Source organism: Salimicrobium humidisoli, assembly GCF_002295105.1.
Taxonomy (GTDB): domain Bacteria; phylum Bacillota; class Bacilli; order Bacillales; family Halobacillaceae; genus Salimicrobium; species Salimicrobium humidisoli.
Genome location: NZ_NSGH01000015.1, coordinates 1 through 55,048, shown reverse-complemented (window position 1 = coordinate 55,048; position 55,048 = coordinate 1). Strand labels below are relative to the sequence as shown.

At 48.1% G+C, this 55,048-nt stretch carries 70 protein-coding genes, 1 rRNA gene and 2 other annotated features (1 of these 73 cut by a window edge); of the genes, 69 read left to right on the top strand and 2 right to left on the bottom strand.

The features are described 5' to 3' along the window. From radA to CKW00_RS09780, 63 genes are all read left to right on the top strand, one after another. Positions 1-1,169 carry the 3' portion of a DNA repair protein RadA gene (gene radA / locus CKW00_RS10090; protein ID WP_095822454.1) on the top strand. The gene continues 202 nt to the left of window position 1, outside the view, so only the last 1,169 of its 1,371 coding nucleotides appear in the window; its start codon lies off the left edge, out of view; its stop codon occupies positions 1,167-1,169. Positions 1,170-1,253: 84 nt separating this feature from the next. Next, positions 1,254-2,360, top strand: a complete 1,107-nt coding sequence (locus CKW00_RS10085; RefSeq protein WP_095822453.1) for a PIN/TRAM domain-containing protein — start codon at positions 1,254-1,256, stop codon at positions 2,358-2,360. An 85-nt stretch (positions 2,361-2,445) separates the two neighbouring features. Continuing rightward, on the top strand, positions 2,446-3,123 hold the full coding sequence (ispD, locus tag CKW00_RS10080) for a 2-C-methyl-D-erythritol 4-phosphate cytidylyltransferase (protein WP_095822452.1): 678 nt from the start codon (positions 2,446-2,448) through the stop codon (positions 3,121-3,123). A 17-nt stretch (positions 3,124-3,140) separates the two neighbouring features. After that, on the top strand, positions 3,141-3,626 hold the full coding sequence (gene ispF, locus CKW00_RS10075) for a 2-C-methyl-D-erythritol 2,4-cyclodiphosphate synthase (RefSeq protein WP_095822451.1): 486 nt from the start codon (positions 3,141-3,143) through the stop codon (positions 3,624-3,626). Positions 3,627-3,679: 53 nt separating this feature from the next. Continuing rightward, complete coding sequence (gene gltX, locus CKW00_RS10070; protein WP_095822450.1) at positions 3,680-5,146, top strand: glutamate--tRNA ligase; 1,467 nt, start codon at positions 3,680-3,682, stop codon at positions 5,144-5,146. Position 5,147: 1 nt separating this feature from the next. Then, positions 5,148-5,366 (top strand) — a binding site (T-box leader). 77 nt (positions 5,367-5,443) lie between these two features. Then, positions 5,444-6,124 carry a serine O-acetyltransferase gene (gene cysE, locus CKW00_RS10065; RefSeq protein ID WP_008592478.1) on the top strand — a complete coding sequence of 227 codons (681 nt, stop codon included), beginning with the start codon at positions 5,444-5,446 and terminating at the stop codon, positions 6,122-6,124. After that, positions 6,105-7,505 (top strand): cysteine--tRNA ligase, encoded by a 1,401-nt coding sequence (gene cysS, locus CKW00_RS10060; protein ID WP_095822449.1) that lies wholly within the window; start codon positions 6,105-6,107, stop codon positions 7,503-7,505. The genes cysE and cysS overlap by 20 nt, the downstream gene beginning before the upstream one ends. Further along, a complete protein-coding gene (locus CKW00_RS10055) occupies positions 7,502-7,912 on the top strand; it encodes a Mini-ribonuclease 3 (protein WP_095822448.1) in 411 nt (136 codons plus the stop codon). The genes cysS and CKW00_RS10055 overlap by 4 nt, the downstream gene beginning before the upstream one ends. Beyond that, entirely contained in the window at positions 7,909-8,652 is a 744-nt protein-coding gene (gene rlmB / locus CKW00_RS10050) for a 23S rRNA (guanosine(2251)-2'-O)-methyltransferase RlmB (protein WP_095822447.1), read from the top strand. The genes CKW00_RS10055 and rlmB overlap by 4 nt, the downstream gene beginning before the upstream one ends. A gap of 2 nt (positions 8,653-8,654) precedes the next feature. Further along, a complete protein-coding gene (locus CKW00_RS10045; protein WP_095822446.1) occupies positions 8,655-9,164 on the top strand; it encodes an NYN domain-containing protein in 510 nt (169 codons plus the stop codon). A 102-nt stretch (positions 9,165-9,266) separates the two neighbouring features. After that, on the top strand, positions 9,267-9,902 hold the full coding sequence (gene sigH / locus CKW00_RS10040) for an RNA polymerase sporulation sigma factor SigH (protein WP_008592487.1): 636 nt from the start codon (positions 9,267-9,269) through the stop codon (positions 9,900-9,902). Positions 9,903-9,972: 70 nt separating this feature from the next. After that, positions 9,973-10,122: a 50S ribosomal protein L33 gene (gene rpmG / locus CKW00_RS10035; protein WP_008592489.1), complete on the top strand. Its 150-nt coding sequence runs from the start codon at positions 9,973-9,975 to the stop codon at positions 10,120-10,122. A gap of 24 nt (positions 10,123-10,146) precedes the next feature. After that, complete coding sequence (gene secE / locus CKW00_RS10030) at positions 10,147-10,320, top strand: preprotein translocase subunit SecE (protein ID WP_093108004.1); 174 nt, start codon at positions 10,147-10,149, stop codon at positions 10,318-10,320. 98 nt (positions 10,321-10,418) lie between these two features. Further along, on the top strand, positions 10,419-10,961 hold the full coding sequence (gene nusG, locus CKW00_RS10025) for a transcription termination/antitermination protein NusG (RefSeq protein ID WP_008592493.1): 543 nt from the start codon (positions 10,419-10,421) through the stop codon (positions 10,959-10,961). A 141-nt stretch (positions 10,962-11,102) separates the two neighbouring features. Continuing rightward, entirely contained in the window at positions 11,103-11,528 is a 426-nt protein-coding gene (gene rplK, locus CKW00_RS10020) for a 50S ribosomal protein L11 (RefSeq protein WP_008592496.1), read from the top strand. Positions 11,529-11,717: 189 nt separating this feature from the next. Continuing rightward, entirely contained in the window at positions 11,718-12,413 is a 696-nt protein-coding gene (gene rplA / locus CKW00_RS10015; protein WP_095822445.1) for a 50S ribosomal protein L1, read from the top strand. 48 nt (positions 12,414-12,461) lie between these two features. Beyond that, positions 12,462-12,606 (top strand) — a sequence feature (ribosomal protein L10 leader region). Positions 12,607-12,641: 35 nt separating this feature from the next. Then, complete coding sequence (gene rplJ / locus CKW00_RS10010; RefSeq protein ID WP_008592502.1) at positions 12,642-13,142, top strand: 50S ribosomal protein L10; 501 nt, start codon at positions 12,642-12,644, stop codon at positions 13,140-13,142. Between the two features lie 34 nt (positions 13,143-13,176). Further along, on the top strand, positions 13,177-13,542 hold the full coding sequence (gene rplL, locus CKW00_RS10005; RefSeq protein WP_008592503.1) for a 50S ribosomal protein L7/L12: 366 nt from the start codon (positions 13,177-13,179) through the stop codon (positions 13,540-13,542). An 80-nt stretch (positions 13,543-13,622) separates the two neighbouring features. Further along, a complete protein-coding gene (locus tag CKW00_RS10000) occupies positions 13,623-14,225 on the top strand; it encodes a class I SAM-dependent methyltransferase (RefSeq protein ID WP_095822444.1) in 603 nt (200 codons plus the stop codon). A gap of 372 nt (positions 14,226-14,597) precedes the next feature. After that, on the top strand, positions 14,598-18,125 hold the full coding sequence (gene rpoB, locus CKW00_RS09995; protein WP_095822443.1) for a DNA-directed RNA polymerase subunit beta: 3,528 nt from the start codon (positions 14,598-14,600) through the stop codon (positions 18,123-18,125). 59 nt (positions 18,126-18,184) lie between these two features. After that, entirely contained in the window at positions 18,185-21,793 is a 3,609-nt protein-coding gene (gene rpoC, locus CKW00_RS09990) for a DNA-directed RNA polymerase subunit beta' (protein WP_095822442.1), read from the top strand. 123 nt (positions 21,794-21,916) lie between these two features. Next, the gene (locus CKW00_RS09985; RefSeq protein ID WP_095822441.1) at positions 21,917-22,165 is read left to right on the top strand and encodes a ribosomal L7Ae/L30e/S12e/Gadd45 family protein; all 249 of its coding nucleotides are present in this window, start codon (positions 21,917-21,919) and stop codon (positions 22,163-22,165) included. A gap of 95 nt (positions 22,166-22,260) precedes the next feature. Next, the gene (rpsL, locus tag CKW00_RS09980; protein WP_095822440.1) at positions 22,261-22,674 is read left to right on the top strand and encodes a 30S ribosomal protein S12; all 414 of its coding nucleotides are present in this window, start codon (positions 22,261-22,263) and stop codon (positions 22,672-22,674) included. Positions 22,675-22,712: 38 nt separating this feature from the next. Then, positions 22,713-23,183 (top strand): 30S ribosomal protein S7, encoded by a 471-nt coding sequence (gene rpsG / locus CKW00_RS09975; protein WP_093108010.1) that lies wholly within the window; start codon positions 22,713-22,715, stop codon positions 23,181-23,183. A 42-nt stretch (positions 23,184-23,225) separates the two neighbouring features. After that, a complete protein-coding gene (gene fusA / locus CKW00_RS09970; RefSeq protein WP_095822439.1) occupies positions 23,226-25,304 on the top strand; it encodes an elongation factor G in 2,079 nt (692 codons plus the stop codon). A 123-nt stretch (positions 25,305-25,427) separates the two neighbouring features. Beyond that, positions 25,428-26,618 carry an elongation factor Tu gene (gene tuf, locus CKW00_RS09965; RefSeq protein ID WP_095822438.1) on the top strand — a complete coding sequence of 397 codons (1,191 nt, stop codon included), beginning with the start codon at positions 25,428-25,430 and terminating at the stop codon, positions 26,616-26,618. 324 nt (positions 26,619-26,942) lie between these two features. Next, positions 26,943-27,251 carry a 30S ribosomal protein S10 gene (gene rpsJ, locus CKW00_RS09960; protein WP_008592522.1) on the top strand — a complete coding sequence of 103 codons (309 nt, stop codon included), beginning with the start codon at positions 26,943-26,945 and terminating at the stop codon, positions 27,249-27,251. A gap of 29 nt (positions 27,252-27,280) precedes the next feature. Next, positions 27,281-27,910, top strand: coding sequence for a 50S ribosomal protein L3 (gene rplC, locus CKW00_RS09955; RefSeq protein WP_008592524.1), 630 nt, complete (start codon positions 27,281-27,283; stop codon positions 27,908-27,910). Positions 27,911-27,934: 24 nt separating this feature from the next. Then, on the top strand, positions 27,935-28,558 hold the full coding sequence (gene rplD, locus CKW00_RS09950) for a 50S ribosomal protein L4 (RefSeq protein WP_008592526.1): 624 nt from the start codon (positions 27,935-27,937) through the stop codon (positions 28,556-28,558). Continuing rightward, complete coding sequence (rplW, locus tag CKW00_RS09945) at positions 28,558-28,845, top strand: 50S ribosomal protein L23 (protein ID WP_076572510.1); 288 nt, start codon at positions 28,558-28,560, stop codon at positions 28,843-28,845. The genes rplD and rplW overlap by 1 nt, the downstream gene beginning before the upstream one ends. A gap of 25 nt (positions 28,846-28,870) precedes the next feature. Beyond that, positions 28,871-29,704 (top strand): 50S ribosomal protein L2, encoded by an 834-nt coding sequence (gene rplB / locus CKW00_RS09940; protein WP_095822437.1) that lies wholly within the window; start codon positions 28,871-28,873, stop codon positions 29,702-29,704. A 58-nt stretch (positions 29,705-29,762) separates the two neighbouring features. Continuing rightward, a complete protein-coding gene (gene rpsS, locus CKW00_RS09935; RefSeq protein ID WP_008592531.1) occupies positions 29,763-30,041 on the top strand; it encodes a 30S ribosomal protein S19 in 279 nt (92 codons plus the stop codon). A 20-nt stretch (positions 30,042-30,061) separates the two neighbouring features. Next, positions 30,062-30,403, top strand: coding sequence for a 50S ribosomal protein L22 (gene rplV, locus CKW00_RS09930; protein WP_008592533.1), 342 nt, complete (start codon positions 30,062-30,064; stop codon positions 30,401-30,403). Positions 30,404-30,406: 3 nt separating this feature from the next. Then, on the top strand, positions 30,407-31,048 hold the full coding sequence (gene rpsC / locus CKW00_RS09925) for a 30S ribosomal protein S3 (protein ID WP_008592535.1): 642 nt from the start codon (positions 30,407-30,409) through the stop codon (positions 31,046-31,048). A gap of 18 nt (positions 31,049-31,066) precedes the next feature. Continuing rightward, positions 31,067-31,501, top strand: a complete 435-nt coding sequence (gene rplP, locus CKW00_RS09920) for a 50S ribosomal protein L16 (protein WP_008592536.1) — start codon at positions 31,067-31,069, stop codon at positions 31,499-31,501. Beyond that, positions 31,491-31,691, top strand: a complete 201-nt coding sequence (gene rpmC, locus CKW00_RS09915) for a 50S ribosomal protein L29 (protein ID WP_008592538.1) — start codon at positions 31,491-31,493, stop codon at positions 31,689-31,691. Before rplP ends, rpmC begins: the two co-directional genes overlap by 11 nt. Positions 31,692-31,715: 24 nt before the next feature. Continuing rightward, entirely contained in the window at positions 31,716-31,979 is a 264-nt protein-coding gene (gene rpsQ / locus CKW00_RS09910; protein ID WP_008592540.1) for a 30S ribosomal protein S17, read from the top strand. Between the two features lie 41 nt (positions 31,980-32,020). Next, entirely contained in the window at positions 32,021-32,389 is a 369-nt protein-coding gene (gene rplN / locus CKW00_RS09905) for a 50S ribosomal protein L14 (RefSeq protein WP_095822436.1), read from the top strand. Positions 32,390-32,428: 39 nt separating this feature from the next. Then, a complete protein-coding gene (rplX, locus tag CKW00_RS09900) occupies positions 32,429-32,740 on the top strand; it encodes a 50S ribosomal protein L24 (RefSeq protein WP_008592543.1) in 312 nt (103 codons plus the stop codon). Positions 32,741-32,767: 27 nt separating this feature from the next. Then, on the top strand, positions 32,768-33,307 hold the full coding sequence (gene rplE / locus CKW00_RS09895) for a 50S ribosomal protein L5 (protein WP_008592545.1): 540 nt from the start codon (positions 32,768-32,770) through the stop codon (positions 33,305-33,307). 25 nt (positions 33,308-33,332) lie between these two features. Further along, positions 33,333-33,518 carry a type Z 30S ribosomal protein S14 gene (locus tag CKW00_RS09890; RefSeq protein ID WP_008592548.1) on the top strand — a complete coding sequence of 62 codons (186 nt, stop codon included), beginning with the start codon at positions 33,333-33,335 and terminating at the stop codon, positions 33,516-33,518. Between the two features lie 29 nt (positions 33,519-33,547). After that, on the top strand, positions 33,548-33,946 hold the full coding sequence (gene rpsH, locus CKW00_RS09885; RefSeq protein ID WP_008592551.1) for a 30S ribosomal protein S8: 399 nt from the start codon (positions 33,548-33,550) through the stop codon (positions 33,944-33,946). A 30-nt stretch (positions 33,947-33,976) separates the two neighbouring features. Further along, the gene (gene rplF / locus CKW00_RS09880; protein ID WP_008592553.1) at positions 33,977-34,513 is read left to right on the top strand and encodes a 50S ribosomal protein L6; all 537 of its coding nucleotides are present in this window, start codon (positions 33,977-33,979) and stop codon (positions 34,511-34,513) included. A gap of 29 nt (positions 34,514-34,542) precedes the next feature. Then, positions 34,543-34,905 carry a 50S ribosomal protein L18 gene (gene rplR, locus CKW00_RS09875; RefSeq protein ID WP_095822435.1) on the top strand — a complete coding sequence of 121 codons (363 nt, stop codon included), beginning with the start codon at positions 34,543-34,545 and terminating at the stop codon, positions 34,903-34,905. A 20-nt stretch (positions 34,906-34,925) separates the two neighbouring features. Further along, positions 34,926-35,423, top strand: coding sequence for a 30S ribosomal protein S5 (gene rpsE, locus CKW00_RS09870; RefSeq protein WP_095822434.1), 498 nt, complete (start codon positions 34,926-34,928; stop codon positions 35,421-35,423). 17 nt (positions 35,424-35,440) lie between these two features. Further along, the gene (gene rpmD / locus CKW00_RS09865) at positions 35,441-35,623 is read left to right on the top strand and encodes a 50S ribosomal protein L30 (RefSeq protein WP_095822433.1); all 183 of its coding nucleotides are present in this window, start codon (positions 35,441-35,443) and stop codon (positions 35,621-35,623) included. Positions 35,624-35,650: 27 nt separating this feature from the next. Then, positions 35,651-36,091: a 50S ribosomal protein L15 gene (gene rplO, locus CKW00_RS09860; RefSeq protein WP_008592559.1), complete on the top strand. Its 441-nt coding sequence runs from the start codon at positions 35,651-35,653 to the stop codon at positions 36,089-36,091. Continuing rightward, a complete protein-coding gene (gene secY, locus CKW00_RS09855) occupies positions 36,091-37,383 on the top strand; it encodes a preprotein translocase subunit SecY (RefSeq protein ID WP_095822432.1) in 1,293 nt (430 codons plus the stop codon). The genes rplO and secY overlap by 1 nt, the downstream gene beginning before the upstream one ends. Positions 37,384-37,420: 37 nt before the next feature. Then, entirely contained in the window at positions 37,421-38,071 is a 651-nt protein-coding gene (locus tag CKW00_RS09850; RefSeq protein WP_095822431.1) for an adenylate kinase, read from the top strand. Between the two features lie 212 nt (positions 38,072-38,283). Beyond that, entirely contained in the window at positions 38,284-38,619 is a 336-nt protein-coding gene (locus CKW00_RS09845) for a KOW domain-containing RNA-binding protein (RefSeq protein ID WP_076572491.1), read from the top strand. Further along, the gene (infA, locus tag CKW00_RS09840; protein ID WP_095822430.1) at positions 38,597-38,815 is read left to right on the top strand and encodes a translation initiation factor IF-1; all 219 of its coding nucleotides are present in this window, start codon (positions 38,597-38,599) and stop codon (positions 38,813-38,815) included. Before CKW00_RS09845 ends, infA begins: the two co-directional genes overlap by 23 nt. Before the next feature lie 33 nt (positions 38,816-38,848). Next, on the top strand, positions 38,849-38,962 hold the full coding sequence (rpmJ, locus tag CKW00_RS09835; RefSeq protein WP_008592571.1) for a 50S ribosomal protein L36: 114 nt from the start codon (positions 38,849-38,851) through the stop codon (positions 38,960-38,962). 24 nt (positions 38,963-38,986) lie between these two features. Then, positions 38,987-39,352, top strand: a complete 366-nt coding sequence (rpsM, locus tag CKW00_RS09830) for a 30S ribosomal protein S13 (protein ID WP_095822429.1) — start codon at positions 38,987-38,989, stop codon at positions 39,350-39,352. Positions 39,353-39,376: 24 nt separating this feature from the next. Then, the gene (rpsK, locus tag CKW00_RS09825; RefSeq protein ID WP_008592574.1) at positions 39,377-39,772 is read left to right on the top strand and encodes a 30S ribosomal protein S11; all 396 of its coding nucleotides are present in this window, start codon (positions 39,377-39,379) and stop codon (positions 39,770-39,772) included. A 172-nt stretch (positions 39,773-39,944) separates the two neighbouring features. Then, on the top strand, positions 39,945-40,889 hold the full coding sequence (locus CKW00_RS09820) for a DNA-directed RNA polymerase subunit alpha (protein WP_008592576.1): 945 nt from the start codon (positions 39,945-39,947) through the stop codon (positions 40,887-40,889). 36 nt (positions 40,890-40,925) lie between these two features. Next, positions 40,926-41,282 carry a 50S ribosomal protein L17 gene (rplQ, locus tag CKW00_RS09815; protein ID WP_008592578.1) on the top strand — a complete coding sequence of 119 codons (357 nt, stop codon included), beginning with the start codon at positions 40,926-40,928 and terminating at the stop codon, positions 41,280-41,282. 127 nt (positions 41,283-41,409) lie between these two features. Next, positions 41,410-42,246: an energy-coupling factor ABC transporter ATP-binding protein gene (locus tag CKW00_RS09810; protein WP_095822428.1), complete on the top strand. Its 837-nt coding sequence runs from the start codon at positions 41,410-41,412 to the stop codon at positions 42,244-42,246. Then, the gene (locus CKW00_RS09805) at positions 42,222-43,094 is read left to right on the top strand and encodes an energy-coupling factor ABC transporter ATP-binding protein (RefSeq protein ID WP_095822427.1); all 873 of its coding nucleotides are present in this window, start codon (positions 42,222-42,224) and stop codon (positions 43,092-43,094) included. The genes CKW00_RS09810 and CKW00_RS09805 overlap by 25 nt, the downstream gene beginning before the upstream one ends. Then, complete coding sequence (locus CKW00_RS09800; RefSeq protein WP_095822426.1) at positions 43,087-43,884, top strand: energy-coupling factor transporter transmembrane component T family protein; 798 nt, start codon at positions 43,087-43,089, stop codon at positions 43,882-43,884. Before CKW00_RS09805 ends, CKW00_RS09800 begins: the two co-directional genes overlap by 8 nt. A 6-nt stretch (positions 43,885-43,890) precedes the next feature. After that, the gene (gene truA, locus CKW00_RS09795; RefSeq protein ID WP_095822425.1) at positions 43,891-44,631 is read left to right on the top strand and encodes a tRNA pseudouridine(38-40) synthase TruA; all 741 of its coding nucleotides are present in this window, start codon (positions 43,891-43,893) and stop codon (positions 44,629-44,631) included. Positions 44,632-44,812: 181 nt separating this feature from the next. Continuing rightward, positions 44,813-45,250 carry a 50S ribosomal protein L13 gene (gene rplM, locus CKW00_RS09790; RefSeq protein ID WP_095822424.1) on the top strand — a complete coding sequence of 146 codons (438 nt, stop codon included), beginning with the start codon at positions 44,813-44,815 and terminating at the stop codon, positions 45,248-45,250. A 31-nt stretch (positions 45,251-45,281) separates the two neighbouring features. Further along, positions 45,282-45,674, top strand: coding sequence for a 30S ribosomal protein S9 (rpsI, locus tag CKW00_RS09785; protein WP_008592590.1), 393 nt, complete (start codon positions 45,282-45,284; stop codon positions 45,672-45,674). Positions 45,675-45,995: 321 nt separating this feature from the next. Next, a complete protein-coding gene (locus tag CKW00_RS09780; RefSeq protein WP_095822423.1) occupies positions 45,996-47,024 on the top strand; it encodes an alpha/beta hydrolase in 1,029 nt (342 codons plus the stop codon). Positions 47,025-47,169: 145 nt separating this feature from the next. On the opposite strand, the gene CKW00_RS09775 is transcribed toward CKW00_RS09780, so the two are convergent. Together CKW00_RS09775 and CKW00_RS09770 are read right to left on the bottom strand one after the other, a co-directional pair. Next, a complete protein-coding gene (locus CKW00_RS09775) occupies positions 47,170-47,415 on the bottom strand; it encodes a DUF3006 domain-containing protein (RefSeq protein ID WP_095822422.1) in 246 nt (81 codons plus the stop codon). 11 nt (positions 47,416-47,426) lie between these two features. After that, positions 47,427-49,031: an S-layer homology domain-containing protein gene (locus CKW00_RS09770; RefSeq protein ID WP_095822421.1), complete on the bottom strand. Its 1,605-nt coding sequence runs from the start codon at positions 49,029-49,031 to the stop codon at positions 47,427-47,429. Between the two features lie 215 nt (positions 49,032-49,246). Between CKW00_RS09770 and CKW00_RS09765 the strand changes: the two genes are divergently transcribed. From CKW00_RS09765 to CKW00_RS09740, 6 genes are all read left to right on the top strand, one after another. Continuing rightward, complete coding sequence (locus CKW00_RS09765) at positions 49,247-50,080, top strand: fumarylacetoacetate hydrolase family protein (RefSeq protein WP_095822420.1); 834 nt, start codon at positions 49,247-49,249, stop codon at positions 50,078-50,080. A gap of 75 nt (positions 50,081-50,155) precedes the next feature. After that, positions 50,156-51,553, top strand: coding sequence for a hypothetical protein (locus tag CKW00_RS09760; RefSeq protein ID WP_095822419.1), 1,398 nt, complete (start codon positions 50,156-50,158; stop codon positions 51,551-51,553). A 16-nt stretch (positions 51,554-51,569) separates the two neighbouring features. After that, positions 51,570-52,712, top strand: coding sequence for an MFS transporter (locus tag CKW00_RS09755; RefSeq protein WP_095822418.1), 1,143 nt, complete (start codon positions 51,570-51,572; stop codon positions 52,710-52,712). Between the two features lie 100 nt (positions 52,713-52,812). Next, positions 52,813-53,868 carry an Mrp/NBP35 family ATP-binding protein gene (locus CKW00_RS09750; RefSeq protein ID WP_095822417.1) on the top strand — a complete coding sequence of 352 codons (1,056 nt, stop codon included), beginning with the start codon at positions 52,813-52,815 and terminating at the stop codon, positions 53,866-53,868. 163 nt (positions 53,869-54,031) lie between these two features. Next, complete coding sequence (locus CKW00_RS09745) at positions 54,032-54,628, top strand: KinB-signaling pathway activation protein (RefSeq protein ID WP_095822416.1); 597 nt, start codon at positions 54,032-54,034, stop codon at positions 54,626-54,628. 317 nt (positions 54,629-54,945) lie between these two features. After that, a 16S ribosomal RNA gene (locus CKW00_RS09740) occupies positions 54,946-55,048 on the top strand; the annotation flags it as partial.

The following is a 55,048-nucleotide window of genomic DNA, read 5'->3' as shown; positions in this document are numbered from 1 at the left end:
AAGAATCGAGGATAGAGACGGCGATGCCGGAGTTTAACAGGGTGCTCGGCGGGGGTATTGTAGGAGGTTCGATGGTTTTAATAGGCGGAGATCCGGGTATTGGAAAATCGACCCTTTTACTTCAGGTCTCCTCTCAGTTAGCGGACAAGAACCTTCCCGTCCTGTACATTTCCGGTGAAGAATCGACGAAGCAGACGAAGCTTCGTGCAGACCGTTTAAACGTTACATCGGATCAGTTGTACATTCTCGCAGAAACGAACCTCGAGCATATCGTCGCACATATAGAGACGGTGCAGCCGAAATTTCTGGTGATCGACTCTATTCAGACGGTGTATAAGGAAGAGGTCACTTCCGCACCGGGAAGCGTTTCCCAGGTTCGTGAATGTACGAGTGAGCTGATGAGAATCGCCAAAACAAAAGGTATCCCCGTCTTCATCGTCGGGCACGTAACGAAAGAAGGATCCATCGCCGGCCCCCGTCTGCTCGAACATATGGTCGATGCCGTCCTTTATTTTGAAGGGGAGCAGCACAATACTTTCCGGATTGTCAGGAGCGTGAAGAACCGCTTCGGCGGCACGCATGAAATGGGGATCTTCGAAATGAAGGAATCGGGTCTCGAAGAAGTGTTGAATCCTTCGGAGATATTTCTCGAAGAACGATCCAAAGGTACAGCCGGGTCAACGGTAGTTGCATCGATGGAGGGAACGAGACCTGTGCTCGTGGAGATTCAGGCCCTCATTTCCCCCACGGCTTTCGGGAACCCGAGGAGAATGGCTACCGGGCTCGATCACAGCAGAGTACCTCTTCTTATGGCCGTACTGGAAAAAAGAGCAGGTCTGCTTCTGCAGAACTACGACGCGTACGTGAAAGTGGCTGGAGGCGTGAAGCTGGATGAACCGGCTATCGACCTCGGGGTCGCAGTGAGTATCGCTTCGAGTTTTCGTGATCAGGTGCCGAAAGCAACGGATATCCTTATCGGGGAAGTGGGACTTACCGGTGAGATCAGGCGCGTATCCCGTATTGAACAGAGAGTACAGGAAGCGGCCAAACTCGGGTTTTCCCGGGCGGTCATCCCTTCAAGAAACCTTGAAGGCTGGACTGTACCGGATGATATAGAAGTGATTGGTGTGGAAACGATCAAAGAAGCGATGGACGCAACCCTGGAGTAAGGGGTTGTGTTCCACGTGAAACATCGTTACACGACAGAGATGCAGTATTTTGAAAGAACTGTTTTTTAAAAGGAGGTGAAGAGAATGTTAAAACGTGTTGTACAGTTATCCCTTATTCTTACGGGAGGTACTATCGGATATTTGTATCTGCCGGAAGCATTTACAGCTTTCGGGTGGGAAATTGAACCTTGGCTTCAGCAGATCTTAGGAGCAGTAGCAGGTGCATTAATTCTATTCTTATTAACGTTCTGGTTAGTTTCCCCGATCGTAAGGTTTCTTAAATGGACAGAGGATGCACTGGTCAGGGCACCGGTGGGCGAGTTGTTATTCGGAAGTCTGGGACTCATTTTCGGGTTATTCGTGGCATATTTAATCAATACGATGCTTATCGACATTGAAATAAAGATCATCAGTCAGCTGCTTCCTATTTTCATAACTCTTCTGCTCGGGTACTACGGGTTTCAGATCGGGTACAAGAGGAAGGACGAATTTCTCAACCTTCTGACGATTGCGAGAAAAGAAAATACGTCGGAAAACAGGAAGAAAGAAGAAGCGGCATCTGTGGGGAAAAATGAACAGGCACCCCGGAAAAAAATCCTCGATACGAGTGTGATCATCGACGGAAGAATAGCCGATATATGTGAATCCAATTTTCTGGAGGGGACGCTGGTCATCCCGCACTTCGTTCTGGAAGAACTTCAGCACATTGCCGATTCTTCCGACGGACTGAAACGGAACAGAGGACGACGGGGTCTCGATATCCTGAATCGTCTGCAGCGGGACGTTCCTGTGAAAGTTGAAATGTATGAAGGGGACTTCGAGGAAATTCAGGAAGTCGACAGTAAACTGGTCAAACTGGCTAAAGTCATAGACGGTATCGTCGTCACCAATGATTTTAACCTGAATAAAGTATGCGAATTCCAGGGCGTGCAGGTACTCAACATCAATGATCTGGCGAATGCTGTGAAACCGGTAGTGCTCCCGGGAGAAGAAATGAAGGTGCACGTCATCAAAGACGGAAAAGAGCAGAATCAGGGAGTGGCGTATCTCGATGACGGAACGATGATCGTCGTCGAAGAAGGAAAAAGTTTTATCGGCGACACGATTGATGTGATCGTTACGAGCGTCCTTCAGACGTCAGCCGGCCGGATGATTTTCGCAAAACCTAAATCCCTTGAAAAAGCGCTGTAAAAAAGGTATAAACGAATAAGAGATTATAAAAGTGATAACATCGGGTTATCGCTTTTATTTTGGAATCGACACCCGGAGGATGGACATGACACATTATACAGCAGTAATCGTTGCAGCAGGCCAGGGAAAACGGATGAGAGCGGGAAAGAACAAGCAGTTTCTCATGATCGGGGACGACCCGTTAATCGTACACACGCTGAAAGTATTCACCCAGGACGTAACATGCAGAGAAATCATTCTGGTGACGAACGAGGCGGATGAAGCGGATATGCAGGAGTTGATAGAGACGTATCAGTTTCCGAAGATTCGCCTCATCCACGGCGGAGAGGAACGTCAGGACAGCGTTTATGAAGGTTTGAAAGCCGTCTCCGACCGGAAATTGCCAGTCCTCATCCATGACGGTGCCAGGCCCTTTGTTAAGGAAAGCAGCATCCGTCATCTCGTGGAGAAGATTGAAAAGGATGGGGCAGCTCTACTGGCTGTTCCGGTAACGGATACGGTTAAACAATGGAAAGACGGAAAACTGCAGACGCTGAACCGGGATGACTTATGGGCAGCACAGACACCTCAGGGTTTTCCGTACGAATTGATTAAGGAAGCTCACGAAAAGGCCCGGGCCCGAGGGTTTTATGCCACTGACGACGCGGCGCTCGCAGAAAGTTTCGACTATGACGTCTCCATCGTACGGGGAAGTTACGATAACATTAAAATAACGACTCCCGAAGATCTGCAAAAAGCGACGTCGTATGTAGAAAAGGGATGAAGGAGGCAATTTATCAAATGAGAATTGGTCAAGGATTCGATGTACATCAGCTGGCCGAGGGAAGAAAATGTATTATCGGCGGGGTGGAAATTCCGCACGAACAGGGACTTATCGGTCATTCGGATGCCGACGTACTGCTTCATGCCGTATCGGATGCCATCCTCGGAGCGCTCGGCAAGGGCGACATCGGGAAACATTTCCCGGACACGGATCCGGCTTTCAAGGATGCCGACTCGCGGGTATTGCTGCAGAAAGTATGGAAGATAGCAGAAAAAGAAGGCTACACTCTCGGTAATCTGGATGCGACGATTATCGCCCAGGCACCGAAGATGGCCCCTTACATCGACGATATAAGAAAGACGATCGCCGGTCTTTTGAAAGTGGAGGTCTCCCGGGTCAATGTAAAAGCGACAACCACCGAAAAGCTGGGCTTTCCGGGCCGGAAGGAAGGAATCGCCTCGCAGGCAGCCGTACTGTTGCAAAATAGTCAGCAATCTACGTAAAAAAATGATAAAATGATAAAAAGACGAACGGAGAAACAGGAGGGAAAAGCAGTATGACTAAAGAGGTGAGAGTAAGGTACGCACCGAGCCCGACCGGATACCTGCACATCGGGAACGCGCGGACTGCTCTATTCAACTATTTGTATGCCAAACATAACGACGGGACTTTCGTTATAAGAATCGAAGATACCGATGCGAAAAGGAACGTGGAAGGTGGAGAACAGAGTCAGCTCGATTTCCTGAAATGGCTCGGAATCGAGTGGGATGAAGGTGCCGGTCACGGTGGAGAGTACGGGCCGTACCACCAGATGCAGCGTCTTCACATCTATCAGCAGTACGTAGATGAACTTCTGGAGAAAGACCTCGCCTACAAGTGTTACGTTACGGCGGAAGAACTCGAGGAAGAAAGGGAAGCGCAGAGAGCCCGGGGCGAAGTCCCTAAATACTCGGGAGCTCACAGCAACCTTACTCAGGAAGAACGGGAACAGTTCGAAGCCGAGGGCAGAGAACCGAGTATCCGTTTACGCGTTCCGAAAGATAAAACGTATACGTTCACTGATATTGTGCGTGGCGACATCTCTTTTGATTCCAGCGATTTCGGTGACTGGGTAATCGTTAAGAAGAACGGTACACCTACGTACAACTTTGCCGTAGCCATCGACGACTACCTGATGAAAATTTCTCACGTGCTGCGCGGAGAAGAGCACATTTCCAACACACCAAAACAGATGATGGTATATGAGGCTTTCGGCTGGACCCCGCCTCAGTTCGGTCACATGACCCTGATTCTGAACGAAGAAAGGAAAAAGCTCAGTAAGCGTGATCAGCACATTCTTCAGTTCATCAGCCAGTACTACGAACGCGGCTATCTGCCGGACGCCCTGTTCAACTTTATTACACTTCTCGGCTGGTCCCCGGTAGGAGAAGAGGAAATATTCTCTCCTGAAAAACTGATTGAAATCTTTGATGAAGACCGTCTTTCCACTTCTCCGGCAGTATTCGACCCGGCGAAACTCAAGTGGATGAACAACCAGTACATTAAGAACCTCTCGTTTGAAGAAATACTGGAGCTTACGATTCCTCATCTTGAAAAAGACGGGAAGGTTTCGACGGACCGGTCTGCCGAGGATCAGAAATGGACGGAGGAACTGATCAGTCTGTATCAGCCTCAGTTGAATTACGGAGCGGAAATCACCGAGCTGACCGAACTGTTTTTCCGGGAAACGATCGATTATGATGAAAAAGCGATGGAAGTGCTCCGCGGAGAGCAGGTTCCGGAAGTGCTGGAGGCGTTCAAACGTAACCTTGAACAGCTCGAAGAATTCACTCCGGAAAATATTAAGCCGCAGATGAAAGCAGTTCAGAAGGAAACAGGTCACAAAGGCAAGAAACTGTTCATGCCGATCCGGGTAGCCACTACCGGGCAGACCCACGGCCCCGAGCTTCCGAACGCGATTCATCTCCTCGGATATGATACAGTGACAGCAAGACTTGAAAAAGCACTGGACGAATTGAAATAAAGAAAAAACCCTGACGGGGAGAAGTAGGGATATATCTCTTATCCAGAGAGAACCGGCACAGCTGAGAACGGTTTTAAGAGAATGTCCCGAAATGCACCCCTGAGTCTTCCGTCGAACCTGCAGTAGACGAAGCGGCACCTTCCCGTTATAGAAGTGAGAGGGAGGAACGGTCAGACTGTTCTTCCAAACAGAGTGGAACCACGCGGGAAGCGTCTCTGTGCTTAAAGGCACAGGGACGCTTTTTTCGACAGAAGAATTAGGATACGGATTCATAGAATAGTGCAAAGGAGGGAAATGATGGGGAAATTAAAAATGTTCAAAGAAGATGTAGAAGTGGTTTTTGATCAGGACCCTGCCGCCCGTTCTTACTGGGAAGTGATTCTTACCTATGCAGGTCTGCACGCCATCTGGTCTCACAGAATCGCCCACGGTCTCTACAAAAAGAAGTTCTTCTTTCTGGCGAGAGTCATTTCGCAGATCAGCCGTTTTTTCACCGGAATTGAAATTCACCCCGGAGCGACGATAGGGAGACGGTTTTTCATCGACCACGGTATGGGAGTGGTGGTCGGAGAGACTTGTGAAATCGGGAATAACGTCTCGATCTTCCAGGGAGTCACGCTCGGCGGTACAGGTAAGGAGAAAGGCAAGCGTCACCCCACTCTTGAAGATAACGTGCTTGTCGCTACCGGAGCCAAAGTGCTCGGCTCCATTACGATCGGCAAAAATTCGAAAGTCGGAGCCGGATCCGTCGTGCTTCATGAAGTGCCCGAGAATTCCACAGTAGTCGGAATACCGGGACGGGTCGTTATCCGGAACGGGGAAAAAGTGGAAGGGAAAAGGAAAGACCTGGACCACCACAAACTGCCGGACCCCGTCTACGATCGCCTGAATGAAATAGAGCAGGAAATCAAGGAGATGTGCGAAGAATTGAATATCGAGAGAAAAAGGAGTGAGGACCATGAGTATAAAGATTTATAATACGCTCACAAGACAGAAGGAAACGTTTGAACCGCTCGAAGAAGGCAAGGTGAAGATGTACGTCTGCGGCCCGACCGTATACAACTACATTCATATCGGAAACGCGCGCCCTGCGATCGTTTTCGATACTGTCCGCCGTTATTTTGAATACCGGGGTTATGAAGTGATCTATGTTCTGAACTTTACGGACGTGGATGACAAACTGATCAAAGCCGCCAATGAACTCGGAGAAGAAGTGCCGGCGATTGCGGACCGCTTTATTGAGGCTTACAAGGAAGATGTGGGTGCATTAGGTGTGAAAGAAGCGGTTCACCACCCGCGCGTCACCGAAAATATGGACGAAATTATAACGTTTATCGATAGTCTGATCAGCAAGGGGTACGCCTATGAAACAGAGGGCGACGTTTACTTCCGGACGCGTAAGTTTGACGAATACGGAAAACTTTCCCAGCAGCCGATCGACGAACTGCAGTCCGGCTCACGGATCGAAGTCGGTGAGAAGAAAGAGGACCCGCTCGACTTCGCTCTCTGGAAAGAAGCGAAGGATGGGGAAATCAGCTGGGAAAGCCCGTGGGGAACAGGACGTCCGGGCTGGCATATCGAATGCTCCACGATGGCGAAAAAATATCTTGGGGATACGATCGATATCCATGCCGGCGGGCAGGATCTCACTTTCCCTCACCACGAAAACGAAATTGCCCAGTCGGAAGCACATAATGAAACGGATTTTGCCCGTTACTGGATGCATAACGGATATATCAATATTGAGAATGAGAAAATGTCCAAGTCGCTCGGAAATTTCGTCCTGGCACATGATCTGGTTAAAAAGCACGATCCTCAGATGATCCGCTTTTTCATGCTTAGCGTACAATACCGCCATCCGATCAATTTCAGCGCGGAACTTCTTGAAAGTGCAAAAAGCGGGTTCGAACGCATCCGGAACGCTTATGAAAATGTGAAACACAGGAAGAAGACCAGCATGAGTCTTACGAATGACAAAGACGAGTGGATGGAGGAGACGGAGCGTCTGAGACAGTCTTTTATCAAAGAAATGGACGACGACTTCAATACCGCGAACGCCATCTCCGTTCTGTTTGACATAGCGAAATCCGCGAACCTGTACCAGCAGAAAGAACAGACGGATGAAGAGGTGCTGGAAGCTTACATCACGATTCTCGAAGACCTTACCGGAGTGCTCGGCCTTGAAATCGATGCTGCCGACGAGCTTCAGGATGAGGAAGTGGACGCAAAGATACAGGAGCGGGAACAGGCGAGAAAAGACCGGAATTTCGCCAGGGCCGACCAGCTTCGTGACGAGCTGAAAGAAAGAGGTATCGTGCTTGAGGATACACCGCAGGGGCCGAGGTGGAAAAGGGGATGAGCCGTATCATTAATGCTCATCAGATGAAAAGTCTGGCTCTCGCTTACATGGGGGACACTGTCCATGACCTTTACGTGCGGGAGCACCTGCTTCAAAAAGGGACCATACGCCCGCAGGAGCTGCATCAGACGGCCGTGCGATTCGTATCGGCAGGTGCACAGGCTCACGTTGCGAAAGGCTGGATGGAAGATGAAGCGCTTGACGAGCAGGAAGCGGATGTCTTCCGCCGGGGGAAAAACGCCAAGTCCGGCTCCATTCCGAAAAACACGGATGTCCGTACGTATCGTCTTGCGACGGCTTTTGAAGCTGTGCTTGGCTATCTTTATCTGGACGGGGACGAAGATCGGCTTTTTGAACTCGTCTCCGGCGCGATTACCACCATCGAAGAAAAGGAGGGGTTTAGATGAGCGGAGAATGGATTACAGGCAAAAACGCCGTGCTGGAAGCTTTGAAAGCGGAACGGCCTATTAATAAAATCTTCATTTCCGATCAGTTACAGCAGCAGGCGGCGAAAAAGTTCGAAGCGGCTGCGAAAAATAACAACATACTGGTGCAGCGGGTACCGAAACAGAAGATCGACCAACTGGTGGACGGAAACCATCAGGGGGTGGCTGCGTCCGTAGCGGCTTATGAGTACAGCGATATGGAAGACCTTTTCTCCCTGGCCGCCGAAAGAGGAGAAGAGCCGTTCTTTCTCATTCTCGACGAACTGGAAGACCCGCATAACTTAGGATCGATCCTCCGCACGGCGGATGCTTCCGGGGTACATGGAGTAATCATTCCGAAACGTCGCTCTGTCGGGCTGACGGCTGTCGTAGCCAAAACTTCCGCAGGAGCGGTCGAGCATGTGCCGGTCGTAAGAGTGACAAATCTGGCAAGAACCATCGATGAACTGAAGGAAAGGTTCGTCTGGGTCGTGGGCACTGCTGCGGACGGCGCCGAAGATTACCGCGACCTGGAGGGCACGCTTCCGCTGGCACTGGTGATCGGGAATGAAGGAAAAGGGATAAGTCGACTGACCAAAGAAAAATGCGACTGGCTCGTCCGTCTGCCGATGAACGGGCATGTCGAGTCGCTGAACGCTTCTGTTACCGCGTCTCTTCTGATGTATGAAGTGTACCGGAACCGTTACCCGGCAGGTAAATAAGCATGAATATCCTGCTGGTCGACGGTTACAACATGATTGGTGCCTGGCCGGAGTTGAAGGACCTGAGAGATCACGACCTCTCCGGTGCCCGGGACCTGCTTATCGGAATGCTTGCGGAGTATCAGTCCTACAGAGGGGAAAGGGTCATCGTGGTTTTTGATGCGTACCACGTCAGAGGAATGGAACGTAAGCAGCAGAGTGCCAAAATCGAAGTCATTTATACGAAAGAGAACGAAACGGCGGATGAGCGGATCGAGAAACTCGCCGGAGAGCTGAACGACGTACGGACGAAAGTGTACGTCGCTACTTCGGATTACGCCCAGCAACGGGTCATTTTCGCCCAGGGGGCCTACCGCATCTCTGCCCGGGAACTGTACATCGACATCGGAAATGCCCGTAAGTCAATCGAGGAAGATGTATCCGAACGAACAAAAAAAACAAAAGCTTCCAAAATCCAGCTGAAGGAAGAGGTGCGCGACGCTTTCGAAAAATGGAGACGGGGAAACCACTGAAACGCGTGTTGACGGGGAGTAAGCGCTTCCTATATAATATTCCTATATTTAGGAAGTGCGGTTTGAAAATCCTGATTCAATCTAGGAGGCAGAGGGACGGGCATGAAAACACTTCAATTGCAGGATCTGAATGATGAGCAGCTTCTTGCTCACATCACCCAGGGTAATAGTGAAGCTTTAAACTATCTGATCCAGAAATACAAAGGATTTGTCCGTGCAAAAGCGAGGACATACTTCCTCATCGGCGCTGACCGGGAGGACATCATCCAGGAGGGGATGATCGGTCTGTATAAAGCTATCCGTGATTACCAGGGGGACAAACTTTCCTCTTTCCGGGCGTTCGCGGAGCTTTGTATCACGAGGCAGATCATTACGGCCATCAAAGCCGCCACCCGTCAGAAACACATCCCGCTCAATTCATACGTATCCCTTGATAAACCTGTGTTCGACGAAGAATCGGACCGGACGCTTCTCGATGTGCTTATGGGGTCGCACGCGATTGATCCCGCAGAGATGATGATACATAGGGAACGATTTACGGATATAGAGAAAAGAATCGAAGAAGTGCTCAGCAAACTGGAGAAGGAAGTGCTCGCTCTGTACCTGGATGGGGATTCCTACCAGGAAATATCCGCGAAAATCAACCGTCACGTAAAATCGATCGATAACGCCCTTCAGCGTGTGAAGAAGAAAATGGAGAAATACACAGAAGCCGAAGAGTTAGCTCTTCAGGGGTAATTGACACTCTATTTTAACCGTGCTACATTAGTGAGAGTGACTAAAACCTCTTTATAAGGGGACGTTTATAGTGAGAAGAAAAATTGTTCTGGCTTGTAAGGAATGCTCCAGCCGAAACTATTCAACCGAAAAGAAGTCCGGCAGTAGTGAGGAACGGTTGACAGCGCGCAAGTTCTGCAGCAACTGCAACGAACATACGCTGCACCGGGAGACGAAGTAAGATGGAGTTTGGGGGTGTCACCGCATGTTTACATTTTTGAAAAACGTATCGCGCGAAATGAAAAAAGTCAGCTGGCCCACAGGTAATGAACTGATGCGCTATACGGTTACGGTTCTTGTGACCGTAGCTTTCATAGCTGTGTTCTTCGGTATTGTAGATTTTGGTATTTCCCAGGGTCTGGAACTGATCACAGGATAAAGGAAAATAAATTATGTATGGAAAACCCGTTCGGCGGGTTTTTTCCAGTTAAATCAAGAAGATAAGGGAGGGAAGGACAAAGCGCTTGTCCCCACCACATGGAAAAAAGATGGTATGTTGTCCACACTTACTCAGGATATGAGAATAAGGTTCGGACTAATTTAGAAAAACGTGTCGAGTCAATGGGTATGGAAGATAAGATCTTCCGTGTCATTGTTCCTGAAGAAGACGAAACGGAAATCAAAAACGGAAAGCGGAAAGTTACGAAGAAAAAGGTCTTCCCGGGATACGTGCTCGCAGAAATGGTTATGACGGACGATTCCTGGTACGTTGTTCGTAACACCCCCGGTGTAACAGGGTTCGTCGGGTCGACCGGCTCTGGATCGAAACCCATCCCTCTCCTGCCGGAAGAGGCGGAACGCGAGCTGAAGCGTATGGGAATGAAAGAACCGTCCAATGTGGAAGTGGACTTTGAACTGAACGAGCACGTGAAAGTCAACGATGGGCCGTTCGCCAATTTCACCGGTACGATCGAAAATCTCGACGTGGACAAACAGAAAGTGAAAGTCCACGTAAACATGTTCGGAAGGGAAACCCCGGTCGAACTCGAATTTTCCCAGATCGAGAAACTGACGGATTAATAAAATTCTTCTTGCAAAAAAACAGGAAGGATGATAAAATTTTTATGTTATTCGCGTGCCTCAAGTTAATGGGGGTTCATGGATAAAGAGTGGGAGGGGAAAACCCGTAACCACATCACGGACTTTAAGGAGGTGTGTCTCGTGGCTAAAAAAGTAGTAGATGTAGTTAAACTTCAAATTCCTGCAGGTAAAGCGAACCCAGCACCGCCAGTAGGTCCTGCGCTAGGTCAGGCTGGTATCAACATCATGGGATTCTGTAAGGAATTCAACGCTCGCACACAAGATGAAGCGGGTATGATCATTCCGGTAGAAATTACGGTATTTGAAGACCGTTCATTTACATTCGTAACGAAAACTCCGCCAGCTGCCGTTCTTCTTAAGAAAGCAGCAGGAATCGACTCCGGTTCCGGGGAGCCGAACCGTAACAAAGTAGGTTCTGTGAAACGCGATCAAATTCGCGAAATCGCAGAAACGAAAATGCCTGATCTTAACGCTTCTGACGTTGATTCTGCAATGCGTATGGTCGAAGGTACCGCGCGCAGTATGGGACTTTCTGTCGAAGACTGATCCCGGTCGGGTAAGCACTGATAAACACAGGTTGCGAGTGGAAGAGTCTCTTCTTTCGCAACCTTTATCGTGTTAAAAGAAAAACCTGTACCTGAACGTACAGGGGGCTTCTCCTTCTTCCTGCGGGAAGGGAGAGAGGTTTAACCGTGGGAGGTCTAACCGCTAAAACCACAACGAGGAGGAAAAGAAATGGCTAACAAATCAAAAAGACAACGTGAAATTGAAAAGCTCGTTGATACTTCGAACGCATATGAAACAAGTGAAGCTATCAGTCTTGTAAAACAGACTGCCAAAGCTAACTTTGATGAAACAGTAGAAGCTGCTTTTCGTCTGGGCGTAGACCCTAAAAAAGCAGACCAGCAAATCCGCGGGGCAATGGTATTGCCGCACGGTACCGGTAAAACACAACGTGTTCTCGTTTTCGCTAAAGGCGACAAAGCCAAAGAAGCGGAAGCGGCAGGTGCCGACTTTGTAGGAGAGCAGGATCTTATCAAAGACATCAACGGTGGTTGGTTCGACTTTGATGTAGTGGTAGCTACTCCTGACATGATGGCAGAAGTAGGGAAACTTGGTCGCGTACTTGGACCAAAAGGACTTATGCCTAACCCTAAAACCGGAACAGTTACATTCGAAATCGAAAAAGCTGTTCAGGAAATCAAAGCCGGTAAAGTAGAATACCGCGTTGATAAATCTGCGAACATCCACGTTCCAATCGGTAAAGCATCTTTCGACGAGTCGAAACTCAAAGAGAACTTCGATGCCCTTAGAGAAGAACTTCTTAAAGTGAAACCTCAGGCGACGAAAGGTATTTACATGAAGAACGCTGCTGTATCTGCAACTATGGGTCCTGGAATCAAGGTCGACATTTCCGGCTCTTCCAAGTAATTATTCCTTGACTTTCCGGTTCAGATCAGATATGATAATCGTTGTTATATAAATGTATACGTTGTACCGTAGACAGCAGGTGCGCCCCGGGCGCTTAATTTCCTGCCGAGGTGTTCGCTTATAAACAGGCAGGTTTTCCTGCCTTATGAGGAGCCTCCATGTCTCGGTGCATGGAGGCTTTTTCTTTGCACCGGACGGTATGATGGCAGTTTATTAGGAGGTGGAACAATGAGCAAAGTAATTGAGCAGAAACAGCAGGTCGTCTCTGAAATTGCTGATAAGTTCCGCAATAGCAAAGCTGCAGTACTTGTAGATTACCGCGGTTTGAACGTCGCGGCAGCAACAGAACTTCGTGCCCAGTTGCGCGAAGCAGGCGTTGACTTCAAAGTTTACAAGAACACGATGGTTCGTCGTGCAACTGCAGACACAGATCTTACAGAACTCGATGAGGTTCTTGTAGGTCCGACTGCTCTTGCGTTCAGTGAAGAGGACGTTGTAGCTCCTGCGAAAGTTTTGAACAACTTCGCTAAAGAGCACCCGGACCTCGAAATCAAAGGCGGCGTTGTCGAAGGTCAGGTGGCGACACTTGAACAGATTCAGGAACTTGCAACCCTTCCGGATTACGAAGGTCTTGTAGCTATGTTCTTGAGTGTACTGCAGGCGCCAGTGCGTAACCTTGCATATGCCACTCAGGCTATTGCTGATCAAAAAGAAGAAGAGAGTGCGTAAGTACTACTCAACATCTATATAAGGAGGAAATATCATGAGTAACGAACAAATTATCGAAGCAATCAAAGAAATGTCCGTTCTTGAACTAAACGACCTTGTAAAAGCAATCGAAGAAGAATTTGGTGTATCTGCAGCAGCTCCAGTAGCAGCAGCAGGCGCAGCAGGTGGCGAAGAAGCTGCTGAAGAGCAGACTGAATTCGACGTAGTTCTTGAAAACCCAGGAAGCTCCAAAATCAAAGTTGTTAAAGCGGTCCGCGAAGCAACTGGTCTTGGTCTTAAAGAAGCGAAAGACCTCGTTGATAACGCTCCTAAGCCTATCAAAGAAGGTATTGCTAAAGAAGACGCTGACGAGCTTAAAGCTACACTTGAAGAAGCAGGAGCTACAATCGAAGTTAAGTAATAAGTGCCCTGTGATGAAAGCCCGCTGTTTCCGGCGGGCTTTTATTTATCTCCGAATTTCTGCAGAGAGAGGGTGACTATATGACAGAACATTACTATTCCAGAAATACGTCTAAAAAAAGTGAGAGGAAAAAATGGAGCGTGACGCTGCAAGGAAAGTCATTCACGTTTTTTTCCGATCATGCTGTATTTTCCAAAGACGGCGTCGACTTCGGTTCCAGAACACTGGTGGAAACATTCACTTCCCCGGAAGTGGAGGGGAATATCCTGGATATCGGCTGCGGTTATGGCCCGATCGGCCTTGCGCTTGCATCTGACAGCCCGTCCCGCTCGGTAGTGATGGTGGACGTGAACGCACGGGCGCTGGAACTTGCAAAGGTCAATGCGGAAGAGAACGGTATAAATAATGTGGAAATCCTTGAAAGTGACGGTGCGGGAGCAGTGAAAGACCGCACGTTTGCAGCCGTTGTTACCAACCCTCCGATACGTGCCGGTAAGAAGACGGTCCACCGTATTTTTGAAGAGGCGGCACACGTGCTGAAGGAAGGCGGGGAATTATGGGTCGTAATCCAGAAGAAACAGGGGGCGCCCTCCGCAGAGACGAAATTGAAAGAGCTCTTCAAAGAAGTTCATCTGATCCGGAAAAATAAAGGGTACTACATTTTCAAAGCAAAAAAGGTTTGACCCGCATTTCGGTTTGTGATAGTATAATAAAATGCCGGTATAAAAGATGCGTGTCAAGTGTTTTTTTATTTTCCGGACAACTACAACTGAAAATGTATGTAAGGTATGAGGTTTTCGAAAGAAGTAGAGGAGGCAATTTACTTAGTAGTAAAAATACGTAGAAATTCTTAGGAACTATGCGTATGTCCCTTTTCTTAATAAGGGAAACCTTTTTTTCTTTTTTGTCTAACGTTAGAGAGAAATGAAGATAAACCATTCACACTTCGTGGATGTTTACTATATTTACTTGCCAAGATTTAAGTAAGCAAGTTTTTTCGGCATGTATATGCCTTGAAATTTGTTAATAATATGCTTGTTTGAGGGGTGAATCTGTTGACAGGTCAACTAGTTCAATATGGACGACACCGCCAGCGTAGAAGTTACGCGCGTATCAGTGAAGTTTTGGAATTGCCGAATCTTATCGAGATTCAAACAGCTTCGTATGATTGGTTCCTGGAGGAAGGTTTGAAGGAGATGTTCCAGGACATCTCTCCTGTAGAAGATTTTACGGGGAACCTGTCTCTTGAGTTTGTGGATTACAGTCTCGGAGAACCGAAGTATCCGGTGGATGAATCGAAGGATCGGGATGTGACGTATAACGCACCTCTTCGTGTGAAGGTTCGTCTGCACAATAAAGAAACCGGAGAAGTGAAAGAACAGGAAGTATTTATGGGAGATTTCCCGCTTATGACGGACACAGGTACTTTCATTATAAACGGTGCGGAACGTGTCATCGTTTCGCAGCTGGTCCGCTCCCCGAGTGTCTATTTCAACGCCAAAGTCGATAAGAACGGGAAGCGTGGCCACACTGCCACGGTTATTCCGAACCGCGGTGCATGGCTTGAATTTGAAACGGATGCGAAAGATGTAGCCCACGTGCGTATCGACCGTACCCGTAAGATGCCGATCACTGTATTGCTTCGTGCTCTCGGTTTCAGTAACGATGAGGAAATCATCGAGCTGCTCGGAGATAACGAATATTTGAGAAATACTCTTGAAAAAGACAATACGGAGAACAGTGAGAAGGCTCTTCTGGAAATTTACGAAAGACTTCGTCCCGGAGAGCCGCCGACAGTGGAAAATGCGAGAAACCTTCTCATTTCCAGGTTCTTCGATCCGAAACGATATGACTCGGCACGTGTCGGCCGTTACAAAATGAACAAGAAGCTTCATATTAAAGATCGTCTCTTCAATCAGGTGCTTGCGGAGACGCTTGTAGATGAAGAAACGGGAGAAGTTCTCGGTGAAAAAGGAGACAAAATCGACCGTCGCCTTCTGAACAGACTCATCCCTCACTTCGATAAAGAAGAGAATTCGCTCGCCGAAGAAGATCTCCAGCCTGCAGACGCAATTCTGGATGAGGACGTTAAGGTGCAATCTGTGAAGGTTGTGGATCCTACAGATCCGGAAGGTGAGAAATCGATCAACGTTATCGGTAATGCGAACGTGGATAAAGATGTGAAACACATCACTCCTGCCGATATCGTGTCATCCATCAGTTATTTCTTTAACCTTCTCCATAAAGTCGGTCATACAGATGATATCGACCATCTGGGTAACCGTCGTCTGCGCAGTGTCGGAGAGTTGCTGCAGAACCAGTTCCGTATCGGTCTTTCCCGTATGGAGCGTGTGATTCGTGAACGTATGTCCATCCAGGACACCTCTTCCATTACACCACAGCAGCTCATAAACATCAGACCGGTGATAGCTTCTATCAAGGAATTCTTCGGAAGTTCCCAGCTGTCCCAGTTCATGGACCAGACGAACCCGCTTGCCGAACTTACGCATAAGCGTCGTCTGTCCGCGCTTGGACCTGGTGGTCTGACACGTGAGCGTGCCGGTTTTGAAGTTCGTGACGTTCACTATTCCCACTACGGACGTATGTGTCCGATCGAAACGCCGGAAGGTCCGAACATCGGACTGATCAACTCGCTTTCAAGCTATGCGAAAGTGAACGAATTCGGCTTTATTGAGACGCCATATCGTCGTGTGGATCACGAAACCGGCAAAGTCACAGAATATATTGACTATTTGACGGCGGATGAGGAAGACAATTACGTAGTCGCTCAGGCGAACGCCATTCTGAATGAAGACGGTTCTTTTGCGGACCCTGAAGTTATCGCCCGTTTCCGTGGTGAGAACACGGCTGTGAGCCGTGACCGTCTCGACTATATGGACGTTTCGCCGAAGCAGGTTGTTTCTGCTGCGACTGCCTGTATTCCTTTCCTTGAGAACGATGACTCCAACCGTTCTCTTATGGGCGCCAACATGCAGCGTCAGGCAGTACCTCTCATCCAGCCGGATGCGCCTATTGTAGGTACCGGGATGGAATATGTGTCCGGTAAGGATTCAGGTGCATCGGTCATCAACCGTCACCCTGGTATCGTAGAACGGGTGGAAGCGAAAGAAGTACACGTACGCCGCATTTCCGAAGTGGACGGAAAAGAAGTGGAAGGCGATCTCGACAAATATCGTCTCCAGAAATTCATCCGCTCCAACCAGGGAAGCTGTTACAACCAGCGTCCGATCGTATCCAAAGGAGACCGTGTCAACAAAGGTGAAATTCTTGCCGACGGACCTTCCATGGACATGGGAGAACTGGCGCTCGGACAGAACCCGCTCGTGGCCTTTATGACCTGGGATGGTTATAACTACGAGGACGCCGTAATCATGAGTGAACGTCTCGTAAAAGACGACGTGTATACTTCAATCCATATCGAGGAATATGAATCGGAAGCCCGTGATACAAAACTCGGACCGGAAGAAATCACCCGCGATATTCCGAACGTAGGAGAAGAAGCTCTTCGTGATCTTGATGATCGCGGAATCATCCGCATAGGTGCAGAGGTTAGTGACGGAGATCTTCTCGTCGGCAAAGTGACGCCTAAAGGTGTTACTGAACTTTCCGCAGAAGAACGTCTCCTCCACGCTATTTTTGGAGAAAAAGCCCGTGAAGTACGGGACACTTCCCTGCGTGTGCCGCACGGTGCCGGTGGTATCGTCCTTGATGTGAAGATATTCAATCGTGAAGACGGTGATGAACTGTCTCCTGGTGTAAACCAGCTGATTCGCGTATATATCGCCCAGAAACGTAAGATTTCCGAAGGGGACAAAATGGCCGGGCGTCACGGTAACAAAGGTGTCATTTCAAAAATCCTTCCGGAAGAAGACATGCCTTTCATGCCTGATGGAACACCGGTGGACGTCATGCTCAACCCGCTTGGTGTACCGTCCCGTATGAACATCGGACAGGTGCTGGAACTGCATCTCGGTATGGCCGCCCGTCAGTTGGGTGAGCGTGTCGCATCCCCTGTTTTCGACGGGGCCCGTGAAGAAGATGTATGGGAAACACTCGAGGAAGCAGGACTTCCGCGCGACGCGAAAACGATTCTCTATGACGGACGTACCGGAGAACCGTTCGACAACCGTATCTCCGTAGGTGTGATGTATATGATCAAACTGTCTCACATGGTAGACGACAAACTTCACGCCCGTTCGACAGGACCTTATTCACTCGTAACCCAGCAGCCGCTTGGCGGTAAAGCGCAATTCGGCGGTCAGCGTTTCGGTGAAATGGAAGTATGGGCTCTGGAAGCATACGGCGCTGCTTATACCCTTCAGGAAATTCTGACAGTGAAGTCGGATGACGTCGTAGGACGTGTGAAGACGTATGAAGCGATCGTGAAAGGGGACAACGTCCCTGAACCCGGAGTGCCTGAATCCTTCAAGGTACTGATCAAGGAACTGCAGAGTCTCGGTATGGATGTGAAAATCCTTGCGGCCGACGAATCAGAAATTGAAATGCGAGATCTTGAAGAAGATCAGATTATCGAAACTGAAAAGCTGAACATGGAAAGCTAAGAGACGATAGCACAAAATGGCTTGGGGAAAACCTGGAGACTTTAAGGGAGGTAAGCCCTTTGATAGATGTAAATAATTTTGAATATATGAAGATTGGTTTAGCTTCATCCGATAAGATTCGTTCCTGGTCATACGGAGAAGTGAAGAAGCCGGAAACAATCAACTACAGGACGCTGAAACCTGAGAAGGACGGTCTTTTCTGTGAGCGTATTTTCGGTCCTCAGAAAGACTGGGAGTGTCACTGCGGAAAATACAAACGCGTCCGGTACAAGGGGATTGTCTGTGACCGTTGTGGAGTGGAAGTGACGAAATCGAAAGTACGCCGTGAGCGTATGGGGCACCTGGAACTTGCTGCCCCGATTTCTCACATCTGGTACTTCAAAGGAATTCCGAGCCGGATGGGGCTTGTGCTCGATATGTCCCCGAGGGCGCTGGAGGAGGTCATTTATTTTGCCTCTTACATCGTTACCGACCCGGGAGAAACGGGCCTTGAGAAGAAACAGCTTCTTTCCGAGAAGGAATACCGTTCGTACCGCGAGAAGTACAGAACCGGTTTTCATGCTGATATGGGAGCCGAAGCAATCCGTCTCCTTCTATATGATATAGATCTTGATGAAGAAGTGGGAACACTTAAAGAAGAATTGAAAACAGCTCAGGGGCAGCGACGCACAAGAGCGATTAAGCGCCTCGAAGTGCTGGAATCTTTCCGTAACTCAGGGAATGACCCTGCGTGGATGATTCTTGATGTTCTTCCGGTCATCCCTCCTGAACTTCGTCCGATGGTACAGCTGGATGGAGGCCGTTTTGCGACGTCCGACCTGAACGATCTGTATCGCCGGGTCATCAACCGTAACAACCGTCTGAAGCGTCTGCTCGATCTTGGAGCTCCGACTATTATCGTGCAAAACGAAAAACGTATGCTTCAGGAAGCAGTGGATGCGCTTATCGATAACGGTCGTCGCGGACGTCCGGTCACAGGTCCCGGTAACCGTCCTTTGAAATCTCTTTCTCACATGCTGAAAGGGAAACAGGGTCGTTTCCGTCAGAACCTGCTCGGAAAACGTGTCGACTATTCCGGTCGTTCCGTTATCATCGTAGGCCCGAGCCTGAAGATGTACCAGTGCGGACTTCCGAGAGAAATGGCGCTGGAACTGTTCAAACCGTTCGTTATGAAAGAGCTTGTCTCAAGAGGTCTTGCTCACAACATCAAATCGGCGAAACGTAAGATTGAACGGGTTCACGACGAAGTATGGGATGTACTCGAAGACGTCATCAAAGAACATCCGGTACTGTTGAACCGTGCACCTACACTTCACCGTCTGGGTATCCAGGCGTTCGAACCGACACTGGTTGAAGGACGGGCGATCCGCCTTCACCCGCTCGTTTGTACTGCTTATAACGCAGACTTCGACGGGGACCAGATGGCCGTGCACGTTCCGCTTTCTTCCGAGGCTCAGGCAGAAGCACGCATCCTGATGCTTGCCGCTCAGAACATCCTGAACCCGAAAGACGGAAAACCGGTCGTTACACCGTCCCAGGACATGGTACTCGGTAACTATTACCTTTCTCTCGAGAGAAAAGGCGCTATCGGTGAAGGAATGAGATTCAAGGATCTGAACGAAGCTCTTATGGCTTATCAGAATGGATATGTACACCTGCATACACGTGTAGCAGTACAGGCCAGTTCCCTTAAGAATGAAACTTTCACCGAAGAACAGAAGAATCAGATGCTGATTACGACTGTCGGGAAACTTATTTTCAACGACATGCTTCCGGCTTCGTTCCCTTATATGAACGAGCCGACTCAGAGTAACCTGGAAATTAAAACACCTGATCATTACTTCATCGACAAAGGCACGGATGTCCACGAAGATCTGAAACAGCGCGAGATCGTACCACCTTTCAAAAAAGGTATACTCGGTGATATCATCGCCGAAGTGTTCAAACGCTTCTCTATCAGTGAAACATCCCGTATGCTGGATGAGATGAAGGATCTCGGTTTCAAATATTCCACGAAAGCCGGTATTACTGTCGGTGTCTCCGACGTAGTAGTACTGAGTGACAAAGAAGAAATTCTTGATGAGGGACAGGAGAAAGTGGACAAAGTCTCCAAGCAGTTCCGTCGTGGTCTGATTACAGACACAGAACGTTATAACCGCGTCATTGAAATCTGGTCGCAGGCGAAAGATACCATTCAGGAACGTCTGATGGCGTCTCTCGATACTACCAACCCGATTTACATGATGAGTGATTCCGGAGCGCGTGGTAACGCATCCAACTTCACTCAGCTTGCCGGTATGCGTGGTCTTATGGCTAACCCGTCCGGACAGATCATCGAACTTCCGATCAAGTCCAGTTTCCGGGAAGGTCTTACTGTGCTTGAGTACTTTATTTCCACACACGGGGCACGTAAAGGTCTTGCGGACACCGCACTTAAGACTGCCGACTCCGGGTATCTCACCCGTCGTCTTGTAGACGTAGCCCAGGACGTAATTGTACGTGAAGATGATTGCGGAACGGACAGAGGACTGAACGTGTCTGCTCTTAAAGAAGGTTCCGAAGTCATCGAACCGCTCGTGGATCGTCTCGTTGGACGGACGTCATTCCAGAAAGTGACTCATCCGGAGACCGGAGAGGTACTTGCTGTACGTAACGGAATCATCTCTGAAGAAGCCGCGAAAACGATTGAAGATTCCGGTGTGGAAGAGGTGACTATCCGCTCGGCTTTCACTTGTAATACGAAACACGGCGTTTGTAAGAAGTGTTACGGTCGTAACCTGGCAACAGGTGACGAAGTGGAAGTCGGAGAGGCAGTAGGAATCATCGCTGCCCAGTCTATCGGTGAACCTGGTACGCAGCTTACTATGCGTACGTTCCACACAGGCGGGGTTGCCGGAGATGACATCACGCAGGGTCTTCCGCGTATCCAGGAGATTGTGGAAGCCCGTAATCCGAAAGGACAGGCGGTCATCTCAGAAATCGACGGTTCGGTGTATGACGTGAAAGAAGTTAAAGAGAAACTTGAAATCACTGTACAGGGAGCCGTAGAATCCCGGAGTTATACAGCTCCTTACGGGGCAAGAATGAAACTGAACGTCGGAGACGAAGTGAAATCCGGAGACGCTCTTACGGAAGGTTCCATCGATCCGAAAGAACTGCTTCAGGTGAGAGGTCTTGAAGGGGTGGAAGCTTACCTCCTTAAAGAAGTTCAGAAAGTGTACCGTATGCAAGGGGTGGAAATTTCCGATAAACACGTGGAAGTAATGGTCCGCCAGATGCTTCGTAAAGTACGCGTGCTGGATTCCGGTGATACAGACGTACTGCCGGGAACTCTCATGGAGATCCACCAGTTCAAAGAAGCCAACCAGCGTGTGCTTATGGAAGGCGGTCAGCCGGCAGTCGGCAGACCGGTCATCCTCGGTATTACGAAGGCTTCTCTTGAAACGGACAGCTTCCTTTCGGCTGCTTCCTTCCAGGAAACGACTCGTGTCCTGACCGATGCAGCAATCAAAGGAAAACGCGATGAACTGCTTGGTCTTAAAGAGAACGTTATTATCGGTAAACTTGTGCCTGCCGGTACCGGCATGAATCGTTATCGTACGATCCAGTCCGAACACGAGAACAAGAACCGGGAAGAGCAGGTTCAGGAAGAACCTACGCAAGCTTAAATACAAGGGTGACAGTAGGAAGCATCTTGAGAAAAAAACTCTGTGGAGTGTTGACACTCATAGTATAGGGTGGTAATATAATCAAGGTGCTTCCACAACCTTGTTACTTTGGAGGATATGCAATTGTCTTATGAAAAAGTAGCACAGGCTAAATCGAATTTAGTGATTGGAACAAAGCAGACCATCAAAGCGATTAAAGCCGGAACAGTGACTGAAGTGATAGTGGCAGCAGATGCCGATCCGGAAGTTACGGGAAAGGTGATCAAAATCGCCCGTCAATTTTCCGTTGACTACCATGAAGTTCCATCAGCAAAAGAACTCGGAAATGCCTGCGGAATTGATGTAGGCGCTGCAACAGTGGCTATTAAATGACAGGTTTTGGCGCGTGTCGCGCGAAAGCTTTGTTTTTTGCCTTTTTATGAACCACCTGGATGTGTGGTATTAAGAAACGAAGGGAGGATAACATCATGCCAACAATTAACCAACTCGTACGTAAAGGCCGTGTGAGTAAGAGTAAAAAGACTGACTCACCAGCACTTAACAAGGGGTATAACAGTTACAGAAAACGCATGACTGACGAGCCGGCTCCACAAAAACGTGGTGTATGTACCCGTGTCGGTACAATGACTCCGAAGAAACCGAACTCGGCTCTTCGTAAATATGCACGTGTGCGTTTGACTAACCAGCTCGAAGTGAATGCCTACATTCCTGGAATCGGGCACAACCTTCAGGAGCACAGTGTGGTACTTATCCGTGGCGGTCGTGTTAAAGACTTGCCAGGTGTGCGTTACCACGTTGTTCGCGGTGCGCTTGACACAGCATCGGTAGAAGGCCGCAGACAAGGTCGCTCCAAGTACGGTACGAAAAAACCTAAGCAGTAAAATAAAACGATCAACACTCGAAGGAAGGAGGGGGACATATGCCACGTAAAGGTCCAGTAGCTAAACGTGATGTGTTAGCCGACCCTATTTATGATTCCAAGCTAGTAACGCGTCTGATCAACCAGATTATGGTAGATGGTAAGCGCGGGAAAGCTCAGACTATTCTTTACAAAGCATTTGAACTCGTTCAGGAACGTAGCGGAAATGATGCAATGGAGGCTTTTGACGAAGCCATGAAGAACGTAATGCCAGTACTTGAAGTACGCGCCCGCCGCGTCGGTGGTTCCAACTACCAGGTACCGGTTGAAGTTCGTCCGGAGCGTCGTCAGGCACTGGGACTCCGTTTCCTAGTGAACTATGCGCGTCTACGCGGTGAGAAGACAATGCAGGAACGTCTGGCCAATGAAATTCTTGACGCAGCAAACAATACGGGTGCTGCCGTGAAACGCCGTGAAGAAATGCACAAGATGGCTGAAGCGAACAAAGCATTCGCTCACTATCGCTGGTAAGTACGAGAAACACAAATTCTTAATTAGGGAGGAGAAGGATTCATGCCTAGAGAGTTCTCCTTGGAAAATACTCGGAACATTGGCATCATGGCTCACATCGATGCCGGTAAAACGACAGCAACAGAACGTATCCTTTTCTACACGGGACGTATTCACAAAATCGGAGAAACGCACGAAGGTGCTTCTCAGATGGACTGGATGTCTCAGGAGCAGGAGCGTGGAATCACGATCACTTCTGCAGCAACAACAGCACAATGGAAAGGTCACCGTATCAACATCATCGATACACCGGGTCACGTAGACTTCACAGTTGAAGTGGAACGTTCCCTGCGTGTGCTGGACGGATCCATCGCTGTACTGGACGCCCAGTCCGGTGTAGAACCGCAGACAGAAACAGTATGGCGCCAGGCGACGACGTACGGCGTTCCACGTATCGTATTCATCAACAAGATGGATAAAGTAGGAGCAGATTTCATCTACTCCCTCGGAACCCTTCAGGAACGTCTCGGAGCTAACGCTGCGGCTGTTCAGCTTCCGATCGGTGCAGAAGATCACTTCGAAGGAATCATTGATCTGATCACAATGGAAGCCTTCTACTATCTGGATGATCTCGGAACGCGTGCAGAAGCCCGTGAGATCCCGGATGAGTATAAAGAACAGGCGGAAGAATACCGCGGTAAACTTATCGAGTCCGTTGCAGAACTTGATGAAGAGCTCATGATGAAGTATCTCGAAGGAGAAGAAATCAGCAACGATGAGCTTAAGAAAGCTATTCGTCAGGGTACTCTGGACGTTGAGTTCTATCCGGTATACTGCGGTTCCGCCTTTAAAAACAAAGGTGTCCAGCTGCTTGTCGACGGAGTTATCGACTACCTTCCATCTCCACTGGACGTACATGCCATCGAAGGCCATGTACCACAGACGGAAGAAGAAGTAGTACGTAGACCTGACGACAACGAGCCGTTCTCCGCACTTGCATTTAAAGTAGCGACAGACCCTTACGTCGGTAAACTTACTTTCTTCCGGGTCTACTCCGGTACGTTGAAATCGGGTTCATACGTGAAAAACTCCACGAAGGATAAGCGCGAGCGTGTAGGTCGTATCCTGCAGATGCACGCAAACTCCCGTGAAGAGATTTCACAAGTGTACGCCGGTGACATCGCCGGTGCCGTCGGACTTAAAGATACCGGAACAGGAGACACACTGTGTGATGAAAAGAATCTCGTTATTCTTGAAACCATGGAATTCCCTGAGCCGGTAATCGACGTAGCGATCGAGCCGAAATCGAAAGCTGACCAGGACAAAATGTCCATCGCTCTCGGTAAACTGGCGGAAGAAGATCCTACATTCCGTACGGAAACACATGAAGAAACCGGTCAGACGATCATCTCCGGTATGGGTGAACTTCACCTGGACATCATCGTTGACCGTCTGAAACGCGAATTCAAAGTGGATGCCGACATCGGTGCTCCACAGGTTGCCTATCGTGAAACATTCCGCGCTTCTGCGAATGTGGAAGGTAAATTCGTACGTCAGTCCGGCGGACGCGGTCAGTACGGACACGTATGGGTCACTATCGAGCCTAACGAAGAAGGTGCCGGTTTCGAATTCGTAAACAAAATCGTCGGTGGTGTAGTACCACGTGAATATATCCCTTCCGTTGAACAGGGACTCAGAGAATCAATGGAAAACGGTGTATTGGCCGGCTACCCGCTTGTCGACGTTAAAGCTACTCTTTTCGATGGAAGCTACCACGATGTAGACTCTAACGAAATGGCGTTTAAAGTAGCTGGGTCCATGGCGCTTAAAGAAGCGAAAGGTAAATGTCAGCCGGTACTTCTTGAGCCGATGATGAGAGTAGAAATCGTCATCCCTGAAGAGTACATGGGAGACATCATGGGTGACGTTACGTCACGTCGTGGCCGTGTAGACGGTATGGAAGCACGCGGACCGGCTCAGGTCGTAAACGCGTACGTACCGCTTTCCGAAATGTTCGGTTATGCGACTGCCCTTCGTTCCAACACGCAGGGCCGTGGAGCGTACACAATGCACTTTGATCACTATGCAGAAGTGCCGAAGAGCATTTCCGAAGAGATCATTAAGAAAAACGTCGGTGGTTAATTAATCTTATTGACGTTTAAAAGGAATAATTGTATGGTAAGCAGAGAAGAATTTGGTTTCTTCCCTGCTCCATCCAATACCTTTAAAAATACATTTTCATTATATTAAAGGAGGAACTATAGAATGGCTAAAGAAAAATTCGACCGGTCAAAGTCCCACGTTAACATTGGTACTATCGGACACGTTGACCATGGTAAAACAACTCTAACAGCAGCAATCACAACTGTACTTCACAAAACTTCCGGCAGCGGGGAAGCTCGCGCATACGACTCCATCGATGGAGCACCTGAAGAGCGCGAGCGTGGAATCACTATTTCCACAGCTCACGTTGAGTACGAAACAGAAACTCGTCACTATGCACACGTAGACTGCCCAGGTCACGCTGACTATGTTAAAAACATGATCACTGGTGCAGCTCAGATGGACGGAGCTATCCTTGTAGTATCCGCAGCTGACGGTCCGATGCCACAAACTCGTGAGCACATCCTTCTATCCCGTCAGGTCGGTGTTCCGGCTATCGTTGTTTTCCTTAACAAAACAGACATGGTAGACGACGAAGAACTTCTTGAACTTGTTGAAATGGAAGTTCGCGATCTTCTATCCGAGTATGACTTCGACGGAGACGAGTCTCCAGTTGTTAAAGGTTCCGCTCTTAAAGCTATCGAAGGCGATGCTGACCACGAGCAGGCTATCCTTGACCTTATGGCTGAAGTTGATGCTCACATCCCGACACCGGACCGTGACACTGACAAGCCATTCATGATGCCTGTTGAGGACGTATTCTCCATCACTGGCCGTGGTACAGTTGCGACTGGCCGTGTTGAGCGTGGACAGGTTAAAGTCGGTGACGACGTAGAAATCATCGGTCTTGCTCCAGAAGCTAAGAAAACTACTGTAACTGGTGTTGAAATGTTCCGTAAGCTTCTCGACTATGCAGAAGCCGGCGACAACATTGGTGCACTTCTACGTGGTGTAGCGCGTGAAGAAATCAACCGCGGTCAGGTTCTTGCCAAGCCGGGTACAATCACGCCGCACACGAAATTCCACGCGGAAGTTTATGTACTTTCAAAAGATGAAGGTGGACGTCACACTCCATTCTTCGACAACTACCGTCCACAGTTCTACTTCCGTACTACGGACGTAACTGGCGTTATCGAACTTCCTGAGGGAGTAGAAATGGTAATGCCTGGCGATAACGTAGAGATGACAGTTAACCTTATCTCTCCAATCGCAATCGAAGACGGTACGAAGTTCTCCATCCGTGAAGGTGGACGTACTGTAGGCGCTGGCGTTGTTGCCCGTATCGACGAGTAATAATGAAAGCCCGAAAAGATCAGGGGATTGCCCCCTGATCTTTTTTTGTTAACAGAGCATCTTCATTCGCTGAAGCAGTTTTCGAAAAATCGGGGTTGCATTCAGCGGAGAAAATAGGTAGACTGTTTAAGAATGATCACATAAAAAATCAACTGAACCCCTTGCATTTAAGGGGGTTTTTCTTTATAATGTTTAATGTTGGTCATGAAAGACGATGATACGGAAGGTTGTTGACACACCCGGCCCCTTTGCCATGGCAGGTGAGTCAAGGAATTTTCGTGGAGCCAGTCTGTTTTGAAAATAGGCGATAAAGGAGGGAAAATAATGGCAAAAGAGAAAATTCGTATTCGTTTGAAGGCGTTCGATCACAGAGTTCTGGATCAGTCCGCTGAAAAGATTGTAGATACAGCTAACCGTTCTGGAGCTGAAGTATCGGGTCCGATCCCGCTTCCTACAGACAAATCGGTGTACACTGTACTACGTGCGACCCACAAATTCAAAGATGCTCGTGAGCAGTTTGAAATGCGCACGCACAAGCGTCTTATCGACATTGTAAACCCGACACCACAAACGGTCGATGCATTGATGCGTCTGGACCTGCCGTCTGGTGTAGATATTGAAATTAAACTATAAATGAAACGATATAATAGGAGGTGTAACGGATGACGAAAAGTATCTTAGGACGTAAAGTCGGTATGACTCAGATTTTCTCCGAAAACGGAGAACTTGTACCTGTAACAGTAATCCAGGCTGAGCCGAACGTAGTTCTTCAGAAGAAAACTGCGGAAAATGACGGTTACGATTCCATTCAATTAGGTTTCGCTGATCAAAAAGCGAATCGTGTGAAAAAGCCTGAAACAGGACATGCTAAAAAAGCTAACACAACACCTAAGCGCTACGTTCGTGAAGTCCGTAACGTTAATACTGACGACTATGAACTTGGTCAGGAAGTTAAGGTGGATTTATTCGCAGAAGGTGACGCAATCGACGTAACAGGAACATCCAAAGGGAAAGGGTTCCAGGGAACGATCAAACGTTTCAACCACTCCCGCGGACCTGAAACACACGGTTCACGCTATCACCGTCGCCCTGGTACGCTTGGGGATATCAACTCCATGCACGTATTCAAAGGTAAGGACCTTCCGGGTCAGATGGGTGGCAATCAGGTAACGATCCAAAACCTTGAAGTAGTGAAAGTTGACGCTGAGCGCAACCTGCTTCTCGTTAAAGGTAACGTACCTGGTGCGAAAAAATCTTACGTACAAGTTCAAAGTGCGGTCAAGGCTAACTAATAATAAACGAAAGGAGGATATGTCATGCCTAAAGTAGCACTATTTAACCAAAGCGGTTCGAAAGTTGGAGATTTGGATTTGAACGATGCGGTATTCGGTATCGAACCGAACACACACGTGCTTCACGAGACTGTTCTTATGCAGCAGGCTTCCAAGCGTCAGGGGACGCATAAAGTGAAGACACGCGGCGAAGTAAGCGGCGGTGGACGTAAACCATGGCGCCAGAAAGGTACAGGTCGTGCCCGTCAAGGTACTATCCGTGCCCCGCAATGGGTAGGCGGCGGAACAGTATTCGGCCCTACACCACGCAGCTACAGTTACAAACTGCCTAAAAAAGTACGTCGTCTTGCACTTCGTTCTGCTTATTCTTCAAAAGTACAGGAAGAAAACCTTTATGCCGTAGAAGAGCTGTCCATGGACGCTCCGAAAACGAAAGAAGTAGTCAACTTCCTTAAAGCACTGGACGCAAACGAAAGTGCACTTATCATTACAGCACAGAAAGAAGAAAATGTCGTTCTTTCTTCCAATAACCTGCCAAAAGTCGAAACGGTAACGTTTGACCAAGTAAGCGTTCTTGATTTGCTTACGCATGACAAAGTTATTGTAACGAAAGATGCGGCTGAAAAAGTAGGGGAGGTGCTCTCATAATGAAAGAACCACGCGATATTATTAAGCGCCCCGTAATCACTGAGAATTCTGCCGATCTTATGGGAGAAAAGAAATACACGTTTGAAGTGGAAACAAAAGCTAATAAAACGGAGATCAGAAAAGCAGTCGAAGAGATTTTCGGAGTAGAAGTAGCCGGCGTCAACACTATCAACCGCAAAGGTAAGTTCAAGCGTATGGGCAGGTACGGTGGATACCGTTCCGACAAGAAACGTGCGATTGTTACACTTACCGAAAACAGTGAAGAAATCGAATTTTTTGAAGTATAAATAAAACCTGAAGGAGGGAAAAAAGATGGCGATTAAAAAATTCCGTCCAATAACTAATGGTCGTCGGCATATGTCTATGTCAGACTTCGCAGAAATTACTACGGACAAACCGGAACGCTCCCTGCTTACTCCGCTGCACAAACGCGGTGGACGTAACACACACGGTCGTATTACGGTTCGTCATCAAGGCGGCGGGCACAAGCGTCAGTACCGTGTTATCGACTTCAAACGCGATAAAGACGGAATACCAGGACGCGTTGCTACGATCGAATACGATCCGAACCGTTCCGCTAACATTGCATTGATCAACTATGCAGATGGGGAGAAGCGCTACATCCTTGCACCGAAAGGTCTTAAAGTAGGCAAAGAAATTTCTTCCGGGAAAGATGCAGACATCAGACCGGGTAACGCAAAACAACTGATCGACCTGCCTGTAGGTACGACAGTACACAACGTTGAACTGAAACCAGGACGTGGCGGTCAGCTAATACGCTCCGCAGGTGCTTCCGGTCAGATTCTCGGTCGTGAAGGCAAGTACACACTTGTACGTCTCACTTCCGGAGAGGTTCGCCTGATCCTCAGCACGTGCCGTGCAACAATCGGCCAGGTAGGAAACGTTGAACATGAACTTATCAGCATCGGTAAAGCTGGACGTTCCCGCTGGCAAGGTAAGCGTCCGGGTGTACGTGGTTCTGTTATGAACCCTAGTGACCACCCACACGGTGGTGGTGAAGGCCGTGCCCCTATCGGTATGCCATCTCCAGTTACACCATGGGGTCAGCCGACTCTTGGTTACAAGACGCGTAAACGTAATAAATCTACTGATAAATATATTGTACGCAGAAAAGGCAAAAAATAACGGGATTGAAAGGGCGGGATAACAACCCCGTCTCTCAATCGCGAAGGGAGGTTTATCAATGGGCCGCAGCCTGAAAAAGGGACCTTTTGTAGATGACCATTTGATGAAAAAAGTCGAAAGCAACAACGAAGGTAACAACAGTCACGTGATCAAAACGTGGTCACGCCGTTCCACAATTTTCCCAAACTTCGTCGGTCAGACAATCGCTGTATATGACGGACGTAAACATGTACCAGTTTATGTTACAGAAGACATGGTAGGACACAAACTGGGTGAATTCGCACCGACCCGTACGTTCAAAGGGCACTCTGGTGACGACAGAAAAACAAAACGCTAAGGTAGAGAGGAGGCACTTCCATGCAAGCTAAAGCAGTTGCTAAAACAGTCCGTATCGCTCCTCGTAAAGCGCGTTTAGTCATCGACTTGATTCGAGGAATGGACACCGGTGATGCTATTGCGACACTACGTAACACGAATCGCAGAGCTTCTCCGATTATTGAAAAAGTATTGAACTCAGCTATCGCTAACGCTGAACACAACAATGAACTGGATCCTGACAACCTGGTCGTTTCCGAAGCTTTCGTAGACGAAGGCGTAACACTTAAACGTTTCCGTCCACGTGCTATGGGACGCGCAAGTCAGATCAACAAAAGAACCAGCCATATCACAGTGGTTGTATCAGAAAAGAAGGAGGGATAATCAGTGGGCCAAAAAGTTAATCCGATAGGTTTCCGTGTCGGTGTCATTCGCGACTGGGAGTCGAAATGGTACGCAGACAACGAATATGCAAACCTTCTCCACGAAGATATTGAAATCCGTGAATATATCGAAAACCGTCTAAGCGAAGCTTCTGTATCAACTATCGAGATCGAACGTGCTGCGAACCGCGTAAACGTAACGATCCATACCGCTAAACCTGGAATGGTTATCGGTAAAGGTGGTTCCGAAGTGGAAGCTCTACGTAAAGAATTGAACAATCGCACAGGCAAACGAGTTCACATCAACATTATCGAGGTTAAAAAACCTGATCTTGATGCTACTCTCGTATCTGATAGTATCGCCAAACAGCTGGAAAACCGCGTATCTTTCCGTCGTGCACAAAAGCAGAGCATTCAACGCTCCATGCGTGCAGGTGCCAAAGGTATCCGTACTCAAGTTTCCGGTCGTCTCGGCGGAGCTGACATCGCCCGTGCTGAATACTACAGTGAAGGAACTGTACCACTACACACATTGCGTGCAGATATCGACTATGGTACTGCAGAAGCTGACACCACGTACGGTAAACTGGGTGTTAAAGTGTGGATTTATCGTGGCGAAGTTCTTCCAACAAAAGGCAATCAATAAGAAAGGGGGAACCGCATTATGTTAATGCCAAAACGTGTTAAATATCGTCGTCAACATCGTCCAAGTCTGAAAGGCCGCGCAAAAGGCGGAACTTCTGTAGCGTTTGGTGAATATGGACTTCAGGCTGTAGATCCGGCATGGATCACTGCCCGTCAGATCGAAGCTTCCCGTATTGCCATGACCCGTTACATGAAGCGTAGCGGTAAAGTATGGATCAAAATCTTCCCTGACAAGCCTTATACATCGAAGCCCCTCGAAGTTCGTATGGGTTCCGGTAAAGGTGCTCCGGAAGGATTCATCGCAGTTGTTAAACCAGGAAAAATCATGTTCGAAATCGCCGGGGTATCGGAAGAGGTAGCACGCGAAGCGTTGCGTCTGGCTTCTCATAAGCTCCCGATTCGTACTAAATTTGTAAAACGTGAAGAAATTGGTGGTGAAATCAATGAAGGCTAATGAAATCCGCGAATTAACCACTGCCGAAATTGAACAGAAGGTAAAGTCTCTTAAAGAAGAACTTTTTAATCTGCGTTTCCAACTGGCTACAGGCCAACTTGAGAACACTGCTCGCATTCGTCAGGTTCGCAAGTCCATCGCCCGTATGAAGACAGTTGCACGCGAACGTGAACTAAGCACGAACAATTAATAATGGAGAGGAGGACACCCTCACATGGCTGAACGTAATAATCGTAAAGTATATACTGGTCGCGTTGTGTCCGACAAAATGGACAAAACGATCACTGTACTTGTTGAAACGTATAAATTCCACAAGCTTTACGGCAAGCGTGTTAAATATTCCAAGAAATTTAAAACGCATGACGAAAACAACCAGGCGAAACAGGGAGACGTGGTACGCATCATGGAAACCCGCCCTCTATCCGCTACAAAACGTTTCCGTCTCGTAGAAGTAATCGAAGAAGCAGTTACTATCTAAAAAGATGATTCGGAGATATTCCGAAGGGAGGTTACACGTAAATGATCCAACAGGAATCACGTCTAAAAGTTGCAGACAACTCTGGTGCACGCGAAATCCAAACCATTAAAGTGCTGGGCGGTTCCGGTCGTAAGACTGCGAACATCGGTGATATCATCACTGCTACGGTTAAACAAGCAACACCAGGGGGCGTTGTTAAAAAAGGTGAAGTTGTGCAGGCTGTCATCGTACGTACGAAAAGTGGGGCACGTCGTAAAGACGGTTCTTACATTCGTTTCGACGAAAACGCTGCGGTTATCGTCCGTGAAGATAAAGGACCGAGAGGAACCCGTATTTTCGGACCAGTAGCCCGTGAACTTCGTGAAAACAAATTCATGAAGATCGTTTCACTAGCTCCGGAAGTTCTATAAATAAAACTATGAAAGCCGTGGTAAGGAGGTGCGCGAAGTATGCACGTAAAAAAAGGTGACAAAGTCATGGTTATCTCTGGAAAAGATAAAGGAAAGCAAGGTACGGTACTTGAAGCTTACCCTAAGAAAGAACGTGTCCTCGTTGAAGGTGTCAACGAAGTGAAAAAGCACGCTCAGCCTTCTCAGGATAATCCTCAGGGCGGTATCCTTACTCAGGAAGCAGCTATCCATGTATCCAACGTTTTGCCGATCGATCCTAAGTCCGGTGAACCGACAAGAATCGGTCATAAGACAGAGAACGGTAAAAAGGTTCGTATCGCGAAAAAATCCGGTGAAGCACTAGATAAATAATCCAACTGGCGAAAGGAGGGCTTACCGATGAACGAACTTCAACAGAAATATCAAAAAGAAATTGTTCCATCCCTTATGGAAAAGTTCAACTACGATTCCGTAATGGAAACTCCGAAAATTGAAAAGATCGTTATCAACATGGGTGTAGGCGATGCTGTGCAGAACGCTAAAGCACTTGATAACGCGGTAGAGGAACTGGAGCTTATCTCCGGTCAGAAACCGATGGTAACGAAAGCGAAGAAATCAATCGCTGGATTCCGTCTTCGTGAAGGAATGCCAATCGGAGCTAAAGTTACTCTGCGCGGAGAGCGCATGTACGAATTCTTTCAGAAGTTGATCGCCGTGTCATTGCCACGTGTCCGTGACTTCCGTGGTATCTCCAAGAAAGCATTCGACGGCCGCGGTAACTACACTCTAGGTGTGAAAGAACAATTGATTTTCCCGGAAATCGACTATGACAAAGTTAACAAAGTACGTGGTATGGATATCGTTATCGTTACCAGTGCTGAATCAGACGAAGAGTCTCGTGAACTATTAGCTCAGTTCGGCATGCCGTTTAAAAACTAAGAACTGACTATAAGGAGGGAAAATAGTGGCTAAAAAATCAATGGTTGCGAAACAACAGCGCAAACAGAAATTCCAGGTACGTGAATACACTCGTTGTGAACGTTGCGGACGTCCGCATTCCGTACTTCGTAAATTCAAGTTGTGCCGTATATGTTTCCGCGAACTAGCATATAAAGGACAAATTCCTGGCGTCAAAAAAGCCAGCTGGTAAACCCGAGGACTGGGAAGGAGGTAAAAGTTATGACAATGACAGATCCAATTGCAGATATGCTGACCCGTATTCGTAACGCGAATATGGTACGTCACGAGAAGTTGGAGCTACCGGCTTCTAACCTGAAAAGAGAGATCGCTGATATCCTTAAACGTGAGGGTTTCATTCGTGACTATGAACAGGTAGAGGATGGTAAGCAGGGCATACTTCGTATTTTCATGAAGTACAGCCAGACAGAGCAGAAAGTAATTTCAGGCATCAAGAAGATTTCGAAACCGGGTCTTCGTGTGTATGCACAGGCTGACGAGGTGCCGAGAGTTCTTAACGGCCTTGGTATTGCAGTCGTTTCCACATCAAAAGGTGTTTTGACAGATAAAGAAGCACGTGCACAAGCTATCGGTGGCGAAGTGCTTGCTTACATCTGGTAAGAAAACAGATACGAACAGGAGGTGTAATGAATGTCACGTATTGGTGTATTACCAATTGAACTGCCTGAAGGTGTAGAAGTCACCCAGGAAAACAGCAGAGTTGCAGTAAAAGGACCAAAAGGGGAGCTGGCTACCACTATCTCCGACGAAATGAGCGTGAAACAGGAAGACAACGTTCTTACTGTAGAGCGTCCGAGTGATAAGCAGGAGCATAAAGCTCTTCACGGTACGACACGCAGTCTGATCAACAACATGGTTGTAGGAGTGTCCCAGGGTTTTGAAAAAGCACTTGAAATCCGCGGTGTCGGATATCGTGCTCAAAAACAGGGTGAAAAAGTAACCGTAAACGCCGGCTACTCCCACCCGGTAGAAATCGAAAACCGCGAAGGTATCGATATCGAAGTTCCTACGAACACTAGAATCGTCATCAAAGGCATTGATAAAGAGCTCGTCGGAGCAGTGGCCGCTAACATCCGTGCGATTCGTCCTCCTGAGCCTTACAAAGGTAAAGGAATCCGTTACGAGAACGAAACTGTCCGTACTAAAGAAGGTAAGACAGCTAAATAAGGTGTCAGGGTAAGAAAGGAGTGACTTAAATGATCTCAAAGACCGATAAAAACACTATGCGTAAGAAACGTCATTCACGTGTCCGTAAGAACATCTCCGGTACTGCGGAGCGTCCACGTCTGAACGTTTATCGTTCCAACAACCATATTTACGCACAATTGATCGATGATGTGAGCGAAACGACAGTAGCCAGTGCATCGACAATGGACAAAGGGTTCGACCTCGATCGTGGCGGCAACGTTGAAGCTGCTAAACGTATTGGTCAGCTCGTTGCAGAACGTGCGAAAGAAAAAGGCTATGAAACAGTAGTATTCGACCGCGGTGGTTATCTTTATCACGGCCGCGTACAGGCTTTGGCCGATGCAGCTCGTGAAGCTGGACTACAATTTTAATCGTAAAAGGAGGGACATGTATGAGTACAAAGATTGACCCTAACAAACTAGATCTTGAAGAGCGCGTTGTTACGATCAACCGCGTTGCGAAAGTGGTAAAAGGTGGACGTCGTTTCCGTTTTGCCGCACTTGTAGTAGTGGGCGACAAAAACGGTCATGTCGGTTTCGGTACTGCCAAAGCGCAGGAAGTTCCGGACGCCATCAAAAAAGCAATTGATGATGCGAAGAAGAACCTGGTAACTGTACCAATTAAAAATACAACGATTCCTCACGAAATTCACGGTCGCTTCGGCGCCGGTAACGTACTGTTGAAACCGGCCGCAGAAGGTACCGGTGTTATCGCAGGCGGACCTGTCCGTGCCATACTTGAACTTGCAGGTGTGCAGGACATCCTTTCGAAGTCTCTTGGCTCGAACACGCCAATCAACATGATCCGTGCTACTATCAAGGGTCTTACTGAATTGAAGCGTGCCGAAGATGTGGCAAGACTTCGTGGGAAATCCGTGGAAGAACTGTAGGATAGGAGGGAAATACAATGGCTCAAAAGTTAGAAGTTACCCTCACGCGCAGTGTAATCGGCCGTCCGCAGGACCAGAAGGACACCGTTAAAGCGCTAGGACTAAATAAAATTCGCCAGACAGTAGTCGTAGAAGACAACCCGGCTATGCGTGGAATGGTCAATAAGATTTCACACCTGGCTGATGTTAAAGAAGTATAATCAATTTATAAATAAGGAGGTGCTCACATGAAACTTCATGAACTACATTCCAAAGTAGGGTCCCGTCAAAAACGTAACCGCGTAGGACGTGGGATGGCTTCCGGTAACGGAAAAACATCCGGTCGTGGACACAAAGGACAGGGTCAGCGCTCCGGGAGCAAAATCCGTCCAGGTTTCGAAGGTGGCCAAATGCCTTTATTCCAACGCGTGCCTAAGCGTGGTTTCACGAACATTCACCGTACGGAATATACAGTTGTGAACTTAGAGACTTTGAATCGTTTCGAAGAAGGCACGGAAGTAACTCCGGAGCTTCTGCTTGAAACAGGTACTGTCAGCAAAGTAAAAGCTGGTGTTAAGATCCTAGGAAAAGGTAACATTGATAGGAAACTCACAGTAAAAGCTCACAAGTTCTCGGCTTCTGCCAAAGAAGCAATCGAAGCGGCGGGCGGTCAAACTGAGGTGATTTAATGTTCCGGACAATCTCCAATTTTATGCGCGTGGGTGATCTCCGGCGAAAAATCATTTTCACCCTGCTCATGCTTATCGTATTCCGGCTTGGGGCATTTATCCCCGTGCCGTTTACAAACAATGAGGCAATCAACTTCATGGATGAACAGAACGCTTTTGGCTTTCTGAATACATTCGGAGGTGGGGCATTACAGAACTTCTCCATCTTTGCGATGGGGATTATGCCTTACATCACTGCCTCCATTATCATGCAGCTTCTGCAGATGGACGTCGTTCCTAAATTTGCAGAGTGGAAAAAGCAGGGTGAAGTGGGGCGCCGGAAATTAGCTCAGTTTACCCGCTATGGAACTATTGTCCTTGCCTTCATACAGGCCATTGGTATGTCCATTGGTTTCAATGCCATGGCAGGAGGTCAGCTGATCTCAAACCCTGGTATTCCCCAGTTCGCAGCTATTGCGCTCGTACTGACAGGCGGGACTGCATTCCTTATGTGGCTTGGTGAGCAAATCACTTCCCATGGCGTAGGAAATGGGATTTCAATTTTAATTTTCGCAGGTATTGTTGCTGCAATTCCGAATGGTGTGAACCAGTTGTATGATCAGTATATAACTGGCGCAGGAGAGGAACTCTTCATCAACCTCGTCATCGTGGCTCTCATTGCTCTTGTGATCGTTGCAGTCATTGTGGGAGTCGTGTTCATTCAGCAGGCGCTGCGTAAAATCCCTATTCAATATGCAAAACGTCAGGTAAACAGATCTCCAGTCGGTGGGCATTCCACCCACTTGCCGATCAAAGTGAACGCTGCTGGAGTTATTCCAGTCATATTCGCGATTTCTTTCATTATCGCTCCAAGAACGATAGCCGGATTCTTTGAAAACAGCGAGATCGCTTCAACGATCGAGTACATTTTCAATTATGAGAACTGGCCGGGTATGATTATTTATGTAGCGCTCATCATAGCGTTCACATACTTCTATACGTTTGTGCAGGTGAACCCTGAACAAATGGCTGAAAACCTTAAGAAGCAAGGCGGGTATATCCCGGGAATACGTCCCGGTGCGAATACGGAGAAGTATTTGACACGGGTTATGTACCGTTTAACCTTCGTAGGATCACTCTTTTTGGCGGCTGTATCTGTCCTTCCGATTATTCTTGGCTCCCTTGCAGGGCTTCCGCCAAGCATACAGATCGGAGGAACTGGTCTCTTGATCGTAGTAGGTGTTGCACTGAATACGATGAAGCAACTGGAAGGTCAGCTGGTGAAGCGACATTATAAAGGCTTCATTAAATAAATAGTGTAAAACTAAGATACGGGAGAGAGGGAAAAAGTTGAATTTAATTTTGATGGGTCTCCCTGGAGCCGGAAAAGGCACCCAGGCAGAGAAAATAGTCGAAAAATATAACATTCCTCATATCTCTACCGGAGATATGTTCCGCTCAGCTATCAAAGAAGGCACAGAACTAGGCAAAGAAGCTAAATCATATATGGATGAAGGGGCGCTGGTTCCGGATGAGGTCACGATCGGAATCGTCCGCGAACGTCTCAGCAAGCCGGACTGCCAGAAAGGATTCCTCCTTGACGGTTTCCCGCGCACGCTTGAACAGGCAGAAGCTCTTGAGAATCTGCTTGGAGAGCTGGAGACATCTCTCGACTATGTGCTTCACATAGACGTTCCGCAAACAATACTTGTGGACCGGTTGACCGGCAGGAGAGTCTGCCCTGAATGTGGAGCTACGTACCACGTTCAATTCAATCCTCCGAAGACACCAGGCAAATGCGATAACGACGGTGCTGCTCTTATCCAGAGGGAAGATGATCAGCCGGAAACAGTGAAAAACCGACTCGAAGTGAACGTGGAACAGGCTCAGCCTCTTCTGGACTTTTACGAAGGGAAGGGCTATCTCGTTACGGTAGAGGGCAACAGAAATATCGAGGAAGTATTCAACGATATTGATGAACGCCTTCAGCATCTTTCTTAAGGTGAAACAGAGAACCCGGAATAAATGAGGGTTGCCATGGATGGGCACGGTAACCTTTCACGTAATAGCGAAACTTTTTTCTTGAAATTGAAAGTGTTCCTTGTTATGTTCAAAGTTAGTGTCCGAAAGTGGTAATGCGAAACGGCAGGAGCTTGTAGTTCCTCTCCGACGCGATTACTGTGTTTATTACTTTAAATGAAGGTGATCGTACTGTGAGTGAATCGGAATCGAGTCCGCGAATAGGTCAGATTGTTCGTATTGAGCGTGGACGGGAAGCAGGTCAATATGCGGTAGTCATCGATAAACTTGAAGATGGCGCTGTAATGCTTGCTGACGGAGAGAAGAGGAAATACGACAGGCCGAAGAAGAAGAACATGCAGCATGTGTCCTGCACGAGCTTCATCTCTCCGGAAGTCCAAAGCAGCCTTCTGGAAACAGGTCGTGTCACAAACGGCAAGCTTCGTTTTGCTGTTAGTAAATATATCAATGAACTGGTGACTGATTTAGAGAAGGGAGAGCAACTCGATGGCGAAAGACGATGTAATTGAAATTGAAGGAACCGTAGTGGAGACATTGCCGAACGCTCAGTTCAAAGTCGAACTTGAGAATCAGCATACGGTACTTGCTCACGTCTCCGGTAAAATACGCATGAACTTCATCCGTATTCTTCCAGGTGATAAAGTGACAGTGGAACTGTCCCCGTATGATCTTACTAAAGGACGGATAACGTACCGTTACAAATAGAATAAGCTCCGATATAACAAGGAGGTATGAATGATGAAGGTAAGGGCTTCTGTTAAGAAGATTTGTGATAAATGTAAAGTCGTTCGTCGTAATGGCAAAGTAATGGTAATTTGCGATAACCCGAAACACAAACAGAAACAAGGTTAATAAAAAAGGAGGTGCACGTTCCCTATGGCACGTATAGCAGGTGTTGATATCCCTCGTGATAAACGAATTTCTATCTCATTGACTTATGTTTACGGAATCGGTAAATCCCTGGCAAGTCAAATTGTACAGGATGCCGGAGTAGATGAATCTACCCGTGTCCGTGATCTTACAGAAGATGAACTTACGAAAATTCGTACTGAACTGAACAAATACAACGTCGAAGGTGACCTTCGTCGTGAGAACTCCCTTAACGTTAAGCGTCTGATCGAAATCGGCTCTTATCGTGGGCTTCGTCACCGTCGTGGTCTTCCAAGTCGCGGCCAGAAGACGAAAAACAACTCCCGTACCCGTAAAGGTCCTCGTCGTACAGTAGCAAACAAACGCAAATAATTAATTGATAAAGGAGGTATAGTTATGGTAGCACGTAAGAACACCCGTACCCGGAAACGTCGCGTGAAAAAGAATGTGGAGAGTGGTATTGCTCATATCCGCTCTACTTTCAACAACACGATTATCACGATTACAGATGTGCAAGGTAACGTGATCAGCTGGAGCAGTGCCGGAACTCTCGGTTTCAAAGGCTCCCGTAAATCTACTCCATTCGCAGCTCAAATGGCTGCAGAAACTTCTGCAAAAGAAGCTATGGATAACGGCATGAAAGATCTTGAAGTAGCTGTTAAAGGACCTGGCGCCGGCCGTGAAGCGGCTATCCGCTCCATCCAGGCAGTAGGTATCGAAATCACAGCTATCAGAGATGTAACACCGGTTCCACACAATGGTTGCCGTCCACCGAAACGTCGTCGCGTGTAATTGAAGTCTGAATTGTTTTATCGCCCTCTTTAAGGGTTATAACCACCAATAACAGCCATGCGTTTAACCTTAGAGATGCAGTTTACTGGTAGAGGGGCTGCCTGCCTGAGGAATTTCGGTTGGACTTCTGTCTGACCGGGGTTTCGACGTTTTGAAGGAGGTTTTTGTGTAAATGATCGAAATTGAGAAACCAAACATTGAAACGGTGGAGATCAGCGATGATTCTACTTTTGGTAAATTCGTCGTCGAGCCGCTTGAGCGTGGGTATGGTACAACACTAGGTAACTCCTTGCGTCGTATCCTATTATCCTCACTTCCCGGTGCCGCTGTGACATCTGTACAAATTGACGGGGTCCTTCATGAATTTTCGACGATCGAAGGTGTCATGGAAGACGTAACCACTGTCGTTTTGAATCTGAAGAAACTTGCTCTGAAGATCTATTCTGATGACGAGAAGACTTTGGAAATCGATGTCCAGGGTGAAGGAAAAGTCACCGCTGCTGATATTACTCATGATAGTGACGTTGAAGTACTGAATCCGGAACTTCACATCGCTACCCTTGATAGTAATACGAATCTGCGTATGCGTATTACAGCTGAAAGCGGTCGAGGATATCGCCCGGCTGAAGGGAACAACCACGAAGATTTACCAATAGGAGTAATTCCGGTTGACTCTATCTTCACCCCTGTATCCCGTGTAACGTATCAGGTGGAGAACACCCGTATCGGGCACATCTCCAACTACGATAAACTTACACTGGATGTATCGACGGATGGTAGCATTCGTCCGGAAGAGGCGATCTCTTTAGGGGCTAAAGTATATATGGAGCATTTGAATATCTTCGTCGGATTGACGGATGAAGCGAAAAATGCCGAAATTATGGTAGAAAAAGAAGAAGACCAGAAAGAAAAAGTTCTTGAGATGACGATCGAAGAACTGGATCTCTCGGTTCGTTCTTACAACTGCCTGAAACGTGCCGGTATCAACACGGTTCAGGAGCTGGCTAATAAGAGTGAAGACGATATGATGAAAGTCCGTAACCTCGGCAGAAAATCGTTGGAAGAAGTTAAGCACAAACTGAATGAACTTAACCTTGGCCTTCGTAAAGAAGACTGACGATAAAGAGGGAACATCTGAAAAGGAGGGTTATCGATGAGAAAACTAGGTCGTAAAACAGAACACCGTGTGGCAATGATGCGCAATCTCACAACGGATCTGATTATCCATGAACGTCTGGAAACAACGGAAGCGAAAGCGAAAGAACTTCGTTCCTCTGTAGAAAAAATGATTACACTTGGTAAGCGTGGCGACTTGCATGCACGCCGCCAGGCAGAGTCGTTCCTTTACAAGCAGGATGCAGACGAAGAAGGAGCCGAAACTGCTCTTCAGAAGCTGTTCTCTGACGTTGGTCCGCGTTATGCAGACCGTCAGGGCGGTTACACTCGTGTATTGAAACTTGATGCGCGTAAAGGTGACGGCGCAAAAATGGCGATTATCGAACTTGTATAAAGTCTGATAATAGCGAAAGGGCAGGACGGTATCTCATTCGTGAGGTTAACTCCAGCCCTTTTTTTGTGCAGGAAGTTAGTTGATTCCCACCCTATTTCCCGGGAAATAGCAAAGAGGAGGCCAGGAAATGAAGGACAGGATAGAATTTGAAGGTGTGACGTTCCGCTACCAGGAAGACGCCCCGCCCGTGTTGAAAGATGTCGATTTTTTCATCGAAAAAGGCGAGTGGGTGGCGATTATCGGTCACAACGGGTCCGGCAAGTCTACGATTGCCAAATTGATGAATGGGCTCCTCTTTGCCGAAAACGGGGAAGTCAGTGTGGACGGTATGAGTGTGAACCCGGACTCTGTGTGGGAAATCAGAAAAAAAGTGGGCATGGTTTTTCAGAACCCCGATAACCAGTTTGTCGGTACGACCGTCCGGGATGATATTGCATTCGGTATGGAAAACCAGGGAGTGCCACGGGAAGAAATGGTGGAGAAAGTAGCCGGAAGTCTGAGAGATGTGCAGATGGAAACCTACGAAAACCACGAACCTCACCGGCTCTCCGGAGGTCAGAAGCAGCGTGTGGCCATTGCTGGAGTACTGGCGATTGCGCCTGATTATATGCTGCTCGATGAGGCTACAGCTATGCTCGATCCGAAAGGTCGTCAGGAAATACTGAAGACGGTTCGGGACGTTCAGGAAAAATCGAATATGTCTCTCGTGACCATTACCCATGACTTACGGGAGATTGTGGCAGCGGACAGGGTAATCGTAATGAACAAAGGGGAAGTGTGGTTTGAAGGCACCCCGCGGGAAGTGTTTGCCCATAAAGACTCCCTTTCCTCCATCGGCCTTGATGTGCCGTTTGTAGCAAAGCTGACGGAGGAGATGAAACAATACGGCGTTTCTTTTCGGAAGGAACCGCTAAATCATGAGGAGATGGTGGAGGAGCTATGGAACTTACATTCAACGAAGTAACATATACATACAGCCCGGGGACGCCGTTTGAATTCAGAGCGCTCGAAAATCTCTCCCTTCATGTGCCTTCGGGCTCGTATACTGCAATCATCGGGCATACCGGATCGGGGAAATCTACGCTTATCCAGCACATTAATGCGCTGTTGCAGCCGACTTCCGGAAGTGTGAAGGTCGGAGATTTCGTCATCGAAGCCGGGAAGAAGAATAAAAATTTACGCAGTCTGCGCGAAAAAACCGGCATCGTTTTTCAGTATCCGGAACACCAACTGTTTGAAGAAACGGTGGAGAAAGATATCGCTTTCGGGCCGAAGAATTTCGGTGTGGATGAGGAAGAAATCAGGGAGCGGGTGGACAAGGCTCTTGAAGCCGTGCAGCTTCCGGAAGATATGAAAGAGAAGTCGCCGTTTGATTTAAGCGGCGGACAGATGAGAAGAGTGGCCATCGCGGGCGTGCTCGCCATGAAGCCGAAAGTGCTCGTTCTGGACGAGCCTACGGCGGGTCTTGATCCGAGGGGTCAGAAAGAAATGATGGATATGTTCTATTCTCTCCATGAGAGTGAGGAACTTACCACCGTACTTGTGACTCACAGTATGGAGGATGCCCTGACGTATGCCGACGAGGTCGTCATTTTGAATGAGGGCAGGAAATACATGCAGGGAGCACCGCTCGATGTGTTCAAAAGAAAAGAAGAACTGCGGCAGGTGCAGCTCGATGTACCGGAAGTGCTCGAGTTCCTGGAGAAGATTGAGAAAGAGTTCGGTGTTTCGATCGAATACAACAAACAGCCCCTTGCTGAATTAGCAAAGGAACTCACATCCCGGCTGGGAAGGAGAGACGATTATGAATAATTCGATGATCATCGGGCAGTATGTCCCGGGTACTTCTCTCATTCATCGATTGGATCCGAGGACGAAAATTCTCGTTATTTTCTTTTTCGTCATTATCGTATTCTTTGCTAATTCCGTGTGGAGCTACAGTATTCTCACCGCCTTCGCCATAGGGACGGCTCTTGCCACGAGAGTCCCTCTGTCGTTTATTGTGAAAGGCCTGAAGCCCGTATGGTTTCTGATCGTTTTCACTTTCCTCCTGCACCTGTTTGTCTCAAGGCAGGGGGATATACTATTCTCGGTGCTCGGCTTTCCGTTTTATGAAGAGTCACTGATCCAGGGCGGGACGCTGTCCTTGCGTTTTTTCCTGCTTATTCTGTTCACGTCGTTACTGACGTTGACGACGTCTCCGATAGAAATTACGGATGCTATCGAGTATCTGCTTCATCCGTTGAAGAAACTGCGCTTCCCTGTCCACGAACTGGCACTGATGATGTCGATCTCCCTGCGTTTTATTCCGACACTTATGCAGGAAGCGGAGAAGATATCAAAAGCCCAGGCTTCCCGGGGTGTGGACTTCCGTACCGGGAGTCTGAAAGACAGGATGAGCGCCGTCATCCCGCTCCTCATCCCTCTGTTTGTCAGTGCATTCAAGCGTGCCGAAGAGCTCGCGATGGCGATGGAAGCAAGAGGGTATCAGGGCGGGGAGGGCCGGACGAAAATCCGGGCCCTGCTTTTCCGGAAAAAAGATTACATCGTGTTTTTCTTCTTCTGTCTCGTTATGGCGGCCACGATAGGAACGAGGGTGTGAAATGTAATGAAACGGGTAAAATGTACAGTGGAATACGACGGCACCGGCTATTCGGGCTTTCAGATCCAGCCCAACGGAAAAACGGTGCAGGAAGAACTGGAGAAGGCGCTCCGGACTATGCATAAAGGAGAACACGTGCGCATCATCGCTTCCGGGCGTACGGATGCCGGCGTCCATGCCAAAGGTCAGGTCTTCCATTTCGATACTTCTCTTGCAGTGCCTGAGAATCGCTGGGTTAGGGCGCTTGAGACCCTGCTTCCTTCTGATATTTATGTCAAGCAGGCAGAATACGTGGAAGAAAGTTTCCACGCCCAGTTCGACGTCAAAGAGAAAGAGTATCGTTATTATGTAAGACCGGTCCGTTCCCGGGACGTGTTCCGAAGGAGAACGGTCTATCATCACCCCCGGAATCTTGATATGGAAAAAATGCAGGAAGCCGTCAAACAGTTTGTCGGCACCCACGATTTCACCGCTTTCTGCTCGGCGAAGACTACGCTGAAAGGAAACAAAATCCGTACGGTGTCCCGGGCAGAATTGAATGTAATAGGGGAAGAGCTGGAGTTCATCGTAAGAGGGAACGGCTTTTTGTACAATATGGTCCGGATTATGATGGGTACACTGCTTGAGATCGGGGAAGGGAAAAAAGAAATCGATACGATACCCCGGGCTCTTGTGGAACACAACCGCAGGCTCGCAGGTTTCACGACCCCCGGTCACGGCCTGTTTTTGTGGGAAGTGAGCTACTGATATTCTTTCCGGAAAAAAAGCAACGAATCCTGGTGTGCCTATTGACATTTGGTATGAAAATGTTATATGATATCTTGTGGCATTTAATTTCTATACCACGATTAGCCCCGGAAACTAATCGTATTGAAATATAAATCGAATCAGAGTAAAAATCTAATGAAAAATCAGGAGGGAACCCGACATGCGTACAACATTCATGGCTAATGAAGCAAACGTGGAACGCAAATGGTATGTTGTGGATGCAGCTGGACAGACACTTGGTCGTCTATCTACTGAAGTTGCTTCCATCCTTCGCGGAAAGCACAAAGCGACATACACTCCACACGTTGACACTGGCGATCACGTAATTATTATTAATGCAGAGAAAATCGAACTTTCAGGAAACAAGTGGCAGGATAAGAAATATTACCGTCACTCCAATCACCCAGGTGGTTTGAAAGTCCGTTCCGCTAACGAAATGCGCGAGAAATTCCCTGAGCGTATGCTGGAGAAATCCATCAAAGGCATGCTTCCAAAAGGAAGTCTCGGACGTAAGATGAGCAAAAAACTTCATGTTTATGCAGGTGAAGATCATAAGCACGAAGCACAACAACCAGAAGTTTACGAACTTCGCGGCTAATCACAGCTAATAATAAAGGAGGTAATTAAGAGTGGCACAAGTACAATACTCCGGCACGGGACGTCGTAAGAAGTCTACAGCTCGCGTACGTCTAGTCCCAGGTACCGGCCAGGTAATCGTAAATAAAACTGATGCACAGGACTATTTCCCATTGGAAACTCTTCGTAAGATTTTGAACCAGCCTCTTGTCGTTACAGAAACACAAGGAAACTACGACGTTTACGCAAACGTTGACGGCGGTGGATTTACAGGTCAGGCAGGTGCGATCCGTCACGGTGTAGCACGTGCGCTTCTCGAAGCGGACCCTGAATACCGTACTCCACTGAAACGCGCTGGATTCCTTACTCGTGATGCACGTATGAAAGAGCGTAAGAAATACGGTCTTAAGAAAGCACGTCGTGCACCACAGTTCTCCAAGCGTTAAGAAACCTTATATATCAAGGGTTTGCCCTCTTTGCTCTTATCGAGCAGGGAGGGCTTTTTTGCGTCAAAATACAGAACATATTACCTGTCGCTAAAATTTATCTTCTCCTGGGATATTTCATCTGTGTTTCCTCTTCGCTTCATATGTCCGCCGGTGTAAATAGTTACCGGCATTCGATCGGGAATCCAGCTGAGAGCCCCTGACAAATTTGCGTAATGATTGATATACTGTAGTTAAACAGCATTGGACCGTATGGTGGAATGATTACTTTGGAAAAGGCTGTCAGCGAAGAACGATAAAACGAACATTAGGAGAATACTAATGACTTCGCAACCTGGAGCAAAAAGGTCAAAGTCCCGACGCAAAAAAAGGATTTTCAGACGAATCGGTTTTTCCTTCGGCATTTCGGCAGTCATTTTTTTAATTGTGGTGTTTAGTATGGTACTGTTCAGCAAGACGGACGTTCCGAACGGAGACGACGGTGATCTAAGTTTTGATACGCTTCAAACAAACGAAAACAAACTGCCCTCCCTGCAGCAATATACGGCACGGGACGGGGAAAAGTTGTCCTACCGCTATTACGGGGCAGAGACCGATAAAACGATTATCCTCCTGCACGGATCCGCCTACCACAGCAGCTATCTTCAACCACTGGCCAGTCACTTATCCGAAAACGATGTTGCAAACGTCTATACTCCCGACTTCCGTGGGCACGGGCCACAGACGGAAAACAGAGGGGAGGCAGACTATATCGGTCAGCTTGAAGACGATATCAATGACTTCGTAAAGTATATCCGGAGCCAGCAGGAAGGTCCTCTTTTATTAGGTGGTCACTCAAGCGGTGGAGGAACAGTCATCCGGTATGCCGGAGGTGAGAATGAGCCGGTCGATGGCTATCTGATGCTATCCCCCTTCATCCACCACACGGCACCGACCTATCGCCCGGACAGTGAGTGGAGCAACGTTAATATGCCGCGTATGATCGGCTTGAGTATCTTAAATACGTTTGGTATTACGGTACTAAATCACAAAGATGTTATTTCATTCAATATGCCTGAGGCCGTCAGGGATGGTACGGAAACATTGCGCTATAACTATGCTTTGCAAATTTCCATGCACGCCCGCAATGATTACGGAAAAGATATTGCGAGTTTGGAGGAACCATCTTTTGTCATGATTGGTACCGATGATCACATCTCCAAACCGGAGGCATTCCAACCGTTATTCAACGAGTATTCACCGAAAACAAAGGTGAGCCTTTTACCGGATGTTTCCCATTTTGATGTCGTAACAAAGAATACTGCCCACAAAATGATTGCCGAGTGGCTTGATCATTACGACGGTCCCTGATCACGATTTTCAAATGCACAGACACAACTATAGCTGAGAGTCATGGCAAATAGAAGCGGGTTGTCTAACAAACAATACCCCCTTTCCCAAACAGCGTCGGGAAAGGGGGTATAAAGTGATTTGAAAAAGAGGAGTTGCTCTTTGTTTATTGGCTGTTCTTATTTTTAATCCTGCTCAGCAAATCTTCCGCCTCCTGCCGACGGCTTTTCGTTTCTTCTCTCAAAGGTCGATAGGTGTTTTTGTTTCCCGAGGTGATTTCCTCGACAATGTCCCCTTCCTCCACTTCTCCGGTGAAAGAACTTACGGGCACATCTTTTTCCACCGTTTCCTTACCTTTCTTCAACAGGACGGCTATGTTTCCTTCGAAGCGGTCGATGGTGTACTTGTTCATTGTGTCAGCTCCTATAAAGTGATGTAAGGCTTCATTTTATTAAGCGTGGCCGCTCCTATATATTTTACGTTGTCCAGTTCCCCAATACTTTGAAAAGGACCGTTGGCGTTGCGGTAGTCGATGATATACCCGGCAATGGAAGGGCCTATTCCGTCAATCGATTGAAGTGTTTCAGCATCGGCGGTATTAACGTTGACCGTGTCTGTGCTACCGTCGTTCTGGTTTCCGTCCGTTCCACAATTGTCCGTCCCGTTGAAAGGAGAGCTGTTCACATCGAAACTCTGTCCGTCCGTCGTTACCGTAATCGTTCCGGTGTCACACGTGGAGTAAAGTTCGGCTCCGAAATTACGCATATGATTCACTACGGTTTCATCCGGATGGCCATAGTGGTTCGGGCCGTAGGACAGAACACCGACCTCGGCATCGACCGCCTCGGCCCACGCCCGGGATGTGGAAGTGGATGCTCCGTGGTGGCCGAGCTTAAGAATCTCTGCCTCCACGTCGTATTGACCGATCATTTCCTGTTCTATGTCCGTGGAAGCATCTCCGGCGAGCATATAATCGATACTTCCGTGAGAAGCTTTCAGGACGATAGAAGACTCGTTATTGTCGCCAGAGCCGTCTTTGGCGTTCAGCACCTGAATATCGAGCACGTCATCGAATTTCGGCATGGCGCCTTCTTTCGCTTCCTGGAACGGAATATTTTTCTGGTCGATAACGCTCAGGTATTCCATGTACGTATCCGTCGTGTGGGTCTTTCCGCTGTCCAGAACTTTCTTCACGTTCACCTGCTTCAGAACGTCGATCAGACCGCCGATATGGTCGGCGTCCGGGTGCGTAGCGACAAGTAAGTCTATAGTAGTAATGCCTTCTGCAGCTAAGTAGTTCACCACTTCTTCCCCGGCTGATTTTCTGCCGCCGTCTATCAGCATATTCTTTCCGGACGGGGATTCCAGCAGAATACTATCTCCCTGCCCCACGTCGATGAAATGTGCTTTGAAATCATCAAGGGTACGGAAGTCAGGATTTATGGTAGCGGAAAGAACTTTCGCAAATTGTGCCCGTGTAATATCGTTGCGGGGTTTAAAAGTGCCGTCCGGAAACCCGTTTATAATGTTCTGAGTATACAGATCCAGTATGCTCTCCGTGGCCCAGGAGACTTCTTTGGCGTCGTTTATGCCGCCTCTTTCTCCATTCCTGTCGATACTGTAGGCGCGATCGACCATGACGGAGGCCTCCGCTCTGCTTATGTTGTCCTCAGGGCGAACTTTATTATTGTATCCTTCCAGGATGTTCTTTTCGTAAGCTATCGCCACTTCGTCGTAGTAGTACCTATGGTTGCTTAAATCTGTAAAGGGAGGGGCGGATTGAGGAGTCGCCTCCGGATAAAGCTCACGTACAAGCATGACAGCGACGTCGGCTCTCGTTATCTTTTCCCCCGGTTTAAATACGTTGCCGGGATAGCCGTTGATGACCCCTTCCCCCGAAAGGTACCGGATTTCTTCTTTGGCCCAGCCGACCCCGTCGATATCACTGAACGAACCGGCATTTACGGCGGGGGCGTTAAGTGAAAACAGCACAGCAAGTAAAAAAAGCTTAGGTAAGATTTTCTTCATTTGCTTAACATCCTCCTTTTCGTTTATCTCGATTATAAGGTAAATTAGGAGGGATTTGTTAGAGATAGATATAATTTACTGCGTAATTTTCAATTTCTTATGTATGTAACGTGTCAAAAATCAAATTCTGCCTGTGAAGCGGAGAGCGTCCTGTTCCGCTCATGTTTCTCTTTTATGGTAAGATAGGATGGAGAATGCAAAAGGAGGGGCAGCCGTTGAAAATCGTAACTTTCTGGAACAGAGATACATGGTCACCGGGAGTGTACACCGATGAAGGAGTGCGTGACTTCTCGGGTAAAGTGAGCACCGTACCCGAACTTCTCATCTGGCTTGACCGGGATAAGGAAGCCGTACATACATACGCCACAGAGGCTCCACTTATCAGCGAAACGACACTGGGCCCCTGCGTGGATCGTCCGGAGAAGATCATCTGCAGCGGACTGAACTACGAGAAACATGCGGAACGCTCCGGAATGGAAGCACCCGCCTATCCGCTTCTGTTCAATAAGTTCGCGAATGCCCTGACAGGTTCCCACACGGCTGTGGTGATTCCTGCCGACGCAAAAGAAATGGATTATGAAGCGGAGCTCGCTATCGTTATCGGGAAGCAGGCGAAACACGTCAGCAAAGAAGAGGCGTTCGATTACGTAGCGGGCTACGCCCCGGCGAACGACCTGTCTGCCCGGGACCTGCAGTTCCGGACGAAGCAGTGGCTTGTCGGTAAATCGCCGGACGGCTTCTGCCCGATCGGTCCATATCTCACTACCGCCGATGAAGCGGGAGATCCCGACCATCTTCAGATTCAGTGTCGGATGAACGGGGAACTTCGTCAGGATTCGAACACTTCCGATCTCATTTTCGACTGTGCTACGCTGATCAGCTACATTTCCACCTACATGACGCTTCAGCCGGGGGACGTTATTCTTACCGGTACGCCTGAGGGAGTCATCATGGAACTGGATGATAAACGATGGCTTGAGGACGGGGACGAGGTTGAAGTATCGATCGAAGGACTCGGGACGCTGGTAAATACGATGAAGAGAGGATAAGTTGACGGGTGCTACAGTCGTCAGCTTTTCTTTTTGTTATGCATGAACCGGATCAAAGGAAAGGAGGAGAGGACGATGGCCTGGGGATTACGTCTTACCGTAATTTTATATGCTGTTTTACATTTTTATACTTATTTTAACCCGCAGTCCTCTCTGCTGCCGCTATTGGCCGTGACCGGGGGCGGACTGTTTCTATTCGCATTCCTCCAGTACGGCATCGGGCGCTTCAAACTCCCGCTGCTTCTGTTCATCACTTCGCTCGTCATCACTGTCGCTTCCGACCATACGATAATGGAAAGTATGGAGGAGGGGTTTCTGACGATGCGCGGAATCATAGGTCTCCTGATCATCATACCTTTCATAAGTATCGTCCTCAGGGAAGAGGATTATTTATCCGCAATCCTCCAGTCCGTCCCGAGGATGATCGATTCCGCGGGGAAACTGTATATCGGTCTGACGTTTTTTACCCAGGTGATCGCCCATTTCCTCCTGTTCGGCGTCATCCCGATGCTTTATGAATTCGTGAGTGATTTCCTGAAAAACAGAAGCGGGGAAGGCTGGGAGCGGTTTAAGAGTACCGCCCTTCTGCGCGGCTTCGGGCTTTCCACCCTTTGGGTGATCAGTATCCCGAGCTTCATTTTTGCTGTGGAGACGATGGAGGCTAACTTATGGCTTGCGATGCTTCAGGGTTTCTTTATTGCCATGGTCGGTACCGGCATCGCCTTTCTCTTTTCGAAACGTGAAGAAAAGAAATCCGGAATTTCGATGACAGCAGGGGTGCAGGAGGAATTGAGCGAAGTTCTTCATCAAAAGATGGAAGGAAGCAGGGAGAGGACTTTCGAGTTCCTCGTTCTTTTCGCTTCTCTTTTTGGACCGATTTTCCTTCTTCACGCTATATTTGCGACCGATCTGATGGTTACCATTCCACTTGTCATCATAATATGGAGTCTGCTTTATTATGTAGTGAAACGGAAAAGTGGAAAGCTCTGGCAGGAAGTGAAAAGGTTCGTAGTGGAAGATACGCCCGGAAAAGGGTATCAGCTCAGCATTATGCTCAGTGTCGGTACCCTCATTTATTCTTTGAATCAGACGGGTTTTGCCGAAAATGCCGTAGCTCTTCTTGAAGTGGTGGAGGGACAGGTGCCGGTCATGAACTTCCTGAGCCTGTTACCGTTTATTGTAGTATTCCTCGGGTTTACGGGGCTCGGTCCTCTGACGGTAATGGTACTGGTGGCCGGTATTCTGACCAGTATCGATCTACCTTATCCGCCTGAGCTGATTGTTCTATCTGTCACTACAGGGAGTGTAATTTCCATTATCCTGTCTCCGATCATCCTGCCGGCTATTGCTTTGAGCGGATCGAACGGCATCAATTCATTCCGGAACAGTATCGTTTACAACTGGAAATTTTCTCTCGTCTTTTATGCCGCGGCTCAAGTTTACGTGCAGAGTGCCGCCTATTTCGTAACATAGTTCTGGAGGAAACATCATGACAAAAATCCTGTATTTCATCATTATCGTTACATTCATGGATACATTCGTACAGCTGCCGATCATCTCCCCTTTCGCTGTGGAGCTTGGAGCCGGAGAAGTGATGGCCGGTCTGATTGTAGGGATCTACTCCTTCTCCAACATGTTCGGGAATATTATCGGAGGATACGGCGTGGATCGTCTCGGGCGGAAGAGAGTACTTCTGTTTGCGATGTTTTTCGTATTCTTCCTTCTTCTCGGCTATCCGCTCGTGACGACAGACGGGCAGCTGCTTGCTCTTCGCTTCGTTCACGGCCTGTTCGGAGGGATTCTCATCCCGGCATCTTTTGCCATAGTGGGGGACCTTACCCGGAGGAGAAACGGAGAGGCTTCGATGGCTTACACGGGGGCGGCTATCGGAATTGCCGCCATTGCAGGCCCGGCAATCGGAGGGATTGTAGCAGCCCGTTCGGAAATCTACTACGTGTTCCTTTTTGTGGCGGCACTTTTTCTGATCGCTTTTTTCCTCGGCTGGAAGTTCGTTCCCGTAACCCTGCCCGAAGAGAAAAAAGAAAGCAGTGCCCGGGAAGGATTCGGAGCACTTCTGAAAAATAAAACGTTATGGCAGGCCTCAGGCGCCGCTTTCGCTCTTATGGTAAGTAACGGGACGCTCGCTTTTGCGCTTCCGTTTCAAGTGGAGAGTTTCGGTTTTCCTTCTTCTCTCGCCGGGGTGTTCTTAAGTGTTTTCGGAATTACGGCTCTCGTTATTTTTATAACTCCCCTGAATCGGATCTACCGGGTGTATTCCCCGCTTCTTCTGGCAGCGGGAGGTCTCGGCATCATCGGAGTGGCGCTGGTCGTTCTTTCGTTTACCGGCAGTGCCGTCTGGACCGTTGTGCTGATGATTATGTACGGTGTCGGCTTCGCCTTTCTTTTTCCGTCGATGAACGAGATGATCGCCCGTTCTTCCGAAGATTCGGAAAGAGGAAAAGCGTACGGGATCTTTTACGCCTTCTTCTCGCTCGGAGTAGTGGCCGGATCTTCCGGAGCAGGGATACTGGAGAGATGGACCGGAGTACCATTTCTGATAACCGGCGGTTTCATGATTGCAGTCGGAGCGGCGCTGGTAGTAAGCGGGAAGGCTTCCCGCCGCTCTTTCTGATTTTTTGAAAGAAAGCCCCGGAAGATATAAGCAAATTACTTAGAAAGCGTTTCACATATGTTATACTACGACTAGTGATTATAAAAGGATGGTGAACGACTTGGTAACAGAGGAAAGAATAAGAGAAATTCTGGAATCCATCGAGGATCCGTTTTTACATAAAACGTTCAAGGAAACAGAAGGGATACAGGAAATCAAGGTGAAGGAAGAGAAGGAACACGTCAGTGTAAAACTTCTTATCGCCAAGACGAACACCGCTGAACAGATGGAACTGCAGCAAAGTATCGTCAATAAAATCAAGAGTGAGGGAGCGGCGACGGTCGGTCTTCGTTTCGATCAGCTCCCGGAAGAGACGCTTGAGAAGTTTCAGCCTGCAGCAGAACAGGAAAAGGAAGCGAACCTTCTCGGTCAGACAGGGACTAAGTTTCTTACGATCGCAAGCGGGAAGGGCGGCGTAGGTAAATCTACGGTGACAGTGAACCTGGCTGTTGCGCTGGCCCGTCTCGGCAAAAAAGTCGGTATCATCGATGCGGACATCTACGGCTTCAGTGTACCGGACATGATGGGTGTGGAAAAACGTCCGGTCGTACGCGGGGAGAAGATCATTCCGGTGGAACGCTTTGATGTGAAGCTCGTATCCATGGGCTTCTTCGTGGAAGATAACTCTCCTATTATCTGGCGTGGCCCGATGCTCGGTAAAATGCTTACAAGTTTCTTCAAGGAAGTGGAGTGGGGCGATCTCGACTATCTCCTTCTCGACCTGCCGCCGGGAACCGGAGACGTGGCACTGGATGTGCACTCCATGCTTCCTACTTCAAAAGAAATAATTGTAACGACGCCTCACCCGACAGCTGCCTTCGTCGCAGCGCGTGCCGGTCAGATGGCGATCCAGACCGAGCATGAAATTCTTGGAATCATCGAAAACATGGCGTATTTCGAAAGTAAGGAGACCGGGAACAAAGAGTTCGTCTTCGGTCGCGGGGGCGGCGTGAAGCTTGCCGAACAGCTCAAAACGGGCGTTCTTGGCCACATTCCGCTGCAGCAGCCGTACGAAGAAGAGGACATCTTTGCACCTTCCGTTTATCAGGAAGATCACCCGACCGGGGTCATCTACCGGAACATTGCTGCTAAAGTTATAGACAGCTACGAAGATTAAAGATACAGTTCAAAGCGTAAAGCCGGGAGTGTCTTCCGGCTTTACGCTTTCTTTTTATGAAAGAAGGATCGTAATTTTGAACATTTTGTGCGAGTAACCAAAAATCTTCCGCTTCGTGATAGAATATTTGAAGGTATGAAACAACAGTTTAGGGGGCAGCAATGTGAATTCTCGCAAATGGGTTCGGATGTTTATGACGACGCTGGCGCTCGGAGGTACAGTAGTCCTGATAGCCAGCTTCTTTTTTCGGGCGGATGCTTATATGGAAGCACTGGATCCACTTCAGATAGGGGAACTGTTCGGTGTGCTCATCTTTTTCCTCGGGTACGGTCTGATATTCAGTGTAATCAGTCAAATGGGTTTTTTCGCATACTTAATGATCAATCAGTTTGCTACCGGTATGTTTCGCGGGTTCTGGCGGCCGCTGCAGGCGTTTTTAATTATTTTCACTCTGTTCGACCTTGTATATTTCCGTTATCTGGCTTCGGATGACGGGAACATCTGGGGATATCTCGCTACGGCGGCCGGTCTCCTCGTGGCGTCCTACCTGGTAGCAAAAAGGAAAGTATATGAAACGAATAAAACAGCTTTCCTTCCGGCAATGTTTTTTATGACAGTCATTACGACGGTGGAGTGGCTGCCGGGACTTTATCTTGATGACAGTGCCTATACATGGCTGATGATTATCGGGCTTTTTGTATGTAACTCTTATCAGCTTCTGTTGCTGCATCGCCTGGTCGGAACCGCAAAAGAGGCGTAACGTCTCCTTTGCGGTTTTTCTCATCCTTGCCGGAATTAAAGACTTCCACCGAAGGATGGAGAGAAGAAATTAACAAAAAATATTACAAAGGTATTGCGTTTCGAAATGGAACTGTGCTATATTATTAAACGTTGTCGGGAAAGACGAAGGCAACACAACAGAAAAACGACTGAATCTAAAAAAAGTGTTGACTTCATCAAGTCAGGCTGATATATTAGGTTTTGTCGCAAAAAAGACATCGATCTTTGAAAACTGAACAATGTTTTATGCCATGCGTCAATTTTTTGAACGAATTATGATTGAGCTAATCAATCTCTTTTATGGAGAGTTTGATCCTGGCTCAGGACGAACGCTGGCGGCGTGCCTAATACATGCAAGTCGAGCGCGGGAAGCGAGCTGAAGCCCTTCGGGGCGGACGCT

What these genes read in the sequence shown, in the direction of transcription:
- CKW00_RS10085 (WP_095822453.1), top strand. Translation starts at nt 1,254, where the DNA reads ATGTTAAAACGTGTTGTACAGTTATCCCTTATTCTTACGGGAGGTACT.
- ispD (WP_095822452.1), top strand. Translation starts at nt 2,446, where the DNA reads ATGACACATTATACAGCAGTAATCGTTGCAGCAGGCCAGGGAAAACGG.
- ispF (WP_095822451.1), top strand. Translation starts at nt 3,141, where the DNA reads ATGAGAATTGGTCAAGGATTCGATGTACATCAGCTGGCCGAGGGAAGA.
- gltX (WP_095822450.1), top strand. Translation starts at nt 3,680, where the DNA reads ATGACTAAAGAGGTGAGAGTAAGGTACGCACCGAGCCCGACCGGATAC.
- cysE (WP_008592478.1), top strand. Translation starts at nt 5,444, where the DNA reads ATGGGGAAATTAAAAATGTTCAAAGAAGATGTAGAAGTGGTTTTTGAT.
- cysS (WP_095822449.1), top strand. Translation starts at nt 6,105, where the DNA reads ATGAGTATAAAGATTTATAATACGCTCACAAGACAGAAGGAAACGTTT.
- CKW00_RS10055 (WP_095822448.1), top strand. Translation starts at nt 7,502, where the DNA reads ATGAGCCGTATCATTAATGCTCATCAGATGAAAAGTCTGGCTCTCGCT.
- rlmB (WP_095822447.1), top strand. Translation starts at nt 7,909, where the DNA reads ATGAGCGGAGAATGGATTACAGGCAAAAACGCCGTGCTGGAAGCTTTG.
- CKW00_RS10045 (WP_095822446.1), top strand. Translation starts at nt 8,655, where the DNA reads ATGAATATCCTGCTGGTCGACGGTTACAACATGATTGGTGCCTGGCCG.
- sigH (WP_008592487.1), top strand. Translation starts at nt 9,267, where the DNA reads ATGAAAACACTTCAATTGCAGGATCTGAATGATGAGCAGCTTCTTGCT.
- secE (WP_093108004.1), top strand. Translation starts at nt 10,147, where the DNA reads ATGTTTACATTTTTGAAAAACGTATCGCGCGAAATGAAAAAAGTCAGC.
- nusG (WP_008592493.1), top strand. Translation starts at nt 10,419, where the DNA reads ATGGAAAAAAGATGGTATGTTGTCCACACTTACTCAGGATATGAGAAT.
- rplA (WP_095822445.1), top strand. Translation starts at nt 11,718, where the DNA reads ATGGCTAACAAATCAAAAAGACAACGTGAAATTGAAAAGCTCGTTGAT.
- rplJ (WP_008592502.1), top strand. Translation starts at nt 12,642, where the DNA reads ATGAGCAAAGTAATTGAGCAGAAACAGCAGGTCGTCTCTGAAATTGCT.
- rplL (WP_008592503.1), top strand. Translation starts at nt 13,177, where the DNA reads ATGAGTAACGAACAAATTATCGAAGCAATCAAAGAAATGTCCGTTCTT.
- CKW00_RS10000 (WP_095822444.1), top strand. Translation starts at nt 13,623, where the DNA reads ATGACAGAACATTACTATTCCAGAAATACGTCTAAAAAAAGTGAGAGG.
- rpsL (WP_095822440.1), top strand. Translation starts at nt 22,261, where the DNA reads ATGCCAACAATTAACCAACTCGTACGTAAAGGCCGTGTGAGTAAGAGT.
- rpsG (WP_093108010.1), top strand. Translation starts at nt 22,713, where the DNA reads ATGCCACGTAAAGGTCCAGTAGCTAAACGTGATGTGTTAGCCGACCCT.
- fusA (WP_095822439.1), top strand. Translation starts at nt 23,226, where the DNA reads ATGCCTAGAGAGTTCTCCTTGGAAAATACTCGGAACATTGGCATCATG.
- tuf (WP_095822438.1), top strand. Translation starts at nt 25,428, where the DNA reads ATGGCTAAAGAAAAATTCGACCGGTCAAAGTCCCACGTTAACATTGGT.
- rpsJ (WP_008592522.1), top strand. Translation starts at nt 26,943, where the DNA reads ATGGCAAAAGAGAAAATTCGTATTCGTTTGAAGGCGTTCGATCACAGA.
- rplC (WP_008592524.1), top strand. Translation starts at nt 27,281, where the DNA reads ATGACGAAAAGTATCTTAGGACGTAAAGTCGGTATGACTCAGATTTTC.
- rplD (WP_008592526.1), top strand. Translation starts at nt 27,935, where the DNA reads ATGCCTAAAGTAGCACTATTTAACCAAAGCGGTTCGAAAGTTGGAGAT.
- rplW (WP_076572510.1), top strand. Translation starts at nt 28,558, where the DNA reads ATGAAAGAACCACGCGATATTATTAAGCGCCCCGTAATCACTGAGAAT.
- rplB (WP_095822437.1), top strand. Translation starts at nt 28,871, where the DNA reads ATGGCGATTAAAAAATTCCGTCCAATAACTAATGGTCGTCGGCATATG.
- rpsS (WP_008592531.1), top strand. Translation starts at nt 29,763, where the DNA reads ATGGGCCGCAGCCTGAAAAAGGGACCTTTTGTAGATGACCATTTGATG.
- rplV (WP_008592533.1), top strand. Translation starts at nt 30,062, where the DNA reads ATGCAAGCTAAAGCAGTTGCTAAAACAGTCCGTATCGCTCCTCGTAAA.
- rplP (WP_008592536.1), top strand. Translation starts at nt 31,067, where the DNA reads ATGTTAATGCCAAAACGTGTTAAATATCGTCGTCAACATCGTCCAAGT.
- rpmC (WP_008592538.1), top strand. Translation starts at nt 31,491, where the DNA reads ATGAAGGCTAATGAAATCCGCGAATTAACCACTGCCGAAATTGAACAG.
- rpsQ (WP_008592540.1), top strand. Translation starts at nt 31,716, where the DNA reads ATGGCTGAACGTAATAATCGTAAAGTATATACTGGTCGCGTTGTGTCC.
- rplN (WP_095822436.1), top strand. Translation starts at nt 32,021, where the DNA reads ATGATCCAACAGGAATCACGTCTAAAAGTTGCAGACAACTCTGGTGCA.
- rplX (WP_008592543.1), top strand. Translation starts at nt 32,429, where the DNA reads ATGCACGTAAAAAAAGGTGACAAAGTCATGGTTATCTCTGGAAAAGAT.
- rplE (WP_008592545.1), top strand. Translation starts at nt 32,768, where the DNA reads ATGAACGAACTTCAACAGAAATATCAAAAAGAAATTGTTCCATCCCTT.
- rpsH (WP_008592551.1), top strand. Translation starts at nt 33,548, where the DNA reads ATGACAATGACAGATCCAATTGCAGATATGCTGACCCGTATTCGTAAC.
- rplF (WP_008592553.1), top strand. Translation starts at nt 33,977, where the DNA reads ATGTCACGTATTGGTGTATTACCAATTGAACTGCCTGAAGGTGTAGAA.
- rplR (WP_095822435.1), top strand. Translation starts at nt 34,543, where the DNA reads ATGATCTCAAAGACCGATAAAAACACTATGCGTAAGAAACGTCATTCA.
- rpsE (WP_095822434.1), top strand. Translation starts at nt 34,926, where the DNA reads ATGAGTACAAAGATTGACCCTAACAAACTAGATCTTGAAGAGCGCGTT.
- rpmD (WP_095822433.1), top strand. Translation starts at nt 35,441, where the DNA reads ATGGCTCAAAAGTTAGAAGTTACCCTCACGCGCAGTGTAATCGGCCGT.
- rplO (WP_008592559.1), top strand. Translation starts at nt 35,651, where the DNA reads ATGAAACTTCATGAACTACATTCCAAAGTAGGGTCCCGTCAAAAACGT.
- secY (WP_095822432.1), top strand. Translation starts at nt 36,091, where the DNA reads ATGTTCCGGACAATCTCCAATTTTATGCGCGTGGGTGATCTCCGGCGA.
- infA (WP_095822430.1), top strand. Translation starts at nt 38,597, where the DNA reads ATGGCGAAAGACGATGTAATTGAAATTGAAGGAACCGTAGTGGAGACA.
- rpmJ (WP_008592571.1), top strand. Translation starts at nt 38,849, where the DNA reads ATGAAGGTAAGGGCTTCTGTTAAGAAGATTTGTGATAAATGTAAAGTC.
- rpsM (WP_095822429.1), top strand. Translation starts at nt 38,987, where the DNA reads ATGGCACGTATAGCAGGTGTTGATATCCCTCGTGATAAACGAATTTCT.
- rpsK (WP_008592574.1), top strand. Translation starts at nt 39,377, where the DNA reads ATGGTAGCACGTAAGAACACCCGTACCCGGAAACGTCGCGTGAAAAAG.
- CKW00_RS09820 (WP_008592576.1), top strand. Translation starts at nt 39,945, where the DNA reads ATGATCGAAATTGAGAAACCAAACATTGAAACGGTGGAGATCAGCGAT.
- rplQ (WP_008592578.1), top strand. Translation starts at nt 40,926, where the DNA reads ATGAGAAAACTAGGTCGTAAAACAGAACACCGTGTGGCAATGATGCGC.
- CKW00_RS09810 (WP_095822428.1), top strand. Translation starts at nt 41,410, where the DNA reads ATGAAGGACAGGATAGAATTTGAAGGTGTGACGTTCCGCTACCAGGAA.
- CKW00_RS09805 (WP_095822427.1), top strand. Translation starts at nt 42,222, where the DNA reads ATGGAACTTACATTCAACGAAGTAACATATACATACAGCCCGGGGACG.
- CKW00_RS09800 (WP_095822426.1), top strand. Translation starts at nt 43,087, where the DNA reads ATGAATAATTCGATGATCATCGGGCAGTATGTCCCGGGTACTTCTCTC.
- truA (WP_095822425.1), top strand. Translation starts at nt 43,891, where the DNA reads ATGAAACGGGTAAAATGTACAGTGGAATACGACGGCACCGGCTATTCG.
- rplM (WP_095822424.1), top strand. Translation starts at nt 44,813, where the DNA reads ATGCGTACAACATTCATGGCTAATGAAGCAAACGTGGAACGCAAATGG.
- CKW00_RS09780 (WP_095822423.1), top strand. Translation starts at nt 45,996, where the DNA reads ATGACTTCGCAACCTGGAGCAAAAAGGTCAAAGTCCCGACGCAAAAAA.
- CKW00_RS09775 (WP_095822422.1), bottom strand. Translation starts at nt 47,415, where the DNA reads ATGAACAAGTACACCATCGACCGCTTCGAAGGAAACATAGCCGTCCTG.
- CKW00_RS09770 (WP_095822421.1), bottom strand. Translation starts at nt 49,031, where the DNA reads ATGAAGAAAATCTTACCTAAGCTTTTTTTACTTGCTGTGCTGTTTTCA.
- CKW00_RS09760 (WP_095822419.1), top strand. Translation starts at nt 50,156, where the DNA reads ATGGCCTGGGGATTACGTCTTACCGTAATTTTATATGCTGTTTTACAT.
- CKW00_RS09755 (WP_095822418.1), top strand. Translation starts at nt 51,570, where the DNA reads ATGACAAAAATCCTGTATTTCATCATTATCGTTACATTCATGGATACA.